General features: G+C 71.0%; 49 protein-coding genes, 2 pseudogenes and 1 riboswitch (1 of these 52 running past the window's edge). Of the genes and pseudogenes, 30 read left to right on the top strand and 21 right to left on the bottom strand.

Translation table 11 applies throughout. The annotated features are described in order from the left end of the window. The 3 genes in view from ACGFIS_RS15510 to ACGFIS_RS15500 are tightly spaced (each overlapping or abutting the next) and all read left to right on the top strand, a layout consistent with a single transcriptional unit that may run on beyond the window. Positions 1–1268: the 3' portion of a Scr1 family TA system antitoxin-like transcriptional regulator gene (locus ACGFIS_RS15510; RefSeq protein WP_392971325.1), read on the top strand. The gene continues 43 nt to the left of window position 1, outside the view; 1268 of the gene's 1311 nt are visible here — the last part of the coding sequence; the start codon falls outside the window, past its left edge; it ends in the stop codon at positions 1266–1268. Further along, positions 1246–1443: a DUF397 domain-containing protein gene (locus tag ACGFIS_RS15505; RefSeq protein WP_392905281.1), complete on the top strand. Its 198-nt coding sequence runs from the start codon at positions 1246–1248 to the stop codon at positions 1441–1443. Before ACGFIS_RS15510 ends, ACGFIS_RS15505 begins: the two co-directional genes overlap by 23 nt. Continuing rightward, positions 1418–1660 carry a DUF397 domain-containing protein gene (locus tag ACGFIS_RS15500; protein WP_392905279.1) on the top strand — a complete coding sequence of 81 codons (243 nt, stop codon included), beginning with the start codon at positions 1418–1420 and terminating at the stop codon, positions 1658–1660. The genes ACGFIS_RS15505 and ACGFIS_RS15500 overlap by 26 nt, the downstream gene beginning before the upstream one ends. 67 nt (positions 1661–1727) lie before the next feature. Here the strand turns inward: ACGFIS_RS15500 and ACGFIS_RS15495 are convergent, their stop codons facing one another. Beyond that, on the bottom strand, positions 1728–2033 hold the full coding sequence (locus ACGFIS_RS15495; RefSeq protein WP_392971322.1) for a hypothetical protein: 306 nt from the start codon (positions 2031–2033) through the stop codon (positions 1728–1730). A 134-nt stretch (positions 2034–2167) separates the two neighbouring features. Next, a pseudogene (locus tag ACGFIS_RS15490) lies at positions 2168–2386 on the bottom strand (ankyrin repeat domain-containing protein); the annotation flags it as partial. A gap of 241 nt (positions 2387–2627) precedes the next feature. Here ACGFIS_RS15490 and ACGFIS_RS15485 point away from each other — a divergent pair. From ACGFIS_RS15485 to ACGFIS_RS15460, 6 genes are all read left to right on the top strand, one after another. Then, positions 2628–4433, top strand: a complete 1806-nt coding sequence (locus ACGFIS_RS15485; RefSeq protein WP_392971319.1) for a DUF6745 domain-containing protein — start codon at positions 2628–2630, stop codon at positions 4431–4433. 35 nt (positions 4434–4468) lie between these two features. Next, positions 4469–5689: a PQQ-binding-like beta-propeller repeat protein gene (locus ACGFIS_RS15480; RefSeq protein ID WP_392905271.1), complete on the top strand. Its 1221-nt coding sequence runs from the start codon at positions 4469–4471 to the stop codon at positions 5687–5689. Continuing rightward, positions 5682–6965: a PQQ-binding-like beta-propeller repeat protein gene (locus ACGFIS_RS15475; RefSeq protein ID WP_392905269.1), complete on the top strand. Its 1284-nt coding sequence runs from the start codon at positions 5682–5684 to the stop codon at positions 6963–6965. The genes ACGFIS_RS15480 and ACGFIS_RS15475 overlap by 8 nt, the downstream gene beginning before the upstream one ends. 112 nt (positions 6966–7077) lie before the next feature. Continuing rightward, positions 7078–8007 carry a LysR substrate-binding domain-containing protein gene (locus tag ACGFIS_RS15470; protein ID WP_392905267.1) on the top strand — a complete coding sequence of 310 codons (930 nt, stop codon included), beginning with the start codon at positions 7078–7080 and terminating at the stop codon, positions 8005–8007. A gap of 143 nt (positions 8008–8150) precedes the next feature. Continuing rightward, positions 8151–11594 carry a CDP-glycerol glycerophosphotransferase family protein gene (locus tag ACGFIS_RS15465; RefSeq protein ID WP_392971316.1) on the top strand — a complete coding sequence of 1148 codons (3444 nt, stop codon included), beginning with the start codon at positions 8151–8153 and terminating at the stop codon, positions 11592–11594. A 21-nt stretch (positions 11595–11615) separates the two neighbouring features. Next, the gene (locus tag ACGFIS_RS15460) at positions 11616–15239 is read left to right on the top strand and encodes a CDP-glycerol glycerophosphotransferase family protein (protein WP_392905262.1); all 3624 of its coding nucleotides are present in this window, start codon (positions 11616–11618) and stop codon (positions 15237–15239) included. Here ACGFIS_RS15460 and ACGFIS_RS15455 read toward each other — a convergent pair. The 6 genes from ACGFIS_RS15455 to ACGFIS_RS15430 all read right to left on the bottom strand — a co-directional run bounded on the left by ACGFIS_RS15455 (position 15192) and on the right by ACGFIS_RS15430 (position 21492). Beyond that, positions 15192–15893, bottom strand: a complete 702-nt coding sequence (locus tag ACGFIS_RS15455) for a class I SAM-dependent methyltransferase (protein ID WP_392971313.1) — start codon at positions 15891–15893, stop codon at positions 15192–15194. The two genes, ACGFIS_RS15460 and ACGFIS_RS15455, sit on opposite strands and share 48 nt — an antisense overlap. A 92-nt stretch (positions 15894–15985) precedes the next feature. Beyond that, on the bottom strand, positions 15986–16777 hold the full coding sequence (locus ACGFIS_RS15450; protein ID WP_392905258.1) for an SRPBCC family protein: 792 nt from the start codon (positions 16775–16777) through the stop codon (positions 15986–15988). Between the two features lie 232 nt (positions 16778–17009). After that, positions 17010–17867 carry an FAD binding domain-containing protein gene (locus ACGFIS_RS15445; RefSeq protein ID WP_392905255.1) on the bottom strand — a complete coding sequence of 286 codons (858 nt, stop codon included), beginning with the start codon at positions 17865–17867 and terminating at the stop codon, positions 17010–17012. Then, a complete protein-coding gene (locus ACGFIS_RS15440) occupies positions 17864–20287 on the bottom strand; it encodes a xanthine dehydrogenase family protein molybdopterin-binding subunit (RefSeq protein WP_392971310.1) in 2424 nt (807 codons plus the stop codon). The genes ACGFIS_RS15445 and ACGFIS_RS15440 overlap by 4 nt, the downstream gene beginning before the upstream one ends. Next, positions 20284–20775, bottom strand: a complete 492-nt coding sequence (locus ACGFIS_RS15435; RefSeq protein ID WP_392905249.1) for a (2Fe-2S)-binding protein — start codon at positions 20773–20775, stop codon at positions 20284–20286. Before ACGFIS_RS15435 ends, ACGFIS_RS15440 begins: the two co-directional genes overlap by 4 nt. A gap of 411 nt (positions 20776–21186) precedes the next feature. Continuing rightward, a complete protein-coding gene (locus ACGFIS_RS15430; protein WP_392905247.1) occupies positions 21187–21492 on the bottom strand; it encodes a hypothetical protein in 306 nt (101 codons plus the stop codon). Positions 21493–21760: 268 nt separating this feature from the next. Here ACGFIS_RS15430 and ACGFIS_RS15425 point away from each other — a divergent pair, with 268 nt between their 5' ends. Further along, entirely contained in the window at positions 21761–22252 is a 492-nt protein-coding gene (locus ACGFIS_RS15425) for a cysteine dioxygenase (RefSeq protein WP_392905244.1), read from the top strand. Here the strand turns inward: ACGFIS_RS15425 and ACGFIS_RS15420 are convergent. The 3 genes from ACGFIS_RS15420 to ACGFIS_RS15410 form a co-directional block, all read right to left on the bottom strand. Next, positions 22189–22887, bottom strand: coding sequence for a TetR/AcrR family transcriptional regulator (locus ACGFIS_RS15420; RefSeq protein ID WP_392905242.1), 699 nt, complete (start codon positions 22885–22887; stop codon positions 22189–22191). The two genes, ACGFIS_RS15425 and ACGFIS_RS15420, sit on opposite strands and share 64 nt — an antisense overlap. Positions 22888–22957: 70 nt before the next feature. After that, a complete protein-coding gene (locus ACGFIS_RS15415) occupies positions 22958–23209 on the bottom strand; it encodes a hypothetical protein (RefSeq protein ID WP_392905240.1) in 252 nt (83 codons plus the stop codon). Beyond that, positions 23202–24530, bottom strand: a complete 1329-nt coding sequence (locus ACGFIS_RS15410) for a PspC domain-containing protein (RefSeq protein ID WP_392971307.1) — start codon at positions 24528–24530, stop codon at positions 23202–23204. The genes ACGFIS_RS15415 and ACGFIS_RS15410 overlap by 8 nt, the downstream gene beginning before the upstream one ends. 195 nt (positions 24531–24725) lie before the next feature. Here ACGFIS_RS15410 and ACGFIS_RS15405 point away from each other — a divergent pair, with 195 nt between their 5' ends. The 3 genes from ACGFIS_RS15405 to ACGFIS_RS15395 all read left to right on the top strand — a co-directional run bounded on the left by ACGFIS_RS15405 (position 24726) and on the right by ACGFIS_RS15395 (position 27577). Beyond that, positions 24726–25928 (top strand): PspC domain-containing protein, encoded by a 1203-nt coding sequence (locus ACGFIS_RS15405; protein WP_392905968.1) that lies wholly within the window; start codon positions 24726–24728, stop codon positions 25926–25928. Between the two features lie 13 nt (positions 25929–25941). Further along, positions 25942–26571, top strand: a complete 630-nt coding sequence (locus tag ACGFIS_RS15400) for a LuxR C-terminal-related transcriptional regulator (RefSeq protein ID WP_392905234.1) — start codon at positions 25942–25944, stop codon at positions 26569–26571. 247 nt (positions 26572–26818) lie between these two features. Further along, positions 26819–27577: a DUF4190 domain-containing protein gene (locus ACGFIS_RS15395; RefSeq protein WP_392905232.1), complete on the top strand. Its 759-nt coding sequence runs from the start codon at positions 26819–26821 to the stop codon at positions 27575–27577. Positions 27578–27711: 134 nt separating this feature from the next. On the opposite strand, the gene ACGFIS_RS15390 is transcribed toward ACGFIS_RS15395, so the two are convergent. From ACGFIS_RS15390 to ACGFIS_RS15380, 3 genes are all read right to left on the bottom strand, one after another. Continuing rightward, a complete protein-coding gene (locus ACGFIS_RS15390) occupies positions 27712–28167 on the bottom strand; it encodes an SRPBCC family protein (RefSeq protein ID WP_392905229.1) in 456 nt (151 codons plus the stop codon). 132 nt (positions 28168–28299) lie between these two features. Beyond that, positions 28300–28983 carry a PIG-L deacetylase family protein gene (locus tag ACGFIS_RS15385; protein ID WP_392905967.1) on the bottom strand — a complete coding sequence of 228 codons (684 nt, stop codon included), beginning with the start codon at positions 28981–28983 and terminating at the stop codon, positions 28300–28302. A 149-nt stretch (positions 28984–29132) separates the two neighbouring features. After that, positions 29133–30098 (bottom strand): nucleoside hydrolase, encoded by a 966-nt coding sequence (locus tag ACGFIS_RS15380; protein ID WP_392905226.1) that lies wholly within the window; start codon positions 30096–30098, stop codon positions 29133–29135. A 112-nt stretch (positions 30099–30210) separates the two neighbouring features. Between ACGFIS_RS15380 and dhaK the strand changes: the two genes are divergently transcribed. Genes dhaK through dhaM form a run of 3 tightly spaced genes read left to right on the top strand, consistent with a single transcriptional unit; the run spans position 30211 to position 32251 of the window. Beyond that, positions 30211–31206 (top strand): dihydroxyacetone kinase subunit DhaK, encoded by a 996-nt coding sequence (gene dhaK, locus ACGFIS_RS15375; RefSeq protein WP_392971304.1) that lies wholly within the window; start codon positions 30211–30213, stop codon positions 31204–31206. Next, positions 31203–31859, top strand: a complete 657-nt coding sequence (gene dhaL, locus ACGFIS_RS15370; RefSeq protein WP_392971301.1) for a dihydroxyacetone kinase subunit DhaL — start codon at positions 31203–31205, stop codon at positions 31857–31859. Before dhaK ends, dhaL begins: the two co-directional genes overlap by 4 nt. Before the next feature lie 5 nt (positions 31860–31864). Then, positions 31865–32251, top strand: a complete 387-nt coding sequence (dhaM, locus tag ACGFIS_RS15365; protein ID WP_392971298.1) for a dihydroxyacetone kinase phosphoryl donor subunit DhaM — start codon at positions 31865–31867, stop codon at positions 32249–32251. A gap of 32 nt (positions 32252–32283) precedes the next feature. On the opposite strand, the gene ACGFIS_RS15360 is transcribed toward dhaM, so the two are convergent. Both ACGFIS_RS15360 and ACGFIS_RS15355 read right to left on the bottom strand, forming a co-directional pair. Then, complete coding sequence (locus ACGFIS_RS15360) at positions 32284–32637, bottom strand: hypothetical protein (RefSeq protein WP_392971295.1); 354 nt, start codon at positions 32635–32637, stop codon at positions 32284–32286. Positions 32638–32671: 34 nt separating this feature from the next. After that, a complete protein-coding gene (locus tag ACGFIS_RS15355; protein ID WP_392971292.1) occupies positions 32672–34132 on the bottom strand; it encodes a hypothetical protein in 1461 nt (486 codons plus the stop codon). A 354-nt stretch (positions 34133–34486) separates the two neighbouring features. Between ACGFIS_RS15355 and pcrA the strand changes: the two genes are divergently transcribed. After that, the gene (pcrA, locus tag ACGFIS_RS15350; protein WP_392971289.1) at positions 34487–36742 is read left to right on the top strand and encodes a DNA helicase PcrA; all 2256 of its coding nucleotides are present in this window, start codon (positions 34487–34489) and stop codon (positions 36740–36742) included. A 13-nt stretch (positions 36743–36755) separates the two neighbouring features. On the opposite strand, the gene ACGFIS_RS15345 is transcribed toward pcrA, so the two are convergent. Continuing rightward, positions 36756–37391, bottom strand: coding sequence for a hypothetical protein (locus ACGFIS_RS15345; protein WP_392905210.1), 636 nt, complete (start codon positions 37389–37391; stop codon positions 36756–36758). Between the two features lie 347 nt (positions 37392–37738). Here ACGFIS_RS15345 and ACGFIS_RS15340 point away from each other — a divergent pair. Next, a pseudogene (locus ACGFIS_RS15340) lies at positions 37739–38283 on the top strand (GNAT family N-acetyltransferase). 115 nt (positions 38284–38398) lie between these two features. Here the strand turns inward: ACGFIS_RS15340 and ACGFIS_RS15335 are convergent. Further along, positions 38399–39955, bottom strand: coding sequence for a glycoside hydrolase family 15 protein (locus tag ACGFIS_RS15335; protein WP_392905208.1), 1557 nt, complete (start codon positions 39953–39955; stop codon positions 38399–38401). A 292-nt stretch (positions 39956–40247) separates the two neighbouring features. Here ACGFIS_RS15335 and sucC point away from each other — a divergent pair, with 292 nt between their 5' ends. The 3 genes from sucC to ACGFIS_RS15320 all read left to right on the top strand — a co-directional run bounded on the left by sucC (position 40248) and on the right by ACGFIS_RS15320 (position 44260). After that, positions 40248–41423, top strand: coding sequence for an ADP-forming succinate--CoA ligase subunit beta (sucC, locus tag ACGFIS_RS15330; RefSeq protein WP_392905205.1), 1176 nt, complete (start codon positions 40248–40250; stop codon positions 41421–41423). A 3-nt stretch (positions 41424–41426) separates the two neighbouring features. Continuing rightward, positions 41427–42332, top strand: coding sequence for a succinate--CoA ligase subunit alpha (sucD, locus tag ACGFIS_RS15325; RefSeq protein ID WP_392971286.1), 906 nt, complete (start codon positions 41427–41429; stop codon positions 42330–42332). A gap of 131 nt (positions 42333–42463) precedes the next feature. Next, positions 42464–44260 (top strand): DUF6350 family protein, encoded by a 1797-nt coding sequence (locus ACGFIS_RS15320; RefSeq protein ID WP_392971283.1) that lies wholly within the window; start codon positions 42464–42466, stop codon positions 44258–44260. 13 nt (positions 44261–44273) lie between these two features. On the opposite strand, the gene ACGFIS_RS15315 is transcribed toward ACGFIS_RS15320, so the two are convergent. Further along, on the bottom strand, positions 44274–44744 hold the full coding sequence (locus ACGFIS_RS15315; RefSeq protein ID WP_392905199.1) for a hypothetical protein: 471 nt from the start codon (positions 44742–44744) through the stop codon (positions 44274–44276). Between the two features lie 132 nt (positions 44745–44876). On the opposite strand from ACGFIS_RS15315, the gene purN reads away from it, so the two are divergent. The 3 genes from purN (at position 44877) to ACGFIS_RS15300 (ending at position 47472) form a co-directional block, all read left to right on the top strand. After that, a complete protein-coding gene (gene purN / locus ACGFIS_RS15310; protein WP_392905197.1) occupies positions 44877–45563 on the top strand; it encodes a phosphoribosylglycinamide formyltransferase in 687 nt (228 codons plus the stop codon). Next, positions 45544–47106 carry a bifunctional phosphoribosylaminoimidazolecarboxamide formyltransferase/IMP cyclohydrolase gene (purH, locus tag ACGFIS_RS15305; protein WP_392905194.1) on the top strand — a complete coding sequence of 521 codons (1563 nt, stop codon included), beginning with the start codon at positions 45544–45546 and terminating at the stop codon, positions 47104–47106. Before purN ends, purH begins: the two co-directional genes overlap by 20 nt. 186 nt (positions 47107–47292) lie before the next feature. After that, positions 47293–47472, top strand: coding sequence for a hypothetical protein (locus ACGFIS_RS15300; RefSeq protein ID WP_392905192.1), 180 nt, complete (start codon positions 47293–47295; stop codon positions 47470–47472). A gap of 43 nt (positions 47473–47515) precedes the next feature. On the opposite strand, the gene ACGFIS_RS15295 is transcribed toward ACGFIS_RS15300, so the two are convergent. Beyond that, positions 47516–48121: a GNAT family N-acetyltransferase gene (locus ACGFIS_RS15295; protein WP_392905190.1), complete on the bottom strand. Its 606-nt coding sequence runs from the start codon at positions 48119–48121 to the stop codon at positions 47516–47518. A 95-nt stretch (positions 48122–48216) separates the two neighbouring features. Further along, positions 48217–48302, top strand: a riboswitch (ZMP/ZTP riboswitch). A gap of 64 nt (positions 48303–48366) precedes the next feature. Between ACGFIS_RS15295 and ACGFIS_RS15290 the strand changes: the two genes are divergently transcribed. Then, the gene (locus ACGFIS_RS15290) at positions 48367–49218 is read left to right on the top strand and encodes a bifunctional methylenetetrahydrofolate dehydrogenase/methenyltetrahydrofolate cyclohydrolase (RefSeq protein ID WP_392905188.1); all 852 of its coding nucleotides are present in this window, start codon (positions 48367–48369) and stop codon (positions 49216–49218) included. Positions 49219–49397: 179 nt separating this feature from the next. Here ACGFIS_RS15290 and ACGFIS_RS15285 read toward each other — a convergent pair whose 3' ends face one another. Further along, entirely contained in the window at positions 49398–50111 is a 714-nt protein-coding gene (locus ACGFIS_RS15285) for an FHA domain-containing protein (protein ID WP_392905185.1), read from the bottom strand. Positions 50112–50517: 406 nt separating this feature from the next. Between ACGFIS_RS15285 and ACGFIS_RS15280 the strand changes: the two genes are divergently transcribed. The 5 genes from ACGFIS_RS15280 to ACGFIS_RS15260 all read left to right on the top strand — a co-directional run bounded on the left by ACGFIS_RS15280 (position 50518) and on the right by ACGFIS_RS15260 (position 55951). Next, positions 50518–51003 (top strand): DUF3017 domain-containing protein, encoded by a 486-nt coding sequence (locus ACGFIS_RS15280; protein WP_392971280.1) that lies wholly within the window; start codon positions 50518–50520, stop codon positions 51001–51003. Between the two features lie 152 nt (positions 51004–51155). Beyond that, the gene (locus ACGFIS_RS15275; RefSeq protein ID WP_392905180.1) at positions 51156–52373 is read left to right on the top strand and encodes an NADP-dependent isocitrate dehydrogenase; all 1218 of its coding nucleotides are present in this window, start codon (positions 51156–51158) and stop codon (positions 52371–52373) included. Positions 52374–52663: 290 nt separating this feature from the next. Then, positions 52664–53653 carry a malate dehydrogenase gene (locus ACGFIS_RS15270; RefSeq protein ID WP_392905177.1) on the top strand — a complete coding sequence of 330 codons (990 nt, stop codon included), beginning with the start codon at positions 52664–52666 and terminating at the stop codon, positions 53651–53653. A 61-nt stretch (positions 53654–53714) separates the two neighbouring features. Further along, the gene (locus ACGFIS_RS15265) at positions 53715–53936 is read left to right on the top strand and encodes a hypothetical protein (RefSeq protein ID WP_392905174.1); all 222 of its coding nucleotides are present in this window, start codon (positions 53715–53717) and stop codon (positions 53934–53936) included. 53 nt (positions 53937–53989) lie between these two features. Next, positions 53990–55951: a protein kinase gene (locus tag ACGFIS_RS15260; protein WP_392971277.1), complete on the top strand. Its 1962-nt coding sequence runs from the start codon at positions 53990–53992 to the stop codon at positions 55949–55951. The last annotated feature ends 820 nt before the right edge of the window (positions 55952–56771 follow it).

Genomic DNA, 56771 nt, shown 5'->3' with positions numbered 1-56771 from the left:
TCCGCAAGAACGACCACGCGCAGATCCTGTCGTGCCTGACCGACGACATCGAGTGGACCGTCTTCGGCGGATTCCACCTGACCGGCAAAGACGCCTACGACAAGGCCATCGACGGCCCGCCCGAGCTCCTCAACCCGCCCCACCTGGAGGTCGTGCGCATGGTCGAGCAGGGCGACGTCGTCATGGCCGAACTCACGGGGACGGTGAAGCGGGCGGTAAGGCTCGGCCCATCGCCCGGTCCCGGGCTGGACGGCCGGCAGCGGGTCCGTTTCGTCTATGAAGTCAGCCTTGCGAATTTTGTCGCTACTCATTTCTCGTGTTCGCCTTTGTTATGGACCTCTTGTGTGCTGCGAAACAGGTTGACTAAAGCGACCCACGCTTGTCATTGTTGCCGACAACATCAGAAAAGCGATGACGTGCGGAGGTGTGCGATCATGGTCAGGCCTTCCCCCGACCCGCACGAGTCCATCTACGCCTTCATGGCCTACTACCTGCGGTTCCTTCGGGTCCAGCACAATGTGACACAGGCCGATGTCGCCAAGATCCTCAACTGCTCGATCGGCCAGGTTTCCAAATACGAGACCGGCGAGAAGCAGTTCGGCACCAGGGAGTGTGCCGCTCTGGACAAAGAGTGGAACACCGGCAATGTGTTCACAATCTGGCTCGGCTACGCAAAGCTCGGAATCGACGCAAACGCCCCATCCCGCCTCGACCGCTACCAGCGCAAGGCCGTCGAGCACTGCATCTTCTCCAGCAGCATCGTTCCCATTCCGTTGCAGACGGAGGGCTATGCAAGGTGCTTACTGGAAGCAGGTCACGCAGCCGGACTCATTGAGGACGTCGAAATCGCCGTCGCGCTGCGGATGGATCTTCAGGCGGCGATCCTGGACGGTCGGCCCGACCTATGGGTTGTGCTCGATGAGATCGCTCTTCGTTCGATGGGAAGTTCCCAGGTCATGGCCGACCAGTGGGACAAGCTGGCTGAAATGGGCCAGCTACACCATGTCTCAGTCCGTATACTTCCGCTGTCGGCTGCGCCGCACACCGGCGTGGATGGTTCGTATTGGTGCTTCACGCTCCCGGGGCGCCGCTTGGCGGCTCACTCTGGAAACGCGCTGGGCATGGGCCGAGTCATCGATGATCAAACGGAAGCGGCTGACGTTGCGAGGCGCTTCCAGCGTCTCGCAGCGCGTGCTTGGAACGAGGATCAGTCGCGGCAGTACCTATCACGGATGGGTGAAATCAATGACGGCTTGGCGCAAGAGTAGCTACAGCCAAACTCACGGAACCTCTGACTGTGTTGAGGTAGCGGACCTCGCACAGCTTGTCGGCGTCCGGGACAGTAAGGCACCTGCCGGTCCGCACTTGGCGATCACGAGGGACGAGATGGCCGGCCTGATCACGCGGATCAAGTCTGGTGACCTCGATCTCTGTGATCGGTAAGGCTGACGTGGACGGCACGGCCCGGTGTGATCTCAAGTGGCGCAAGAGTACTTACAGCCAAGGTGGCGGTACGACCGACTGCGTGGAACTCGCCTCCTTGGACGGCGCCGTGGGGGTCCGGGACAGCAAGAGCTTGTCGACCCCCCACCTGCCTGTCTCCAGGGACGACTTGGCCGCCTTGCTCGCCCGGATCAAGGCGGGTGGATTGGATCTTTGACCGGCGCGGTCGGAGCCGGGGGCGTCTTCCGTGTGCGGGTCGATGGCGCGAAGGAAGGACCGTCGGGTCAGTGCCAGTAGTCGCGTTCGGGGAGTTGGAGCCACATGTCGGCGGGGCCGATGATCGCGCGGGAGTCGGTCGGTCGCAGTCCTGCGTAGGCGAAGCAGAACGCCTCGGCCTGGTTTTGGTAAAAGTAGGTGAGAAGGACTTCCTCGGCCGTGTCGTCGGCGCCGGCCCATCCTCCGGGATGCAGGTCCCAGCCTTCGAGTACGCCGTCTCGGGCGACGCTTCCCTGGTTTCCGCGCTCAACGCCCTGATCAGGCGGGGGGCTTCCGCCACCGCTGCGGTTTCGGCGGCCGAAAGCTCGGCGCACAGCGGGGAGAACAGGTCCGGGTGCGGACCGGCCAACGCGAGTCGGCCGGGTGACCAGCCGGCCATCATAGGGCGCCACGGGTCGGCGCCGGCTTCGACCAGGGCACGGGCGTTGTCGGGACGCTTGTCGAAGACGGCCCGCCAGAGGGCGGTTCGGCCCTGGTGTTCGGCGTCTACGTCCCTGACGTGCCTGGCCAGTTCCGCGACCACTTCGGGCGTGCCGCGCTCCACAGCGAAGTCCAATGGACGCTGGTACCCGAATATGAGGGCGTCCGGGTCGGCGCCCGCTTCGAGGTGTGCACGGACCTGGGCGGGGTCCCGCCATGTCGTGTTCGCCCATTCGTTGGTGTCCATGGCAAGCGGATTGTGGCCTGCAGGTCGGACATTTCGTGCCGATGTGACGGCGGTGTTCAGCCTGCGCATCGATTGACTTCAAGGCAGGATGGCCGTCTCGCCGGGGGTGCGGGCCGGGCGCGTCCGGTCAGCGGCGTGGGGGTCGGTGATCTTGTTGTTGGTTGGGCGGAACCGGGAGGGTGGCGGGCGTCTCATATGTGGTGTCTCGTCCGTCGAACCCTGGGGAACGCCAATGGACCGGTTGAGCGCTGAGCAGCGGCGGCTCGTCGATGAGCTGTGCGGTGAGTGGGAGGCGCGCGTCGCCGAGCCGGATCGGGGGGATGCCGAGCGGGCACTCGCCGAGGTGTACGACCAGCGGGGGTGGGGGCGGCCCAAGGCCGTGATCTGGCTGGACTCCCCGCTGGCGGGCGCGATCGCGGCGCGGACCCTCCTCTACGGGCACGAGCATCTCGACGGCGACCGGCACCCGGACGCGCATAAGGCATGGGTCGGCGCGACCACTGCCCGCCTGGAGGGGACGTACGGGACGTTCGACCGCCACGAGCCGTCCGACTTCGAGGAGAACGAGCCCTTCGCCTCCAGGTGGCGGCTGCCGGACGTCCTCTCGGCCTACAAGCTCTCCTACGACATGGAGAAACCTGATCTGCGGGCCGTTCTCGCGCGTGTCGGTGAGCCCGCGTGGGCGATCAACAGCGGGGTCTCGGCCCGGTTCAAGGAGGAGGCGCTGTCGCCATCCGATCCCGGACGTTTCGCCGCTGCCAGCGCCACTGCCCATGCGCGCCTGCTTGAGGAGCTGGAACCGGCGTTTTCCGCTGGGCAGTGGGAGGCGGCCAAGGACGCGCTGCGGTCGTGTGCCGAAGCGCCGCGTCCTGAGCATTGGAAGCAGTGGCGGCAGGTATGGGCCGCGGTGCGCGCTCCGGAGAACCATGCGCTGCTCATCCTGGCGGCGGTGCGCGGGGGTGGCACCGGGCCGCTCCAGGCGCGGCTGCGCATGGCGTCGGTGGTCGGATGGTGGTGGGCGCTCAACGACGTCGCGGTGCTGACCCCTCATCCGGCCGAGGTCCACACCGACGACTCGGGTCGGCTGCATCGTGGCGACGGCCCGGCCGTGCGCTACCGGGACGGTTTCGCGCAGTACTGCTGGCGGGGCCGGCTTGTGCCGCCCGACCTCATCGACCCCGGGTGGAGCGCCGCCGACATCGCTCACGCGTCCGATGAGGAGTTGCAGGGGCGTGCGGCGGAGCAGTTCGGTGCCGCGTCGTACGCGGCCACCTTTTGCGCCGAGCGCGTCGTCCCGAATTGGCGTCGTTGCGCGCTGGAACGTCTGGGCTGGGCGCGGTTCGCCGCAGAGGCGCCGCTGACGCGGGTCGGGGACGCGGTGACCGATCCCGCCGATCCCGGCTGCGAGCTGGCGCTTTACGACGTCCCGGCGGCGGTGTTCGGGGGCCCGGCCCGGGTGGTGCTGCGCGCCGGAGGCGGCCGCAGCGGGACGGCGCTGCTGGTGCCGATGGACGCGACCGACCCGGTGGCCGCCGCGTCGTGGCTCGGAAACGGTGCGGAGGGGCCGGCGCCGGAACCGGAGTTGCTGGCGCGCATCCGGCGGAGCGAGTCGCTGCTGGACACGCTGGCCGGGCTGGAGCTCGGAATGTCCCACATCTCGCACATCGAGCACGTCGAGGAGGTCCACCTGGCCTGTGGTGCGCGGCTGGAGCCGATCGGCGGGAGCGGCACCGGCGGCACCTATTTCCTCTGCGGTGACGGACCTCGGCGTCCGGTGATCTACGCCGACTCCGAAGGCGGCTACCAGGTGATGGGCCGCGACCTCACGGAGGCCCTTGAATTCATGGTGAGCGCCGACCCCGATGGCGGCGACCCGGAGGAGGCGGACGACGAGGCCGCACGGGAACTGGGCCTGCGGCCGCTGTCGCCGGAGGAGTACCGGGCGCGGCGGGAGCAGGCCAAGGCGATGGCGGCCGCCCTCACGCTGGTGATGACGGACGAGGGCAATGCGTACGAGTACCGTCCCAGTACGTGGTTCCGGTGCTGAGGCCAGGCCGCCGACGGTGGGCGTCCCTTTTCGTCGTGGCGGCCTTGCTGCTGCCCGTGGGCGGCTGCGGGTTCTGGAACGACCCGCTGCTGTGGAGCCTGGACGGCCGGACGATCAGCGGCGGTGAAATGGTGCGGCCGACGGTCTGGGCGACCGGGCCGACTCTGGCGATCACCCGGGCGCGCGACGTGACCGGGTACGACGCCGCGACCGGTGAGCCGCGCTGGACGGTGCCGCTGTCCGGCGAAGTGTGCGCGGCCTCGCCCCGTCCCGCCGGCGGCCGGGTCGCCGTTCAGTTCGGCCAGGGCAAGCCGGGCTGCGACCGGGTCGCGGTGATCGATCTGACCGCCGGAAGGAAGGTCTGGGAGCAGCCGATCACCCCTGCCGACCGGTTCATGCGGGGTCAGGCGGTCATCAGCGCGGGTGCCGTGGTGGTGGACTGGCTCTACGGCACCGCCGCCTTCCGGCTGGACGACGGACGCCCGCTGTGGAACGTCGACAGCGACCGCGTGGACTGCGCGTTCCAGGGATTGGCGGGTGGTCCGATGCTGGTGGCCGGGCGGTCCTGCGACGCCGACAGGCTCAAGGTCCGCCGTGTGGAAGGGCTCGACCCGAACACCGGCCGGGCGCTGTGGAGCTACGAGGCACCATTGGGATACGTGGTCGAGGTGATGGTGTCGACGCGTCCCGTCGTCCTCGGGCTCCGCCGGAACGACCAGCGTAGGCGCGTGTCGCGGTTCGTGGTCCTCACCACGTCCGGTGTGCAGGTCACGAGCATCGATGTCGACTTCAAGAGCTCGCTCAATTGCTCCATCCCGGAGCCGTACAGCCGGTGCAGGAACATCGTGGTCACCGGCGACAGCCTCTACGTCAGGTCGGGCGACCGGCCGGGGAACGACGACAAGGAGCGGACGTTCGCGCCGATCGTCTCCTTTGACCTGGCCACCGGCCGCGCCCGGTGGGTGACCGAGAACCCGGACGGCAACCACCTGTTCCCGATCGCGATGGACGGCGACCGGCTCATCGCCGCCCAGCCCGCGACGGCCGGTGAGGGAGGCGAGGCTCCCCGGCTCGTGTCCGTCGACGCCGCCACCGGCAAGACGTCGATCATGTGGAGCCTCACCAGGAAGGCGGACTTCCGGCTGCGCAGCGGCGCCGACCGCCAGTACGCACACGGCCGGTTCTTCCTGACCAAGACGCTGGTGACGGGCAGGGAGAAGGTCGCACTCCGCGCGTACGGGGACACCGATGGATGAGCCCGGGAACCCGGCGCGCCGCTTCGGACGGCGGTCGGCGCTTCTGGCCGTCCTGGCCTCCCTGCTGCCCGTCGCGGCCTGCGGGATCGGGGAGGAGGCGGTGCTGTGGAGCCTGGAAGGCCGGGCGGTCGGCGGCGGCGAGCCCGTGACACCGACGGTCTGGGCGACCGGCCCGACGCTGGCGATGGCACGGGCCCGGGACGTGACCGGGTACGACCCCGCGACCGGCGAGCCGCGCTGGACGGTGCCGCTGCCCGACAAGGTGTGCGCGGTCTCATCCCGTCCCTCCGGGGGCCGGGTCGCGGTCCGGTTCGGCAAGCGGGAACTGGGCTGCAACCGGGTCGCCGTGATCGACGTGAAGACCGGCACGAAGGTCTGGGAGCAGGCGATCAGCCCGACCGACCGGCACTGGTCGGGGGAGATCGTCATCGGCGAGGGCGTCGTGGTGGCGGACTGGCGCTACAGCACCGCCGCCTTCCGGCTGGACGACGGACGCCCGCTGTGGACCATCGACAGCCGCGGCGCGGACTGCGCGATCGACGGCCTGTCCGGCGGCCCGGTGCTGCTGGCCCGGCAGACCTGCGAGAACAAGTCCCGCAGCGTGCACCGGCTCGACCCGCGCAGTGGCCGGTACCGGTGGAGCCACGACGTGCCCCCCGCCTACAAGGTCGAGGCGATGGCGTCGACCCGTCACGTCGTCCTCGGGCTTCGCTCCACGGGCCGCGGCGTGTCGCGGTTCGCGGTGCTCGACCCGTCGGGGAGGCAGGTCGCGGGCCTCGACATCGCCGGCGGCGAAGAGGCGCGTTGCCATGATGGCCGCCAGGACCTCAATCGCTGCGTCGGCGTCGTGGTCGCCGACGACAGCCTCTACGTCAGATCGGGTGAGCGGCCTGCGAAGCGGAACGGGCGCACCGTGCCGATTGTCTCCTATGACCTGGCCACCGGCCGTGCCCGGTGGGCGACCGACAACCCGGACCGCAACCACCTGTACCCACTGGCGATCGACGGCGACCGGCTCATCGCCGCCCAGCCCCGCAAGCCGGGCGCAGGCGGCAAGGGCGGCGGCGGGAGCGAGCCGCCCCGGCTCGTGTCGGTCGACGCCGCCACCGGCAGGACCTCGATCATGTGGCGCCTGCCCAGCGACGTCGGCCTCTGGCTGCGCAGCAGATACGGCCGGCAGTACGCGCAGGGCCGGCTCTTCATGAACGAGACGTCGGTCACGCGCGGGGAAAAGGACGACATCGTGTTCCGTGCCTTCGCGAAGCCTCCCGAGTGAGCTGGAGCGCGGTGGTCCTCGCGGCGGACGACGCACAGTGGTGAACGCCACCTCTCCATGACCTGGGGTGGGTCACTGTGTGTGATTACCGTTCGGTAAAGTTGCGGTCGGGATGGCGATCAACAGACCGACGGTGGCGCAGTTGCGGGCGTTCTCGGCGCTTGCGGAACATCTGCATTTCCGGGACGCGGCCGCCGCGCTGCGGATGAGCCAGCCCGCGTTGTCGGGGGCGGTGGCGGCGCTTGAGGAAGGTCTGGGAACCCGGCTGGTCGAGCGGACGACGCGGAAGGTGCTGCTGACGCCCGCCGGGGAGCGGGTGGCGCGGCGTGCCGCGGTCGTCCTCGCGGAACTCGACCGGCTGGTCGAGGAGGTCAGGGCCGTCCGGGGGCCGCTCGTCGGGCAGCTTCGGGTGGGCGTGATTCCCACCGTCGCGCCGTACCTGCTGCCCGTTGTGCTGCCACGGCTCGCCAAGGAGTTTCCGGAGCTGGAGCTGTCGGTGCGCGAGGAGAAGACCAAGCACGTCGTCGCGGAGCTTCTCGCGGGGCGGCTCGACGTGGTGCTGCTGGCGCTGCCCGTGCCCGCCGCCGGTGTGACCGAACTCGTCCTGTACGACGAGGACTTCGTGCTCGTCGCGCCCGCCGAGTTCGAGGTCGCCGGGGGCGAGGTCGCGCCGGAGACGCTGAACGACCTGGACGTGATCCTGCTGAACGAGGGGCACTGCCTGCGGGACCAGGCCCTCGACGTGTGCCGCGACGTGGGGGCGCGGGCCGCCGCGACGTACGCGACGAGCCTGGCGACGCTCGTCCAGCTCGTGTCGGGCGGGCTCGGGGTCACGCTCGTGCCGGAGACCGCGTTGGAGGTGGAGACGCGTCGCGCGCCGAACCTGAGCCTGCACCGGTTCGCTTCGCCCGCGCCGTTCCGGCGGATAGGGCTCGGATTCCGGGCGACGTCGCCGCGTGCGGGGGAGTTCGAGGTGCTCGCGGAGAGCGTCCGGGAGGCCGTCGCCGACTCGGGGGTCGCGCCTGGCATCCGTCCCGCCTAGACCCACCGGGCGGACGGTCAGGGGACCGTAAACGCCGGGCCAGGCGGGGTCAAGTCTGCGTCAGGGGACGGACTGGCAATCGCGATGCGTGTTCATGTGGTGGCGTGACGTCACCATGCTCGGTGGGGCGAGGAGGAGGCCCCATGTCCCCGAAGCTCAGCGTCGTCGTGCCGTTCTGCAACACCGAGGAGTTCTTGCGGGAGTGCCTGGAGTCGCTGGCCGGGCAGACGCTGCGCGACCTTGAGGTGATCATGGTGGACGACGGGTCCACCGACAACGGCGCCGTGATCGCCAAGGAGATGTGCGGCCGGGACCCGCGGTTCCGGCTGGTGACGCGGGACAACGAGGGGCCCGGGCCGGCCCGCAACGCGGGGGTGCGGCAGGCGCGCGGCGAGTACCTGGCGTTCGCCGACGCCGACGACGTTGTGGAGCGCAGGGCCTACGCGCGGCTGGTCGGATCGCTGGAGCGGACGGGGTCCGACATCGCGTCCGGCAACGTCCTGCGGATGGACGACGACCGGAAATGGCAGTCGCCCTTGCACGACGGTGTGTTCACCGAATCCTGCACCGGGACGCATGTGTCGTCCAAGCCGGACCTCATGCGTGACAGGACGCCGTGGAACAAGGTGTACCGGCGCGACTTCTGGGAGCGGGAGGGGCTGGAGTTCCCTACGGGCTTCTACGAGGACCCGCCCGTGACCGTGCGTGCGCATGCCCGAGCCCGTTCTGTGGACGTGTTGAGTCAGACGGTCTACTTCTGGCGTAAGCGGCAGGGGTCCATCACTGAGGACCGCTATGACTGGGACAACATCACCCAGCGTCTGGCGTCCGCGCGTGTCCTGCGGGACGGGATGGCCGAGTACGCGCCCCAGCTCCTGAACGCCTATGACGAGCACGCACTGGTCGCAATCGAGCTTCGCACGCTCTTTGAGGCTCTGCCCAGGACGCATGACGTGCATCGCGAGGAACTCGTCGCGACCGGTGCTGAGCTGGCGGAGCGGATAAGCCCGCGCGTGCTGAAGCGGCTTCCCGCGATGACGCGCCTCCAGCTGTATCTGCTGTCCCGGCGGATGTTGCCGGAGTTGCTGGAGGTGCTGCGCTTCGTCCACCTCCGGAAGGCGGCGGACGCGCCGCGGGTGCGGCGGGGCCTGCGGCCACGGTGGTACGCGGAGTTCCCGTTCTTCGAGGACGAGGAGCGCGCCGTCCCGCAGCACCTGTACGACGTGACCGACGAGCTGACGCCGGTCGCGGCGATCGACCGGGCCACGTGGGTCGACGGGCGGCTCCGCATCGAAGGGCACGCCTACATCCGCCATCTGGACTCCTCGACCGAGGACGGCTCCCGCATCCGGGTGTGGCTGGTGGCGGCGAACCGGCGCGGGCTCATGCGGGTGCCGGTCACCCGGGTCCGGAGGCCGGACGTGACCGCGAGGTCGCGGCAGTCGACGGTCTCCTACGACTGGTCCGGGTTCGTCGCGGACATCGACCCGGCGTCGCTGAAGTTGTTCGGGCGCTGGCGGGACGTCGACTGGGTGCCGTGCGTCGAGGTCGCCAACCGGGGGCTGCGGCGGCGGGCCACGTTCGCGAACCCGCGGCTCACCGCGCTGCAGTGGCCGGACGACCGGGAATGCGCGCCGGGCGTGCTCGTGCAGGGCGTCGCGGGCAGGCACCGGTTCGTCGTGCAGGTGCGGCGGACGCCGGCGGCCGTCGTCGGAGGCCATCTGGAGCGCGGCGAACTGTGGCTGGACGGCTGGAGCCTCGCCCCGTTCGGCGACGAGCCGCGCATCACCGCCGCGCCCAAAGCGGGACGGGCCACGGTGACCGGCCCGGTCGAGCCGGTAGGGGACAACGGGTTCCGTGCCAGGCTGCCCGTCGCCGGGCTGGCCGGACGTCCCGGCGACTGGGAGATCACCCTGCCGGACGGGGTCAAGCCCTACCTGGACGAGGATCCGGCCGGCACCGCGTTCCCGATCCCGGGCGGGGAGGTGGAACTCGCCAGGACACGGCGGAGCACGCTGAGGATCGTCGTCCGCGGACGGGTCCTGGCCGTGGACGAGGTGTCCTGGTCGCCCGACGGCGCCCTTCACCTGGCGGGGACATGCACGGACGGGGCGGGACGGCCCGAAGCGCTCGTGCTCCGGCGGCGACGGTCGTGCGAGGAGCACACGGTCGGGTTGCGCTGGGAAGGGCACCGGTTCACGGCGTCGTTCTCCCCGGCGCGTATGCCGGTGCTCGGGTTGTCGCGTCCGCTTGTCGCCGGCCGTTGGGACGTCCTTGCCGCCCTCGACGGGAAGGAGCAGCCGGTCGTCGTCAGAAGGCACACCCTGCGCACGCTGCCGGAGCCGTTCGAAGCGGGTCTGCACAGGATCGGGGTCCGCGCCCACAAGACCGACCAGCTGCAGTTGCGCATCGAGACGGCACTGGACGACGACGAACGCGGGGCCTACGCGCAAAGCCGCATACGGTCCGGGCATTACCGCCGCCACCTGAACCTGCCCGTGCGTGAACTCGCCGTGTTCGACGCCTACAGGGGCCGCCAGTACTCGTGCAACCCGCGCGGCATCTACGACGAGCTTCGGCGGCGCGGAACCGACATCGAATGCGTGTGGGTCACCGAGAACGGCCAGTTCGGCAAACCCACGGGCGCCCGGACCGTCCTGGCCGGTACGCGCGAGCACTACGAGGCGTTGGCCCGCGCGCGCTACGTCTTCGGCAACTGGTCACAGAAGGACTGGTTCACCAAGCGCGACGACCAGACGTACGTGCAGTGCTGGCATGGGACGCCGTTGAAGAAACTCGGATACGACGTCAAGACGATGCCGTACAAGCGCACCGAGGGCGTCGACTGGATGGAGTACGACGTTCCCCATTGGGATCTGCTTCTCGCCCAGAACGCGTTCTCCGTGCCGCTGTTCCGGCGTGCCTTCCGCTATGACGGGCCGGTCTTCGAAAGCGGCTATCCGCGCAACGACGTCCTGAACAGCCCGCACCGGGGGGAGATCGCGTCGGCGGTGCGGCGGCGCCTCGGCATCCCGGAGGGCAAGCGGGTCGTCCTGTACGCGCCGACGTGGAGGGACGACTTCCACCACGCGGTCGGCAAGCGCGCGTTCCGCCTCGAATTCGACATCGACCGGTTCAGGGCCGCCCTGGGGGACGACCACGTCCTCCTCCTGCGCACCCACTATCTCGTCACCGACCGCCCGAAGCTCCGGCCGGGCGACTGCGTGATGGACGTGTCCGTCTACCCCGACATCTCCGAACTGTTCCTCATCAGCGACGTGCTCGTCACGGACTACTCGTCGTCCATGTTCGACTTCGCCGTCACCGGCCGCCCGATGGTGTTCTTCACCTACGACCTGGAGCGCTACCGCGACCACGTGCGCGGTTTCTACTTCGACCTCGACGCGGAGGCCCCGGGGCCTCTGCTGAGCACCTCGCAGGAGGTCGTCGACGCCCTGCGCGAGCCGGGCGCGCTCGATGCCGGTTTCCGGGACGCACGCGCAGTGTTCGCCGCCCGGTACTGCCCGCACGACGACGGCCACGCCGCCTCCCGCGTGCTCGACCGGGTCCTCCAGCCCGCCACCTGAAACCCCACCACGGAGCCGCAGTTGTCACCCCAGATAAGCATCGTCGTCCCCTTCCGCAACGCCGAGGAGCACCTCGCCGGCTGCCTGGCGTCGCTCGCCGGGCAGACCCTGCGCGGCCTGGAGGTGCTCATGGTGGACGACGGGTCGAGCGACGGCGGCGCGGCCGTCGCCGAAGAGTTCGCCGAACGCGACGACCGTTTCACGCTGCTCCGCCCGTCCGGCGGAATGCCGGCCGGGGACACCGGCGTGGAGCAGGCGAAGGGCCGGTACCTGGCGTTCGCCGATGGCGAGGGCGCCGCGCCTCCGTACGCCTACGAACTGATGGTCGGCACGCTGGAGTCGACCGGATCGGACCTCGTCGGCGGGAACGTCATGTGCCTGGACGGCACGCAGGCACGGCAGTCCCCGCTGCACAGCGTTCCCTACGCGACAACGGTGAAGTCGACGGATGTGACCCGCCACCCTGCGCTCCTGCAGGACAGGATGGTGTGCAACAAGGTGTTCCGGCGCGCGTTCTGGGACACGTACCGCTTCACGGTCCCGACGGCCTCTGACGTGCTCACGGCCATGCAGACCCAGATCCTGGCCTCCGCGATGGACGTGCTCGACACGACCACCTACTTCTTGCGCGAGCGTCCGGGAACGGCTAAACGGATCCGTCACGAGGCCACGGATGTCACCGAACGGATGGCGACCCTGGCGAAGGTGCGGGAATTCGTCGAAGACCACGCGCCGGAGCTTTTGGCCGTCCACGACATGTACGCGCTGGACCTGGACGTCCGCGCGCTGATGCTCGCCCTGCCCGAGGCCACCGGGGAGGAACGGGAACGCCTTGTCGAGCTGGGTGCCGAGGTCGTCGCCGGGGGCGACCGCTCCGCCGCCGAACGGCTCGTGTCGATCAGGCGGCTGGAGACGTATCTGCTCGGTGAGCGGATGCTGCCCGAACTGCTGGAAGTACTCCGTTTCGAGGCGGAGGGGCTGCGGGACGTCCCGCTCGTGCAGCGGGGCCGCCTCCGCCAGCGCTGGTACGCCCGGTACCCCTTCTTCGACGACCTGGACCGTGCCATCCCGGAGGACCTGTACGACGTCACCGACGAACTGCTCCTCTGGGCGGACGTCGACCGTGTGGAATGGGACGTCGACACACTCATCGTCGAGGGGCACGCCCACTTCGACCGGCTGGACGTGTCGTCGGTGGCGGATTCCCGCATCCGCGTCTGGATGCGCGACGTCAGGACCGGCAAGGAGATCCGGCTGCCGGTGGAACGGATCCGCTGCGCCGACGCCACGGCCCAGTCCGGCCAGTCGCTCGTCTCCTACGACTGGTCCGGGTTCTCCGTCCGGGTGGAGCCCGAGTACCTGCTGGACGGCGACGAGTGGCGGACGGCCACCTACGAGCTGTACGCCGAGGTGTCGACCGCGGGACGCAAGGCCGTCCAGCGGCTCATCGCGATGGCCCCGGCCGTGCGGTGGACGGCCGCACGGCAGGTGGACGAGCACGTGGCCGTTCAACCGGCGGCCGGCGACGACGACGTGTTCGTCGTCCACGTCAAGCGGGCCAAGGCCGTCGTCACCGGCATCCGGCGCGACGGCGACCATCTGGAGCTGACCGGCTGGACCAGGCGAGCCTTGGGCGCGGGGGTGGCCATGGTCGCGGCACGCCGGCACGGGGGCGCGGAGATCCGCGGAGAGGTGACGCTCCGCCAGTCGGCCGTGCTTCGCATGGCGGAGGGCACCGGATTCGACTTCAAGGCGCGACTGCCTCTGGAGGACGGGTCGATCTGCTGCTCGTCCTGCCGCCCCTCCTCCTGCGGACACCTGCTGGACGCCATCGACTGGGACATCAGGCTGACCGGCGAGGGCGGGCCGCTGAGGCTGACCGTCGCGAGCAACGTCCCCGCCGTCCGGTACGCCCTACCGCCTTGCACAGGGTCGGCCTGCACGGGGTCGGCCTGCGAGTGTGGCAGGGAGTTCGCCCTCACGCGGACGGCGTTCGGCAACCTGCGCGGTGTGGAGCGCAGCTTCCGGCCGGTCGTGACCGCGGCCGAGTGGGACGAGAACGGGCTCCTCACGCTGAGCGGCGACTTCGCGGACCCCGAGGAACGGCCCTCCCACTTCGTCCTGCGGCGGTTCCGGTCGGGTGACCAGCACCGCGTCCCCGTCACGTGGGACGGGTGCCGGTTCACCGCCGCGTTCACACCCGCGGCACTGGCCGTGTTCGGGACGGACCTGCCATTGCCCAGCGGAACATGGGAGTTGCTGGCGCGCGCGCGTTCCGGAGAAGTGGCCGTCGTCGTCGAACGTGAGGCGATCCCGGACCTGACCGGCCGGCAGCTCGTGGGAACGCACGAGTTCGAGGTCGACGTACACCAGACGGACGCGTTCCTGCTTCACAGCCGTCTCACCCTCAACGAAGACGAGCGCGGCGGACACGCGCAACTGCTCCTCCAGCAGCGTGACTACCCCGTCTACCTGCGGAGCCCCATCGCGGACGTCGTCGTGTTCGACAGCCACGAGGGGACCCGGTACAGCTGCAACCCGAAAGCCATCTACGAGGAACTCATCCGGCGCAAGCCGAACCTGGAATGCGTGTGGATTTCCCGGGACGGCCAGTTCGCGGTCGAAGGGAAGGCCCGGACGGTCCTGGCGGGAAGCCGCGAGCACTACCGCGTCCTCGCGCGCGCCCGCTACGTCGTCACCAACGTGGGGCTGCCGTCCTGGTACGCCAAGCGCGCGGGCCAGACGTACGTCCAGACCTGGCACGGCACACCGCTGAAGCGTCTCGCCCACGACCTCAGCGACATGCCGTACCAGCGCACGGAACGCTTCGACTGGACGGAACGGGAGGTGGCGCGGTGGGACCTGCTGCTGTCTCCGAGCCCGTTCGCCACCCAGGTCATGCGCCGGGCCCTCCGGTATGAGGGGGAGATCCTGGAGACGGGTTACCCGCGCAACGACATCCTCAGCACACCCGAGTGGGAGAGCATCGGGGCCCGCATCCGCAAGCGCCTGGGGATACCCGACGGCAAGAAGGCCGTCCTCTACGCGCCCACATGGCGGGACGACCGGCACCACGCACCCGGCGGCTACGGCTTCTCCCTGGAACTGGACGTGGAGACCCTGCGCCAGGCCCTCGGCGAAGACCACGTCCTGCTTCTGCGGCCACATCCCCTCATCACCGACCGGGACCCTTCTTCGACCAGTGCCCCAACCACGGGCGGCTCCACCACGGGCGACTTCGTCATCGACGTGTCCCGGTATCCGGACATCGCCGAGCTGTACATGGCGGCCGACGTGCTCGTCACCGACTACTCGTCCGCCATGGTCGACTACGCGATCCTGGGCAGGCCGATCGTCCTCTTCGCCTACGACCTGGAGCGCTACCGCGACCACGTGCGCGGCTTCTGCCTCGACCTGGAGGCCGAGGCGCCGGGACCCGTCGTGACGACGTCCGCCGAGGTCGCCGAAGCGGTCAGGCGGGCGCCCGACACCGAAGAGCGCTACGCGGACGCCTACGACCGCTTCTTCGTGAACCACTGCCCGCACGACGACGGCCAAGCGTCCGCCAGAGCCGTGGACCACATCTTCGGCGATGTCCTAGCCGGGCTGGCGGGCGCGGGCGAAGAGCCAGGCGCCGGGCCATGACGACAGAGGCAGGCGGCGTTCCAGCGCGGCGGTCGCGCGCAGCGCCTCGTTGGTGAGGGGGTGCAGCGGGGCCAGGTCCTCGCGGCGCGCCGTCCGGTGCCTGAGGCGTCGCAGGAACGGCCGGAGCAGGACGCCCCTGCTCCACACCCGCTCCAGCACCAGTCCGGCGCCCTCGACGAGCTCGGCGAGCGTGCGGCGCGTGTAGCGGCGGACCCGCCCGAGCGCCACGTCGTGCGCCGACCACAGGGCCATGTCGCACGGGACGGACAGCAGCGCCGTCCCGCCCGGCTTCAGCACCCGCGTGATCTCCGCCGCCGCCCGCTCGTCGTCCTCGATGTGCTCCAGGACGTCCAGGGCCAGCGCGAGGTCGTAGTGGCATGGGGGGAGCGGCAGATAGCGCGCGTCGCCCTCGTACGCCTCGACGCCGTGCGCGCGCGCCAGCGCCACGGCGTCAGGGCTCAGGTCGATCGCGGTGGCCTGCCAGCCGTGCTCGGCAAGCACCCGTGAACCCGTTCCCGCGGCGGCTCCGATGTCGACCGCCGTCCCCGGCTCGCTGAACCGCAGCAGTTCCGCGGACAGGATCTTGCGGCGCTCGCGGTACCACCAGTTGTCGTTCTCGATCCGCGTGATCCGCTGAAGCTCGATGGTGTCCACGGGACAAGCCGACGGCATGCGCGGCGGCGCGTTCCACCGACGTCGCCGTCCGGTGACCGATCGTTGACCGGTGTTTGACCCCCGGCCGGACGTCAGCGCTTCCGGCGGCGGCGCCGGGTGAGGAAGCGGAACACCAGCAGCAGAGCGACCAGGCCGCCGACGGCCGGGACGGCCCGCTTGGCGACCGACGGGCCCGCGACCTCCAGCAGGTCGATCGCGTCGTCCTCCCGCGCCACCCGCAGCGGCCGCTCACGCTTCTCCGCCGCCGGCGCGGCCTTCTCCGCCGCCGGAGCGGCAGCCCGCTCCGGGTCGCCGGGGCTCTCGGGTGCGGTGGCCGGGACGGGCTCGACGACCTCCGCGGTCGCCGGGCCCGGCTTGTCGGCGGGCTCCGGCTTCGCCGCCGCGGCCGGGCTCTCGGCGGCCGCGGCCGGGGTCGTGCCGGACGACTCCAGCTCCTCCTCCAGCGCCTTGGCGAACCGGGAGATGATCTTGGAGCCGACCTCGGACAGGATGTTGCGCCCGAACTGGGCGGGCCGTCCCGTCACGTTCATCTTGGTGTGCACGGTCACCCGGGTCGTGTCACCCTCCTCGTGCAGCTTCGCCTGGACGGTCGCCGACGCCGTCCCCGAGCCGCGGGCCTCCTTCGCGGACGCCTCCATCGTCACCGTGCGTGACGACTCCTCGGCCGACACGATGCGCGCGGAACCGCGGTAGGTGATGGTCATCGCGCCGACCTTCACCTTCATCCGGCCCTTGAACTCCTCGCCCTCGATCGAGTCCAGGGTCGCGCCGGGCATGCACGCCGCGACGCGCTCCACGTCGAGCAACACCGACCAGGCCTGATCGACCGGTACGGGGACGGTGAAATCGTGGTCGAGTTCCATGATCAATGTCCTTATCGTCCGGAGACCTTGTCCGCGACCCTACGGCTGACGCCCATCGCGTCGCCAGTGGGGCCGATCACCCCGCCCGGGACCAGGGATCGTACCCGGCCGGTACCCCGCGACGGGTCGGCCATGCGGCCGGATCCCCGGGGGTCCGGAGATCCGGCCGCACGGCCGTCAGCGCCCGCCTTTCAGCACCGGCCTTTCAGCACCGGCCCTCAGGCACCGGCCCTCAGGCACCGGCCGCGGCGCTCAGTGCCCGCGCGGTCAGCACCGTCGCCAGATGGGTCCGGTACTCCGACGAACCGTGCAGGTCGGTGGGTGGCTCGGTGCCCGCCGCGGCCTGCGCCGCGGCGGTCCTGAACGAGTCGTCCGACGCCGACCCGCCCCTGATCGCGATCTCCACCGCGCCGGCCCTGACCGGGGCGGGCCCCATGTTGGTCAGCGCGACGCGCGCCTCCTCGATCCCGTCACCGTTGCGCCGGACGGCGCACGCGACACCGACGATCGCCCAAGCCTGGGCCGTCCGGTGGAACTTCTCGTAGTGCACGCCCCAGCCGGACCCCAGCTTCGGTACGCGGACGCCCACGAGCAGCTCGTCCGGCTCCATCGCCGACGTCATCCAGTCGACGAAGAACTCGGTCGCGGGGATCTCCCGCTCGCCGCGCACGGACCGGACGAGGAACACCGCGTCCAGCGCCAGCGCGACGGCCGGCAGGTCGCCCGCCGGGTCCGCGTGCGCCAGCGACCCGCCGAACGTGCCCCGATGCCGGACGGCCGGGTCGGCGACCGTCTCCGTCGTCACCGCGATGAGCGGCGCGTGCTCGCGGACCAGCGGATCGCGGATCACCTGATGGTGCGTCGCCATCGCGCCGATGACCAGTGAGTCGCCCTCCTCGCGGATCTCCCGGAGTGCGTCGATCCGGCCGACGTCGATGAGCGACTCCGGGATGGCGAGCCGCATCCGCAGCAGCGGCATGAGGCTCTGCCCGCCGGCGAGCACCTTGCTGTCGTCGCCCCCGTCGGACAGCGCCCGGACGGCGTCGTCCACCGAGGCGGGACGGGTGTAGTCGAACGTCGCGGGGATCACTGGGCACCTCCGGCCGATCCGAGTCCGCCGCCCGCACCGGGTTGCGCGGCCTGCGGTTTCGATTCCGCGCGCAGCGCGCGCCAGACGCGTTCGGGCGTGCACGGCATCGCCACGTCCTGTACGCCGTGCGGGCGCAGCGCGTCCACGATCGAGTTGACGACCGCGGGGGTCGAGGCGATCGTGCCGGCCTCGCCGACGCCCTTCACGCCCATCGGGTTGGACGTCGCGGGCGTCTCCGTCCGGTCGGTCGTGAACGTGGGCAGGTCCGCCGCCGACGGGATCAGGTAGTCGGCCATCGTGGTCGTGGTCAGGTTGCCGTCCGCGTCGTACACGGCCTCCTCGTAGAGGGCCTGCGCGATGCCCTGCGCGAGGCCGCCGTGCACCTGCCCCTCCACGATGAGCGGGTTCACGACGTTCCCGACGTCGTCCACCGCCACGTACTTGCGGATCTTCACCATCCCCGTCTCGGTGTCGACTTCGACGGCGCACAGGTGCGTGCCGTGCGGGAAGGAGAAGTTGTCCGGGTCGAACGTGGCGTCGGAGTCCAGCGACGGCTCGATGCCCTCAGGCAGGTCGTGCGCGGCGAACGCGGCCAGCGCGACCTCCTGGAGCGTCTTGCCCTCCTCCTGGACGCCGCGGACGCTGAACCGTCCGCCGCTGAAGTCGAGGTCCTGTTCGGACGCCTCCAGCAGATGCGCCGCGACCTTGCGGGCCTTGTCGACCACCTTTTCGCACGCCGAATAGAGCGCGACACCGCCTACGGCCAGTGAACGCGAACCGTACGTGTCCATGCCCTTGTGCGAGATGGCCGTGTCGCCGTGCAGGACCTTCACGTCCTCGAACGGCACACCGAGCCGGTCGGCGGTGATCTGCGCCCACGCCGTCGCATGGCCCTGACCATGCGGGGACGAACCGGTGACCACCTCCACCTTGCCGGACGGAAGCATCCGCACCGACGCGTGCTCCCAGCCGCCCGCACCATAGGACAGCGAACCCAGAACACGGGACGGCGCGAGCCCGCACATCTCGGTGAACGTGGACACTCCGATGCCCAGCTGCACCGGATCCTGCCGTTCACGGCGGTCCGCCTGCTCGGCGCGCAGCTTGTCGTACTCGAACAACTCCAGCGCCTTGTCCGTCGCCGCCTCGTAGTTGCCCGAGTCGTAGGTGAGGCCGGCGATCGTCTCGTACGGGAACTCCTCGTGCGCGATCCAGTTGCGGCGCCGCACCTCAATGGGGTCGACGCCGAGTTCGGCCGCCAGGTCGTCCATCATCCGCTCGATCGCGAACGTGGCCTCCGGCCGGCCCGCACCCCGGTAGGCGTCCGTGGGCATCTTCGTCGTGAAGACACCCGTGCAGGTGAACGACAAGGCGTCCATCTTGTAGATGCCGTTGAACATGAACGCGCCCAGCAGCGGGATGCCCGGAGTGACGAGCATGAGGTACGCGCCCATGTCCGCCAGCAGATCCACCTTCAGGCCGCGGATCCGTCCGTCCCGCTCTGCCGCGAGCGTGAGCCGCTGTATCTGGTCGCGTCCGTGGTGGACGGTCATGTTGCCTTCGCTGCGCGACTCCGTCCACTTGACCGGGCGGCCGAGCCGCCGGGCGAGCAGCAGCGCGATGACCTCCTCCCCGTACACCTGCAGCTTGGAGCCGAAGCCGCCGCCGACGTCGGGTGCGACGACCCGGATGTGGTGCTCGGGGATCCCGGTGACGGTGGCCAGCATCAGCCGCAGGATGTGCGGGATCTGCGTGGCCGAGTACAGAGTGAAGTCGTCTCCGTCCGGGACGCACAGAACCGACCGCGGCTCCATCGCCGTAGGGATGAGCCTCTGCTGGACGTACTTGCGTTCGATGACGACCGGGGCGTCCCGCATCGCGGCGTCCAGATCCCCGTTCTCGAACACCCACGTGTAGGACTTGTTCGTCCCCAGGTCTTCGTGGACGAGGTCGGCGCCTCCCGCTATCGCCGCCTCCATGTTCACGACCGCGGGCAGCGGCTCGTAGTCGATGTCGATCTCTTCCAGGGCGTCGACGGCCGCGTACTTGTCGCGGGCCACCACGCACGCCACCGGCTCACCGACGTACCGGACCTCCCTCACGGCCATCGGCGGATGGTCCGGATGCTTCATGTCGTCGGTGACGACCCACGCGCACGGCAGCGACCCCTGCTCGTCGGCCAGATCCTCGCCGCTGAACACGGCGACCACCCCGGGACTGCTCTTCGCCTGGGACGTGTCGACGCGGGAGATCCGCGCGTGTGCGTACGGGCTGCGCAGATACGCCACGTGCAGCGTCCCCGCCGGCGTCATGTTGTCGGTCCACTTCGTCCGGCCGGTGATGAGCCGGGCGTCCTCGGACCGCCTGCGCGGGGAGCCGATCTCCCGCGTGGTCACGGCTTCGCCCTCGACCGCGGTCACGGCGTCACCTCCTGTCCCGCGGGGTCGCGCATCTCACTCGCGGCACGCCGGACGGCCTTGACGATGTTCTGGTAGCCGGTGCACCGGCACAGGTTCCCCTCCAGCCCGTCCCGGACCTCGTCCTCGGACGGGTCCGCGTTCTCCCGCAGCAGATCGAGAGACGCCATGATCATGCCGGGGGTGCAGTACCCGCACTGGAGAGCGTGCTCCTCGTGGAACGCGCGCTGCATCGGATGCGTGCCGCCGTCGACGCCCAGGCCCTCGATGGTCGTCACGTCACTGCCGTCCGCCTGGACGGCGAGCACCGAGCAGCTCTTCACGCTCATCCCGTCCATCAGGACGGTGCAGGCTCCGCAGTTGCTGGTGTCGCACCCCACGGGAGTGCCGACCTTCCCCAGCCGTTCGCGCAGATAGTGAATCAGAAGGAGGCGCGGTTCGACGTCGTCTTCATACGTCGCGCCATCGACCTCGACACGGATACGTGGCATGAGTTTCTCCCAGGGACGTCTCAGGGTGGACTTCGAGAGACACGCCCCCAGGTGGGGCTCGCTGGTCCGGCCACGTCATCGGGGCCCCCTCCGTGGAAGGCGACCATACGAACCTATGCCGCGGTTGATTTCCGTACTAGCCCCCGGCGTCGGTTATTTACCGACGTCTGAGTGAATGATGGCCGCCAGGGCACACGAAGCAGAACCCGCCCGGTCGCCGGCCCGACGATGCCGTTGTCGGAGACTCCGCCCCACCGCCGTACCGCCCCGGCCGAGGACCGATACCGGGCAGGCGATGAGCGGGGATTCCGGGGTAGGGGACGCGTATGTTCTTCTTCTTCTCATCTCGGCTGGGATGTCTGGGATCGCTGGCCGTGACCCTCGTCCTCACCTGGATCGCGTATCTGGTCCTCAGCCGCTGAGATCGCAGGCGTCGCGGATCTTCTCGGCGGCCTCGGCGAACCGCAGGGTCTCCTCGTCCGACATCCGGTCCTTGCCGCCCGAGGCGATGACGGTGTCCACCTGATCTGCGAGGTCGTCGTCCTTCAGCTTCGGCCGGACCTCGCGCAGAGCGGCGAGCACCTGGTCCGCGCTCGGGTCCGGCGTCTCCGAAAGGGCCGACGAGATCTTCGCGCAGTCGGCCTTTCGGTTCCCCTCGCCGTTCGAGCAAGCGGACAGGACGAGGCAGAGCCCCAGCAAGACGTAGGTGCGTTTCACGCCGACGATGGTGCCATGCGCGGCCGTGAGGACAGGCCCGCGGACCGTGTGGGCGTCCCGGAAGTCGGGGCGGCGGCTCACGTCCGGGCGGCATCCGGGTGTTCAACTTGACGACCGTTGGTTACAGAGTGTCTTCTTATGTGCGTGTCAGCGCGAGTCTTCATCAACAGCCCCGTGGCCTTCTGCCGCGTGGCCAGCGCGCTGTGTCCGTGTTGTCGCTGATTCCCGTCTCTTTCCAGCCGACACACGTACACGAAGGACCTTTCCCGTGGACCTTTCCGTGGTTCCCGATCTCACCATGCGCGGCCAGGACGATCCGCACGGCCGCGCCGCCACCGCCCGTCCTCCCACGGTGGGGCGGCTCGCCGGCCGGGTCCGCGACCTCGCCGGGCGGCCCGGCGAGTGGTGGCGGCTCGCCGGCTTCGACGCCGAACGGCCGGTGCACGTCCGGCTCGACGACCAGGTGTGGCTCACCACGTGGCCGCCCGGCCACGGCGGGACGATCCACGGGCAGGTCAGCACATTGATCGCGGGTGAGCTGGCGGAGGTGACGATCACGCCGGACGGCGTCACCGAACGTCCGCTGCGCGCCAACCGGGTGCGGGTGCACGGGGGGCCGCGCGCACTGACGAACCCGGGGCCCGCGTTCGCCGTCAGCCTGCACGCCGCCGCGACGGCCCCTTCGGAGACGACGCGTCAGGCCTCGGACAGGTACGGGGACGCCGCCTCGCGGCCGACGAGGGGAAGCAGCACGAAGTAGGTGAGCGACGGCAGCAGCGAATTCAGTTCCTCCGCCTCGCCCGTCTCCATCTGGACGTGGATCGCGCTGTAGATGCCGCCGACGATCGCGTCCACCACGGCGACCGGGACGGAGGCCACCGACGGGTCGTCGAAGAAGGCGCGGAACCGGGTGAGGTTGTCGATGCGCGCCTGCCGGACCCGCGGCCCCGCCGCGTTCACCTCCACCAGCGAGGCCCGCGCGAACCGCGGCTCGCGGGCGAGGGCGGCGAGCATGGTGCGCAGCGCCGCGTGAATCCCGTCCGGCCACGTCGGCGCGGCCTCGAAGACCTCCGTCATGCGGGCGAGCAGGATGTCCATGCCGCGCTGGTAGGCGGCGAGGAAGCAGTCGTCCAGGTCCATGAAGTGCGCGTAGAAGGTCTTCTTCGTGACGCCCGCGCCCTCGGTGACCCGGCTGATCGTGGTGTGGGCGAAGCCGCGTTCCGACACGACCTGGACGAAGGCGTCGATGAGCCGCTCACGCTGGATGCCGGCGACGGTCTCGGGGGACAGGCCGTGCCTCCCGGGCTTGATGGCCCGCCCCGGGTCCAGGGCCGAGCGCGAGCCGGGCAGCACGTCCGTGCGGCTCGCCTCCGGCGTCCCCGGCTGACCTGACATCCGACCTCGCTCCGATCACCTGCCGTCGGGGTCAGGCTACTTCCCGGCCGTCGCGCGCGGGGAGACCGGGTCAGCGCAGTTCGCGGCGGCGCGAGCGGGTCAGCACCCGGACGGTCCCGACCAGGCCGAGGCCGATCAGTACCACGGGGGCCAGCGTCGACGGGGCCAGGATCCGCTCGTCGGACAGGCCGTCCGCCAGGAACAGGCCCGCGAGGACGAGGAAGAACACCCCGGTGACGGGCCCCGCCGGATCGAACCGGCGCCGCCGCCTGCGCGCGTCTCGTCCGGCCCCCGGCCGCCCGGCTTCCGCCCGCTCAGCCACGGCGCACGTCCACGTCTCCGACCTTCCCGCGTATCCGCAGGACGATCACCGGCGGGTTCTGGCCGGGTCTTCCCTCGGGCTCCATGACCTCGGTGCTCCTGACGTTCGGTCCGCTGGTCGTCTTGCTGCCGACGCGCAGGTCGCCGAGCGCGATCTTCGCGTCCACCATGACGCGTGCGGCGGGCGGCACCTTGACCTCGAGCTCGCCGAGCATCACCTCGGCGTTGATCGTGACCCGCTGTCCGGGGACGACGGGAAGGGCGGTGAGGTCCAGGGTCCCCTGCCCGACGCCGACCTTGTACGCCTGGCCGGTCTGCGCGGCGTCCAGGGGACGCCACTCGACCTCCCCGTACTCGGCGTTGCGCGGCATCTCGCCCGCGACCACCGTGGTCAGCATGGCGAGCGTCAGCACGGTACCGGCGGTCGCGAGGCCCCGCGTCCGGAACCAGCCGCCGAGGACGAGGCCGAACCCGACGACCGCGAGCGCGGGTGCCATGACGATCAGCCAGGAGTCCGGGGCGGGGTAGGGCTGCGCGACCGGAATCATCGCCGCGCCCGCGGCCATGGCGGCCAGCAGCGTGATCGTCGCGGCGGGGGAGCGCCCGCAGCCGTCCTGCTTCGCGGGTGGCGCCGCGTCGTCCGGGAGCGCGTCGTCCGGGAGCGCGCCGGCCTGCGCGGCCGAGTGCGCGGCGCTGTAGGCGGCGAGGTCGATCATGCCCTCGGGCAGGCCGCCGCCGGTTCGCGGCATGGTGCCGGTGCGCGTGTCCTTGTACCGCGTGTCCTTGTACAGGGAGACGCTGCCGACGGTGACGCTCTCGGAACGCGTCCAGGCCGCGGAAGGCTCGGGCGGATGCCCGGACAGCCGTTCCGGGACGGACCGCGCGGCCGCCACCAGGTTCACGCCCCGTGAGTGAGCGACGAGCAGCACCAGCCCGAACACCACCAGAACCGCGATCGCGTCGGTGGGGACGCCGCCGAAAAGGCTGAACACGACGCCCGCCGCCAGCAGCGCGCCGAGGATCGTCAGCACCGCCGCGCCGTCGAACCACCGCTTGAAGAACTGCTCCGCGAGCGACGACTCGCCCGGGCTCGCGGGCATCAGCAGCGCGGCCGCGATGTAGAGGAAGATGCCCTGCCCGTGTGCGAGGACCAGGAGCGCGAACCCCACCCGGTAGACGACGGGATCGACGCCGGTGTAGCGGCCGAGCCCGGTGCACACGCCGGCCAGCACGCGGCGTTCGGCATCGCGCGCCAGCCGCTCGTAGCCGCCGGTGCCTCCGCCGGCCTCGGTGTCGTTCCTGGAGTCGTGCTCCTCGCTCATGCCCACCATCGTGACGTGCCCCGTCCCGCGCACGGTATCGGGGACGTCCCTGATCCGACCCTGAGGTGAGCCTGGGGGTGAGGCCCTGATGCGGTTCGAGGCCGCGCGTGTGACGATCGACAACGTGGCAGAACCTTGGGAAGGACGGCGGTGAGCGAACAGACGGCCGGGCAGCCCGGCACCGCGCCGCCGGGGCTGCCGCCCGCGCAGGCGGGCACGCGGGCGGAGGCGGGCGCGGCGCCGGCGGCGGCGCCGCGGCTGGAGCGTGCCGCGGACGGCAGGCTCGTCGCCGGTGTGTGCCGCGGCCTGGCCGGGCACCTCGGCGTGGACGTGGTGATCGTCCGCGCGGCGTTCGTGCTGCTGACGATGACGAGCGGGCTCGGCGTCGCCGTGTACGCCGCGTTCTGGATCCTGGTGCCCGCCCCGGAGAAGTCCGACCGGGCGCCCGGCCGGCTCCGTGGCCGCGACTGGGGCAAACTGCTGGTCTACGCGACGGTCACGGTGGGCCTGTCGGTGCTGCCGTGGGGCGCGGCCGGGGTCGTCCAGTGGGCGCTGTGGCCGTTCGCCATCTGCGGTGTCGGCGCGGCGATCCTGTGGCAGCAGGCCGACCGCGACCAGCGGCAGCGCTGGACGCTCCCGCTCCGGCAGCGGTGGCTGCGGAGCCTGCTCGGCGTGCTGCTGGTCGTCGGCGGCATCGGCGGCGTCGTGGTGCAGAACGTGGAGGCCGCCCAGGCGCGGTCCGTCGTCATCGCCATGTTGATCATCCTCACCGGGGTCGCGGTGATCGTGACGCCGTGGGTGGTGCGGCTCTGGCAGGACCTGGACGCCGAGCGGCACGAGCGGATCCGCTCCCAGGAGCGCGCCGAGCTGGCCGCGCACATCCACGACTCGGTGCTGCACACGCTGACCCTCATCCAGCGGAACGCGCACGACACCCGCGAGGTGCAGCGCCTCGCCCGGTCCCAGGAGCGGACGCTCCGGACGTGGCTCTACCAGCCGCGCGCCGACCCCGACCAGACGTTCGCCGCCGCGATCAGGGAGGCGGCGGGCGAGGTCGAGGACGACCACGGCGTGCCGATCGAGATCGTCTGCGTCGGCGACACGGCGCTGGACGAGCCGCTCGGCGCCGCGCTGCAGGCCGCACGGGAGGCGATGGTGAACGCCGCCAAGTACGCCGAGGCCCCGTCGGTGTCGGTGTACGCCGAGGTGGAGGGCGACGAGATCGCCATCTTCGTCCGCGACCGCGGCAAGGGATTCGACCTCGACCAGGTTCCGGAGGACAGGATGGGCGTCCGGGAGTCCATCATCGGACGTATGGAGCGCAACGGCGGCAAGGCCACCGTCCGTACCGAGCCGGGCGAGGGCACCGAAGTGCGATTGGAGATCAAGAAGACATGAGCGGAGCGAACCGGTGAAGAAGGTCGTGCTGGTCGACGACCACCAGATGTTCCGGACCGGCGTCAAGGCCGAACTCGGCGGCGGCGTCGAGATCGTCGGGGAGGCCGGCGACGTCGACGAGGCCGTCTCGGTGATCCGCGCGACGCAGCCGGACGTGGTGCTGCTGGACGTGCATCTGCCCGGCGGCGGGGGCATCGAGGTGCTGCGCCGGCTGCACGGCGCCGTCTCGTCCAAGTTCCTCGCGCTGTCGGTGTCGGACGCCGCGGAGGACGTGATCGGTGTCGTCCGGGGCGGGGCGCGGGGCTATGTCACCAAGACCATCTCGGGGCCGGAGCTGACCGACGCGATCGGCCGGGTCGCCGACGGCGACGCCGTGTTCTCGCCGCGCCTCGCCGGGTTCGTGCTGGACGCGTTCGCCGCGACGGACGCGCCCGCGGTCGACCCCGAACTGGACCAGATCACCCAGCGGGAGCGGGACGTCCTGCGGCTGATCGCGCGCGGCTACGCCTACAAGGAGATCGCGAAGGAGCTGTTCATCTCGGTGAAGACGGTCGAGACGCACGTGAGCAGCGTGCTGCGGAAGCTTCAGCTGTCCAACCGGCACGAGCTGTCGCGCTGGGCCGCCGCCCGCCGGCTGGTCTGAGGGCGAACGTTCTCTATGCGCTATCGCGGCACCTAGGTAACCTTCTGCTGATAAGTGTGAGGGAATCGTCATCTTGGATTTCCGCACATCATGATCGTGCTCCCTGCCGGGTATGGGACAGTTCCCCATGAGTTACCCTCCCCCCTGGTCCGGGCCTCCGGGCCCCGGCTCCCCGGCGCCCCAGGCGCCGCCCCCTCCCCCGCCGCAGGTCCCGCCTCCACCGCAGGCGCCGCCGTCACCTCCGCCCATGTCCCCCGGTTCCGGCTACGGGCCCCCGCCCATGCCGGCCGGTCCGGGCTACGGGCCTCCCATGCCCGGCGGCCCCGACTACGGGGCGCCGTACGGACCCCGTAGCGACAAGACGAGCGGCCTCGCCATCGCCGCCTTCGTGACCGGCCTCCTCGGCTGCCTGGGCATCCTCGGGATCATCCTGGGGATCATCGCCCTCCGTGAGATCACGCGGAGCGGTGCCAGGGGCCGTGGCCTCGCGGTCGCCGGCATCGTCCTGTCGTGCCTGTGGCTCGTCGCAGGCATCGCGAGCTTCGCGCTGCGCAGCGCCGTCACCGGCTCGTCCTCGGGCGACCTCGGCAGCCCGCCCGGCACGTCCGAGCCCGAGTCGAAAGAGGTGGACGCCAAGAGGATGAAGGTCGGCGACTGCATCAACGACGACCAGGGCGCCACGAACGCCCCCGTCGACGGGGAGCCGGTCGAGGTCGACAGCGTCAAGATCGTCTCCTGCAAGGGCCCGCATGACGGTGAGGTCGTGGCGATCTTCCAGTTGCCCGGCAGCATCACGCCGACCGACCAGCAGATGAACACGCTGGCCTCGTCCGGTTGCCGGCCGCGCATGCGGAGCAAGCTCAGCCGCGACCCGGCGGCCCGCTCCCTCGCGACGTCGTACTACTACCCCACGACCGAATCGTGGCGGCAGGGCGACCGCGACGTCACCTGCGTCGCCGTGTCCGCCAACGAGGGCACGAAGCTCACGCGGCCGCTGCGCTCCTGACGGTCCGAGCCGACGGGCGGCCGGCCCGCCGTCCGCCAGCCCCCACCCGCCACCGTCCAACGGACGAACTCCGCTCGCACAGCCCGCTCCCGCCCCTCGTCCCGCGCCACGCGTGCGGCCGGTCTGCGCCTGCGTCAGAGCGCACCCGGAAGGCGCGCCGGGCAGCCGGGCTCGCAACGCTCGGAATGCCACGCCACCCGGCGGGCGTACGCGCCGAACCGGCGCCGGAGCATGGTCCGCGTGAACGGCCCCGTGCCCGGGAGACCGTCGAACGCCCCGCGCCAGCGGATCAGGGTCCCCGCCGAGTGCGGCTCCAGCGTGACGTCCGCCCGGAAGCGACGGGGCGGCGGCCCCGCCAGCGCGATGTAGCCGTAGTGCCGGGGCGGATCCCAGGCGACGACCTCCTCACGCCAGGGCGGGACGCACCGGACGGCGCCGATCCCGTTCGGGTGGTCCTCGCCCGCGGACTCCCGCCTCCCGCGGACCCAGAACCCGCCCCATTCACCCCACGCCTCCGCCACGCACAGATGCTTGAAGATCACTTCCGGCGCGGCGCCGGAGGTGGCGGTGGCCTCGATCTCATGCGGCATGACAACCCCCCGAGTTCCGTCACATGCGGGTACATGCCCGATCGGGAGGCGATTACGGCTTGTGAGCGATTGAGTTTGGAACGTGACGATCCCGGGGCGGGCGCTCCGGCGTGTCCGCTCAGGCGTGTCCGCTCAGGCCGTGTCGATGACCTGGAACGACTCGGCGAGACGGCCCTCGGGGAGGCCCGCCGCCGCGGCGTTGGCCGACAGCCAGCCGCGCAGCATCTCCGGCAGCCCGTCGCCCATGTGCCCGGTCTGGCTGACATGGGCCCGCAGCGCGTTCAGCTTCCGGTCGAACCGGTCGGTGATGTCGACGTAATGGTTCGCGACGGGTCCGCCGGTGAGCCACACCTCCCGCGCCGTCCAGGCGTCCAGGCCCTCGTCGGCGAGCAGTTCCGGGAACGCGTACGGGTTGCGGGCATCCGGGTAGACGGCGTCGAGCGCGGCCGAGCCGACCGCCCGGTGATCGGGGTGGCTCGGGTAGATCCGCTCGTAGTTGCGCTCGGGGCTCGGCATCAGCACCCGGTCCGGCCGCACCTGCCTGATCACGCGCGCGATGTCGCGGCGCAGGTCCAGCGTCGCCTCGACCCGTCCGTCGGAGTAGCCGAGCCACCGGACGTCGCTCACACCGACGCACTTGGCCGCCGCGCGCTGCTCCTCGCGCCGGAGAGCGGCCATCTCCTTGCGCGTGACGTTGTCGTCGAACCCGCCCGCGTCGCCGTCGGTGACCATGAGGTAGACGACCTCGATGCCGCCGTCGGTCCAGCCCGCCACCGCCCCCGCCGCACCGAAGTCGACGTCGTCGGGATGCGCCATCACAGCGAGGATCCGCTGAAGTTGACTGTCGTCCAGAACGTTGGTCACAGTTTCAACGATAAGGTCTGCGAAAGGTCACCGGCACGCCCGAAGATCAAGTTTCCGCCGGCGGCCGGGCCGATGCGGCCGATCCCTCCGGTCGACGGGAGTCAGAGGGACAGGACGGCGGTGAGGAGGCGTTCGCGGAAGGCCGGGACGTCGCTGCCGACGGCGACCTTGACCGGGCGGCGGGTGTCCTCGGCGGGCAGGGAGCGGGCGTCCCACACCGTCGTGCCGCGCGTCAGCTCGCCCCGCAGCTCCACACGGACGGCGCGCTGCGCGTACTCGCCGAGCTCCGGATCCACCGCGAGCATCGCGGCGAGCGCGTCGTGGATGACCGCGCCGCGGCGGCGCAGCGTGGGCGTGTAGGCGCCGACGTAGAACTCCAGGATGCGGACGGCGAAACGGGCGGCCGCCGCGTCGTGCGCCGCGAGCCGTTCGAGCCAGTCGTCGTGGACGGCGGTCGGGTGCGTGGCGTCCAGCGGCACCAGCACGACCGGCCAGTCCGCCGCGAACACCAGATCGGCGGCCTCCGGGTCGTGCCAGATGTTCGCCTCGGCGTGCGTCGTGATGTTGCCGGGGTGGTCGAACGCGCCGCCCATGACGACGACCTCGCGGACGAGTGAGGGCAGCTCGGGGTCCAGCAGCAGCGCCGCCCCGAGGTTGGTCAGCGGTCCCGTCGCGAGCAGCGTCAGCTCCCCCGGCATGGCGCGGGCCAGCCGGACGATCTGCGTGGACGCCGGCTCGGCGACGGGGCGCCCCGCCGGGTCGGGCAGACGCGTGTCGCCGAGCCCGTCCGTCCCGTGCCAGTCGAGCGCGTAGTGGACGTCCTGCGCCATCGGCCTGGCGGCGCCGACCGCGACCGGCACCCCCTGCTCACCCGCCTTGATCCCCGCGAGTTCCAGCACGCGCAGCGTGTTCAGCGCACCGGTCAGCGGATCGATGTTGCCGTGCACCGTGCCGACGCCGGCCAGCTCGATGTCGCCCGCCCGGACGAGCGAAGCCAGATACAGCAGGGTCATCGCGTCGTCGATGCCGGTGTCGCAGTCGTACAGGATCGTTCGCGCTCTCGTCACGGAGGCAACCTAATGCCGCGCGGCCCGCCATGGCACCCGGAAACCGGGGCCGCCGGCGATGATCGGCGATTGGGTCTGGGACGCGGGCCCGCGCCGGGGTAGAGCATGAGACATGCGCAAACTCATCAACGCCCCGGCGGACGTGGTCTCCGACGCGCTGCGCGGCCTGGCCGCCGCGCATCCCTCGCTCCGAGTCGACCCGGGGAACGGGACGGTCGTGCGGGCGGACGCGCCGCGCGCCGGGAAGGTCGCCCTGGTGTCGGGCGGCGGATCCGGCCACGAGCCGCTGCACGCCGGGTTCGTCGGCCACGGGATGCTCGACGCGGCCTGCTGCGGCGAGGTCTTCACGTCCCCGGTCCCCGACCAGATCATCGCCGCGACGATGGCGGTGAACGGCGGCGCCGGCGTCGTCCACCTCGTCAAGAACTACACCGGCGACGTCATGAACTTCCAGATGGCCGCCGAGCTGGCCGAGGACGAGGACATCGAGGTCGTGTCCGTCGTCCTCGACGACGACGTCGCCGTCGAGGACAGCACGTTCACGGCGGGACGCCGCGGCACCGGCGCCACGCTCTTCGTCGAGAAGATCGCCGGTGCGCTCGCCGAAGAAGGGGCATCGGCCGATGCCGTCGCGGCCGTGGCGCGGGAGGTGAACGAGCGCAGCCGGTCGTTCGGGGTCGCGCTGTCGTCGTGCACGGTCCCCGCCGCCGGGACGCCGACGTTCGAGCTGGGCGAGGACGAGATGGAACTCGGCATCGGCATCCACGGCGAGCCCGGCCGCGAACGCGTCAAGGTCGGCACCGCGGCGGAGATCGTGAACGCCTCGCTCAGCGCGATCGACGCCGACATGCCGCTGTCCGGGTCGGAGGTGCTGGTGCTGGTGAACGGGATGGGCGGCACCCCGCTGATCGAGCAGTACGTCGCGTACGCGGCGGCGGCCGAGTGGCTGGACGGGCACGGCGCGACCGTCGTCCGCCCCCTGGTCGGGCCGTACGTCACGAGCCTGGAGATGGCCGGCTGCATGATCAGCGTGTGCCGGCTGACGCCCGAGCTGACCCGCCTCTGGGACGCGCCCGTCGAGACGCCCGGGCTGCGGTGGGGCCGGTGAACGCGGCGGATCTCGCCTCCTGGATCCGGCACGCCGCCGAACTCGTCACCGCCGACGCCGACCGGCTCACCCGGCTGGACGCCGCCATCGGCGACGGCGACCACGGCCACAACATGGACCGCGGCTTCCGCGCCGCCACCGAAGCCCTGTCCGGCGGGGCGCCGCCCGAGGACGTTCCGCCCGGCAAGGTGCTGATCGCCGCCGGGCGGGCCATCGTGTCCAAGACCGGCGGCGCGTCCGGCCCGCTCTACGGGACGGCGCTGCGCCGCGCGGGCAAGGCGCTCGGCGACACCGCCGACGTCGGCGCCGCCGCGCTCGGGGACGCGCTCCGGGCCGCGCTGGACGGCGTCCAGGACCTCGGGAAGGCCGTCGAGGGCGACAAGACGATGGTCGACGCGCTGGCGCCCGCCGTCGCGGCGTACGAGGCGGCGCTGGCGGACGGCGCCGGCCTCCCCGGCTGCGTCCGCGCCGCCGCCGGCGCGGCGGCCGAGGGCGCGGACGCGACCGTCCCGATGCAGGCGCGCAAGGGCCGGGCCAGCTACCTGGGTGCGCGCAGTATCGGGCACATGGACCCGGGTGCGGCGTCCAGTGCCCTTATCCTGCGCGCCCTGGCCGATGTCGTCGCGGCCGAAGCCGCTGCAGGGGAGGGGTGAGGCGGATGGTCGGGATCGTCGTGATCTCCCATAGCCGGACGCTCGCGGAAGGCGTCGTCGAGGTGGCGCGGGCCATGGGCGTCGGCAAGGCCGTCGTGGAGCCCGCGGGAGGCGACTCCGGGGGAGGGCTCGGCACGAGCGCCGACCTCGTGGAGAGCGCCGTCGCCGCGGCGGACGGCGGCGACGGCGTCCTGCTGCTCGCCGACCTGGGCAGCTCCGTCCTCACCGCCATGATGCTCATCGAGGACACCGACGGCGACGACGTGCTGCTGGCGGACGCGCCGCTGGTCGAGGGCGCGGTCGCCGCGGCGTCCATGGCCGCGGCGGGCGCCGACCTGGCCGCCGTGCACGCCGCGGCCGAGTCGGCCTACGACCACCGCAAGACCCGCTGACCCGCTGACCGGCTGACCCGCTGACCGGCGGTTCAGGTCGCGTCGGGGCCGGGAGGCCGGTCCGCCGCGCCGGAGCCCGAGAGGAGCGTCCCGAGGACGGACGTCACGCCCTTCGACGGGTCGCCGCGCACCTCGAACACGCGGCTCTCCTCGCCGGACCCGCCGCCCCCGAAGGCGTCGCCGCCCTCGGTGACGGTGATCCGGTACGCGGGGAGGTCGGCGCCCACCTCCCCGCCCTCGTCGCCGCGCGCCTGCGCGGCGGCGAGGGCGTCCACCGCCTCCCGGATCCGCACGGCGGGCCCGGCGGGGAGCGCGGCGGTGTCGTAGAGCGCGACGACGGCCCGCCGGCCGGTGAACCCGCCGGTACTCTCGATCTTCACTCGCATCGCCGCGCACCTCCCCGCGGGCGCCGGTTCCGGGCTACGTGCCGAAGACGCGCCGCAGTTCGTCGAGATCCTCCCGGAGGATGTCATCGTCCTCCAGGGCACCCCCCATGGCCAGTTTCTCGGGCGCGACGACCTCGTACTCGGGCATCTGCATCGTGCCGCAGCAGCGCGACCTGTCCTGCTCGGCCCGCAGGCTCGCCGACCGCCCGTCGTACGGCTCGACCTCGGTGACGTCCTGCCCGTCCCCGGTGTAGGCGGCGTCCGTCATCCTCATCTGCCCGCTCATCAGGTCGGTCAGCGGCGTCGCCGCCGTCGTGACCTCGCGGACCGCGAACCGGTTGCGGACGAACGTCCGGTAGATCGCCGGGTCGCCGCGCGTCGCCGAGATCTGCAGCATCCCGTTCGCGACGTCCGCGTACCCCGCGCCCGTCGCCGGGAACGCGACGATCGCGTCGAACACCAGCTTGCACAGCCCCGACGCGACCTCGATCAGCACGAGCGCCGGGTCCTTCGTGCGCTGCTGCCTGCTCAGCTCGAACGCGTAGACGTCGGCGAGCACGTCGTAGATCGCACCGGTGAACACCTGGGAGATCGCGTGGACCTCGTTGCCGACGTCGCTCAGCTTCAGGTCGTTGTCGGCGTTGCGCAGCCCCGCCGGCATCCCGAGCGCCTGGCCGAACTCCTCGGCGAGGTCGGCCAGGAACGACTTGTCGTGCAGGTTCGCCTTGGTGAGCGCCACCAGCGCGTCCGCCTGGTCCGGCTGGGCCAGCGCCAGGAAGATCGCCGTGAGGTCGCCGAACGACTCGTGCAGGCCGCCGGTCTGCGGCGGGTTGCCCGCCGACAGCCAGCCCGGCTTCAACCCGTCCAGCAGGGCGTGGCCCGTCTCGTGCGCGACGATGTCCAGCGACCGGCACGTGTGGACGACCCTGGGTGGCACCTGCCCCTCCGGGGTGAAGAAGAAGAACTTCAGGGCCTGGGCCGTTCGGCTGTAGAACGCGTTCGCGCCCGTCGCGGCGTGCGGGAACACCGTGATGGGGTCGGTGTTGCCGCCGACGTTCCACGCGAACGGGATCGGGGTGCCGCCGTTGTGGCGCTCGAACATCGCCATCGCCTGCCGGACGACGGCGAACGTGTGCGCGCAGTCGAACTGCGCGGTGCCGGCGTCGAACACGAAGTCGCCGCTGATGTTGCGCGCGACCGGGGTGACGCCCGGCAACTCGATCTTGACGCGCGCGTCCGCCGGGCCGTTCAGCACCACGGTCGGGATGAAGGCCAGCCGGGCGCCCAGTTCGGTGACCGACGGGTCCTGCTTGTAGACGAACAGCCGGTGGCCGGTCCGCGGCGGCACCGGGACCGGCACCGGACGCGGTACGGGCGGGGCGGCCTGCCCCTGAACCGCGGCCTGGGGCCCCCGCCCCGGCCACTGCGCGGGAACCTCCGCCGCCGCGTGCTCGGCGTCCCGCTGTGCCTGGATGTCGTGCTGGTGGATCGTCATCGAAGCCACCTTCCCCTGACAGTGCGCGAGTCCTGCTGACTCTGCGCTGCTGTGGGCGGACATGCGGGGATGCGGTACGGGGTTGTGCACTCCGGCGGGACGGGCCGGTCCGGGTCGGTCCGGCCCGTCTCGTATCCGCCCTCTTCCAGAAAAACGCTCCGCCGGTCAGGAGATCCAGTCAACCCGGGAAGTCCAAAAGACGCCTCATCTGTCCACATGCAGCCGCGGGACCGTTCCGCACGCGGCCGCACGGCCGCCCCGCACACGGCCGCACGGCCGCTCCGCACACGGCCGCCGGGCCGGGTGGGGCGGACGCGCCGAAAACGTCCCCGCCGCGCCGTAGACTCGCACGTGATGTCGAAGACCGAAGCTCACCCCTTGCTCGATGGCCTCAACCCGCAGCAGCGCGCCGCCGTCGTGCACTCCGGCGGCCCCCTGCTGATCGTCGCGGGCGCCGGCTCGGGCAAGACCCGGGTGCTCACCCACCGCGTCGCCCACCTGCTCGGCGAACGCGACGCGCACCCCGGCCAGATCCTGGCGATCACGTTCACCAACAAGGCCGCCGCCGAGATGAAGGAACGCGTCGACGCCCTCGTCGGCCACCGCTCGCGCGCCATGTGGGTGATGACGTTCCACTCCGCCTGCGTCCGGATCCTGCGCCGCGAGGCCAAGCGCCTCGGGTTCCCCACCAGCTTCTCGATCTACGACCAGGCCGACGCGAACCGGCTCATGGCGCTCGTCTGCCGCGAGCTCGACCTCGACCCCAAGCGCTACCCGCCGAAGTCGTTCAGCGCCCAGGTGTCCAACCTGAAGAACGAGCTGATCGACTACGAGACGTTCAAGGACCGGGCGTCCACCCACATGGAGCAGACGCTCGCCGAGGCGTACGAGATGTACCAGGCGCGGCTCCAGCAGGCCGGCGCCATGGACTTCGACGACCTGATCATGCTGACGGTCAACCTGCTGCAGGTCTTCCCGGAGGCCGCCGAGCACTACCGGCGCCGGTTCCGGCACGTCCTCGTGGACGAGTACCAGGACACCAACCACGCGCAGTACGAACTCGTCCGGGAGCTGACCGCCCCGGTCGAGGGCATCGGCGCGGCCGAACTGTGCGTCGTCGGCGACGCCGACCAGTCGATCTACGCGTTCCGCGGCGCGACGATCCGCAACATCCTGGAGTTCGAACGCGACTACCCGGACGCCACCACGATCCTGCTGGAGCAGAACTACCGCTCCACGCAGACGATCCTGTCGGCGGCCAACGCGGTCATCGAGCGCAACGCCGACCGCAAGCCGAAGAAGCTCTGGTCCGACCAGGGCGAAGGCGCCAAGATCACCGGCTATGTGGCCGACAACGAGCACGACGAGGCCGCGTTCGTCGCCCGCGAGGTCGACCGCCTCACCGACGACGACGCGGCCCGCCCCGGCGACGTCGCCGTCTTCTACCGCACCAACGCGCAATCGCGTGTCTTCGAAGAAGTGTTCATCCGCGTCGGCATGCCCTACAAGGTCGTCGGCGGCGTCCGCTTCTACGAGCGCAAGGAGATCCGCGACCTGCTCGCCTACCTGCGCTGCCTCGCCAACCCCGAGGACACCGTCTCCCTGCGCCGCATCCTGAACGTCCCCAAACGCGGCATCGGCGACCGTGCTGAGGCGTGCGTCGAGGCGTACGCGTCCCGCGAGCGCATCTCGTTCTGGCAGGCGCTGCGGGTACCCGAGGACGTCCCGGGCATGGCCACCCGCTCCATCAAGGCCGTCCGCGACTTCGTCGCCCTCCTCGACGAACTCGGCGCCGCCGCCGAGTCCCTCACGCCCGCCGACCTCGTCGCCGAGGTCCTCAAGGCCAGCGGCTACCTCGCCGAACTCCAGGCGTCCAAGGACCCGCAGGACGAGACCCGCGTCGAGAACCTCCAGGAACTCGAAGCCGTCGCCCGTGAATTCGAAGAGCGCCTCGACGGCGAACCCGCCGAAGGCCGCCTTTCCGAATTCCTTGAGCAGGTCGCTCTCGTCGCCGACGCCGACTCCATTCCCGGAGGCGCCAAGGGCAATCCCGTCCCGCCCGGCGAGCAGCCCGAGGAGACCGAGCACGGCGTCGTCACCCTCATGACGCTGCACACCGCCAAGGGCCTCGAATTCCCCGTCGTCTTCCTCACCGGCATGGAGGACGGCGTCTTCCCGCACCTGCGCGCCATGAGCAACCCCAAGGAACTCGAAGAGGAACGCCGCCTGGCCTACGTCGGCATCACCCGCGCCCGCCAGCGCCTTTACCTCTCCCGCGCCACAATGCGCAGTTCGTGGGGGGCTCCGCAGGTCAACCCGCCGTCCCGTTTCCTCGGCGAAGTCCCGAAAAGCCTGGTCGAATGGGAACGCGAGGCTTCGTCCGCCTCGGGATCGGCGATGGCCCAGATGGCCTCCCGCCCAGGGACGCGCTCCCCGGGCAACCGCCCCGTCCCGTCCCTCTCCCCGGGCGACAAGGTCACCCACGACGCCTTCGGCCTGGGCACCGTCGTCTCCGTCTACAACGAGGGCGAAAAGGCCAGCGTCGACTTCGGCGGCGAATACGGCGTCAGGACCCTCGTCCTCCGCTACGCCACCATCGAGAAACTCTGACCGCGGGTTCCGATCAGTCTTCCTTCACGCGCACCTGGTCCTTGACCCGGCACCCGTCCGGGAGGTCGCGGAAGTCGGGATAGCGGTCGCGGCCGAGTTCCAGCCCGTTCAGGCTCCGGCGGCACGACCGGTCCGCGAGGACCACCTGGATGAGGTAGGTGTCGCCGTCGCGCCCGAAATCAGGGCCGATGCCGGCGGAGCGGATGTCCCACGGCCCGTCCCCGCCGACGTCCTCCGGGCCGTAGTCGGCGAGATGGAACGTCTCGTCGTCCTCCTCGAAGATGAAGATGCGCAGATCGTCGTCACCGATACCGCTGACGGTCCCCTCGACGGTGAAGTCCTCGTCGTCGAACAGCGTGTCACCGTCGTCCGGGTCGGTCAGGTCCACCTTCACGGCACGCCTGGACGGCCTCACCGGGGAGGGCGACGGCGAGAGGCTCGCCCGCGTGGCCGACGACGTGGGGATCGCCGGAGACGCCTCCCGGCTCGGTGAGGCGGCCGCGGGCGGGACGAGCACCGGTGTCCCCGGAGGCCGATCGTGATCATCGGATACGGCCCACACCAGGGAGCAGGCGGCCAGGGCGGTCGCCACGCCGAACGCGACGAAAGGCCGGGCGCTCGGCGGCCAGAGGTGCTCCTGCGGTGGCATGGCGTGCTTCGGCCGCTGTTGTCCCGGCCGCCTCTCCGATGCAAACTCACGTTCCACGCTGAGCTCCTCGCGCCGCGGCCGTCGTCGGCCGGAGCGTTCCCCCGGCCCGCCGACGCCGAGGCCGTCGAGAGCGGGGGAACGCCCTACTCTGCTGCACGTGCGCGGCACCCGAGAAGGTTCACCGGGACCGCGTCCAACGAACGGACACGTACCAGGACGGCACCGCCGCCATGCTCCCAGGCGCGGATGTCACCCTCATGCTGTAAAGATCGTTCCTTGAAACGAAGCCGTGCCGAGGACGTCCGGTTCGTGGCGTCGGATCACGGGTTGTATCCGGGAGGCCCCCCATGTTCGCTCGCCAGCTCGCCGACGCCGCCGAGCTACGTCCGCTGGAGCCGTGGCAGGCGGCCGAGTTCGCCGAGCACGCGGACCGGGTCCGCAAGGACATCGACCACTACATCCCGTGGGGACGCACGGTCGTGGACGAGTCGACGGCCCGTGAGTTCCTGCAATCGTACGCGGTCAAACAGGCCAGGGACGAAGGCCGCATCTACGGCATCTGGGTGGACGGGGTTCTTCAGGGCGGGACAGTGTTCCGGACGTTCGACGCCAAGATGGGCGTCTGCGAGGCCGGTGTGTGGCTCGGGGGCGAGGTGCGGGGACGCGGGCTGGTCACCGTCGCGGTCGGCACATGATCGATTGGGCGTTCGGGGTGCGCGGGATGCATCGGGTGGAGTGGTTCTGCGACCCGCGCAACACCGCCAGCGCGGCGGTGGCGAAACGGCTCGGCATGACCTGCGAGGGCGTCCACCGGCAGTCGTTCGTGCTGGACGGCGACCGGCGTGACACCCAGGTCTGGGCCGTCCTCGCCGATGAATGGCCGCCCGCCTGAACCGGCCGCCCGCCTGAGCAGGCCGCCGCCTGAGCAGGCCGCACGGCTGGGCGAGTACACGCGGCTCGGCGTGACTCAGACGCGTCGCCGGTCCGGCCGGCGCGCCCCCGGCCGGTCAGCGCGCGGGCGGGACGGGCAGGGGCCGTTCCAGGGCGGAGAGGCTGAGAAGGACGAGTGACGCCGTCCAGCCGAGAGGTGCGGGGCCGGCGGGCTCGCCGGTCGGGCCGACCTTCTCCGGCAGGACGCCCAGGGACGTGCGGTGCGCGGACAGCCAGCTCAGCCGGCCGAGCGCGTCGCCGGTCCGGCCCGACGCGGCCGCGTTGAGGCCGAACATCGCCGTCTCCGGCGTCCAGGCGACGTCGGGGTCGCCGGACCAGCGTTCGCCCGGCAGGACTCCGCCGTTCGGCAGCGCCGTCTTGCGGGCCGCGACGGCGATCGCGGCGGTCACGTCCGGGTCGGCGGCCGCGAACGGGGGCGCGATGAACGTCACCGACGCGTCCATCAGCCCGCCGGGGACGGGCGAACGCGGGTAGCCGTACGGGGCGAACTGGCGGTCCACGGCGGCGGAGACGCGCTGCGCCGCCCGGTGCCACCGCGCGGCGTCGCCGCCTTCGCCGCGGCGTCCGGCGAGGTCCGCGGCGGCGCGCAGGCCGGCCAGCACCGGGCCGACGACCCCGAGCGTGGGGCGGCGCGGGTCCTCTTCGCGGCGGTGGTCGCGTTCCCAGTAGTCGGACGAGGCGGGCGGCAGGCCCTCGGCGTCCAGCGAGCGCGCCAGGTGGTCGGCGGCGCGCCGCACCATCGGCCACAGTTCGGGCAGTTCGTCGAGCCGCCCGGCGCCCTGAACGCGGTGGAACCACGTGGCCCACAGGACCCAGCCGAGCGAGTCGAGCTGCGGTGCCCGGCCGTCGGCGACCGCCGTCCCGTCGGGGTTGTAGCGGGCGGCCCACATGCCGTTCTCGGTCTGGGCCCGGGACAGGAAGCGCAGGACGCGGCGGGCCTCGGCCGGGTGCCCGGTCACGGTGAACGCGGCGACGGCGAAGGCGGAGTCGCGGGGCCAGCAGTACCGCCACTTGGTGTACCAGGACGCGAGGGACGCCCCGTTCGGGCGGGTGAGGAGCCGCAGGTCGAGCAGCGCGCGGGCCGCCATGTTGCGGTAGCCCATGTCGGTCCCGGTGGCCGGGTCCAGCCCGCCGGACGGGATCGTGCCCTGCGACAGCCAGGCGTTGTCGGACCGGACCGCCTGGTCCACCCGGGGGTCGGACGCCTTGACGGTGACGGGCCGCTCCCCGCCGGACGGGATGAGCCGTATCCGCCCGTCCGCGAGCCGGACGACCGAGCTGTCCGGCAGGTAGGACGCCCCTTCCGCCTGGACGGGCGGCAGCGGGACGCCGGCGAAGGGCCAGCCGCCACCGCCGACGAGCCCGGGGCTCGCCCAGCCCGGCGCGGTGCGGTCCGGGACGGTGGCGCCGCCGGTCGCGATGAGGGCGGCCACGATGAGCAGGGCGGTGACGCGCCGGAGCCTGCGTGCGCCGCCACGCCTCCGCGGCCGCCTGCGGCGCGGTGAACCGTGCGTGGGCGGCGAGGGGATCCCGGCCGAGGTGATCCCGGTGGGGAGGGGCTCGGCGGTGGTGTGGGGCGCGACGGTCGTGTCCCGTTCCTCCGCCATCGCCATGCGTTCGCCCCCTACCGCATCTTCCGTCCGGCTGGCCACCGAAGACGAAATAAGTACATCAAACTAAGTCAATTGGTTCATCCTCCTCACGAGCCACTCGTGCCCTCCTGGAGGATGAGCACACCTTCGTTTTGGTGACACTCCCGGACATCTGGACCCGGCGGCATCACCACGTTGGCGGGTTGACTAGGCTGCATCGACGGAGCGGACCGCAGAGTGCCGGCCGCACGGAATCCCGTGTAACCCCCACTCGCGTGGTCATTCGGCTGTCGATCCCTTATAAGGACGCCTCGTGGACCTGTTCGAACATCAGGCGAAGGAACTCTTCGCCGAGTACGGGGTACCGGTGCCCACCGGCAAGGTCGCCCATACTCCCCAGGAAGCCCGGGCCATCGCGGCGGAGCTGTTCGCCGCGGGAAGCTCGAAGGTCGTGGTCAAGGCCCAGGTGAAGACCGGGGGCCGCGGCAAGGCCGGCGGCGTGAAGCTGGCCGACTCGGCGGACGAGGCGCAAGCGCTCGCCGGTCAGATCCTCGGCATGGACATCAAGGGCCACACGGTCCACAAGGTCCTGATCGAGGAGGGAAGCGCGATCGCGCAGGAGTACTACTTCTCGTTCCTGCTCGACCGCGCCAACCGCACCTTCCTCACCATCTGCTCCGTCGAGGGCGGCGTGGAGATCGAGGACGTGCCGCACGACCGGCTGGCGATGGTGCCGGTCTCGCCGCTGGACGGCGTCGACCGGGCCAAGGCCAGGGAGATCGCCGAGCAGGGACGGCTCCCGGAGGAGGCCCTCGACGGCGCCGCCGAGCTCATCGAGCGCCTGTGGGCCGTGTTCACCGACGAGGACGCCTCCCTCGTCGAGGTGAACCCGATGATCCTCACCGCCGACGGCCAGGTGAAGGCCCTCGACGGCAAGGTCACGCTGGACGACAACGCGACCTTCCGCCAGGACCACGACAAGTACGAGGACAAGAGCGCCGCCGACCCGCTGGAGGCGGCGGCGAAGGCCAAGGACCTCAACTACGTCAAGCTCGACGGCAGCGTCGGCATCATCGGCAACGGTGCCGGGCTGGTCATGTCCACCCTGGACGTGGTCGCCTACGCGGGCGAGCAGTTCGAGGGCCAGAAGCCCGCGAACTTCCTCGACATCGGCGGCGGCGCGTCCGCCGAGGTGATGGCGAACGGGCTGGAGATCGTCCTGTCGGACGACGACGTGAAGTCCGTCTTCGTGAACGTCTTCGGCGGGATCACGGCGTGCGACGCCGTCGCCAACGGCATCGTTTCGGCCTACCAGCTGCTGGCCGAGCGCGGCGAGGCCGTCAACCGCCCCCTCGTCGTCCGGCTGGACGGCAACAACGCCGAACTCGGACGCAAGATCCTGAGCGACGCGGCGCTGAACGGCGTACAGCAGGTCGACACCATGGACGACGCGGCCAAGCGTGCCGCGGAACTCGCGGCAGGTGCATGAGCGATGGCCATCTGGCTCACTGAGAACAGCAAGATCATCATTCAGGGCATCACGGGCTCCGAGGGCACCAAGCACGGCCGCCGGATGCTCGCGTCCGGCGCCAAGGTCGTCGGCGGCGTGAACGCCCGCAAGGCCGGGCAGACCGTCGAGTTCGACGGCACGACCCTCCCGGTCCTCGGCACCGTCAAGGAGGCGATGGAGCAGACCGGCGCGGACGTGTCGGTCGTGTTCGTCCCGCCGAAGTTCACCAAGGACGCCGTCGTCGAGGCGATCGACGCGGAGATCCCCCTCTGCGTCGTGATCACCGAGGGCATCCCCGTCCACGACACCGCCTACTTCTGGGCGTACGCGGAGAAGAAGGGCGCTGCGTCTTCCGGAACCACGGGGACCCGCATCATCGGGCCGAACTGCCCCGGTATCACGTCCCCCGGCAAGTCGAACGCGGGCATCATCCCGGCCGACATCACCACGCCGGGCCGCATCGGCCTCGTGTCGAAGTCGGGCACGCTGACCTACCAGATGATGTACGAGCTGCGCGACGTCGGCTTCTCCACCTGCGTCGGCATCGGCGGAGACCCCGTCATCGGGACGACCCACATCGACGCCCTCAAGGCGTTCCAGGACGACCCGGACACCGACGCCATCGTCATGATCGGCGAGATCGGCGGTGACGCCGAGGAGCGCGCGGCCGCCTACATCGAGCAGAACGTGACCAAGCCGGTCGTCGGCTACGTCGCCGGGTTCACCGCCCCCGAGGGCAAGACCATGGGCCACGCCGGTGCGATCGTGTCCGGTTCGTCCGGCACGGCGGAGGCGAAGAAGGAAGCCCTGGAGAAGGTCGGCGTCCGCGTCGGCAAGACCCCCAGCGAGACGGCGGTCCTCATGCGGGAGATCATGAAGAACCTCTGATCCCACGCTTCGCGAAAGACGCCCGAGCCGCTTTCGGCCCGGGCGTCTTTCGTGTCCGGGGCTGGACGACAAAGGCGACACGCCGGGCTGGGGGGCGTCTGGGGGGCGGGCGTGGTGCCAGCATGGAGCGCGTGAGCGAAGCGAGCCCTGGACGGCGTGCGGTCCCCTCGCCGGGAGACGAGGCGCCGGAAGGCCCGGCGGGACGGGCGCCGCGGCGTCCGGGGCGAGGCGGGCAGCCGGTGCCGCCGGCGGCCAGGCCGCTGTACGTGACGGGGCTCGTGGCGGCGCTGTGGTGCATCGGGATCGGGCTGGCCGTGCTCACCACCGTCACGCTGATCGGGTGGATCGCCGCGCCCAAGACCGCTCTCGGCGACGGCCTGTCCGGGGTGTTCCGGACGGCCGTCAACTTCTGGCTCGTCTCCCATCACGCGGGCTTCTCCTACGGGCAGGGACGGGTGGGGCTGCTGCCGCTCGGTGTGCTCGTCCTGCCGGGGGCCCTGCTGTACCGCGGCGGCGGGTGGATGATCCGGGTGGCCGGGCTGACGCATCGTCCCCGGAAGGCGGTCGTGCACGTCGCGGTCGCGCTGGCGGCCCCGTACGCCGGGCTGGCCGGTCTGCTCGCGCTGGCGGCGGCGTCCCCGCAGGTCCGGCCGTCGGCGTGGCAGGCGCTCGTCGGGGGCTTCCTCGTCGCGGTCATCGCGGGCGGGCTGGGCGCCGCGCGGGCCGTCGTCGCGGCGCAGGTGGCGGCGCAGGCGCGCGGGGAGCGGGTCCGGTCCGGGCTCGGCGCGCTGCTGCGGCTGCTGCCCGACCGGCCGCGTTCGCTCGTGATCGGCGTGGCGGGGGCACTGGCCGTGCTGCTGGCGTCGGGGGCGCTGCTCGTGGGCGCGTCCCTCGCCGTGAACATGCCGGACGCCGACCACCTGTACGACCTCCTCGCCCCCGGTGTCGTCGGCGGCGTCCTGCTGCTGCTGGTGGAGCTGGCGTTCCTGCCGAACGCGGTGATCTGGGGGATGGCGTACGCGGTGGGGCCGGGCTTCTCCGTCGGCTCCGGGACGAGCGTGTCGCCGACCGGGGTCTTTCTGGACGCCGTCCCGGCGTTCCCTCCGCTCGCGGCCTTGCCCGACCCCGGCCCGGCGCCCGCGATCTCGCTGCTCGCGCTGGCCGCGCCGTTCGTCGCGGGCGCGGTGGGCGGCGCCCTCACGATCCGCTCGCTGCCCGCCCCCGTGTCGGAGGGCGCACCGATGTGGGGTTTCGTGTCGGGGGCGCTCACCGGCGCCGTGGTGGCGCTGCTGAGCGCGCTGTCGGGCGGGCCGCTCGGCGGCGGCCGGATGGCGACCGTGGGTCCCTCGGCCTGGCAGGTCGGGTTGCTGGCGGCCCTTGAGGTCGGCATCTCCGCGGCGATCGCGGCATGGGCGGCGAACACGATGATCCTGCGCCGTCCCGCCCGCGCGGCGTCCAAGCCCGGGAAGCGCTCCAGGAAACGGCCGGAGAAGAGCCCGGCGCGGCGTGCGCGGAGGGCTCCTGCGCCCGTGCCGCTGTCAGCGCCCGTCCCCGGTGACCACCAGAGCGCGCCCCGGCCCGCGCCCAGGGCCCCGTACGCGCCGGATCCGCTGGAGTTCGAGGAGGCCGATCCCGTCCTCGCGCCGCGCCGTCCCGCCCGCCGGAAGGCGGATCCGCTGCCGGACCTGGCCGAAGAGCGGCCCCGGCGGAAGCCGGAACCGCCGCTGCCGCCGCCGAGCGACGGCACCGTCGTCGTCGAAGGCCACCTCATGGACGATCCGGTCGACCCCGCCGGCATGGGCGGCCCGGCGGACGAGCCCGGCCCGGGGGAGCCGCCCGTCCCGCTCCCTCGCGAGGACCCCGGGCGTACCGAGAACCGCGGCGGCGCCATCTACGTCCTGCGCGAAGAGCCCGAACGGGACGACTAGCGCCCGCCGGCGGTCAGAGCAGGTCGCCGTACTGGTCCATGCTGCCGCGCGGCAGGCCGAGCTTGTCCTCGATCTTGGGGTAGTACTCGTCCCGGCAGGACTGCTTGTCGGCGCCGGTGTTGGCCGTGCTGAGGCAGTTCTGGTAGCCGCTCAGCTCCGACCACAGGAACACCGTCATCGAGACCGACAGCACCGAGAACACCAGGCCGACCGAGCCGAGCACGATGCCCGGGACGGCGCCGGGGGCGGCGTCGCCCCCGCGCCGCGCGGCCCGGCGGGCCCGGATGCCCACGACGAGCGCGGCGATGCCCAGCACGAGGCCGAGCGGGTAGAAGAAGAACGCGGTCAGCAGCGCGATGCCGCCGAGCCACAGTGCCCGCCAGCCGGTCTGCCGAGACTTGGGCGGTCCCGCGGGCGGCTGCCCCGCCGGCCGCCCGTCGGGGCGGTCTTCGGGCGGGGCCGGAGGGCCCGGCTGCTCGCTCACGTTCGTTCCTCCTGGCCTGGGGCGGATGTCGGCGTGGTCCGCTCTCCGCGTGGTCTGCTTTCCGGGTGCGCCGAACTGGCCCGATAGGCTTCGTGGTGGCCCGAACACAACCCCACCGTCCACCAGGGAGTCATGGTGTCCGCCCGGCTCGTCGTCCTCGTCTCCGGCGCGGGGACCAACCTACAAGCGCTGCTCGACGCGTGCGCGGATCCAGCCTACGGGGCGAAAGTGGTGGCCGTGGGAGCGGACCGTCCCGATACCGGCGGAAACGCCCGCGCCGAACGATCAGGTCTGCCCACTTTCACCGTCCGCATCCCCGATTTCCCGTCTCGCGACGAATGGGACGCGGCGCTGACGGAGGCGGTCGCCGAGCACGCACCGGACCTGGTGGTCTCCGCCGGGTTCATGAAGATCTTCGGGCCGCGTTTCCTGGCCGCGTTCGGCGGCCGGACGGTCAACACCCATCCGGCGCTGCTGCCGTCGTTCCCCGGCGCCCACGCCGTACGGGACGCCCTGGCGTACGGCGTGAAGGTGACGGGCTGTACCGTTCACTTCGTCGACGAAGGCGTGGACACCGGACCCGTCATCGCCCAGGAGACCGTTCCCGTGGGCCGGCATGACGACGAGGACTCCCTGCACGAGCGGATCAAGCAGGTGGAGCGCCGGCTCCTGGTCGACGTCGTCGGACGGCTCGCCCGCGACGGCTGGACCGCGCACGGCAGGCGGGTCTCGATGAAGTGCAGGACCTGTGGTGATGCGTCCGAGAGTGGTTCGTCCGATGAAGAGGGGAGCTCGGCCGGTGAGTCGGGTGGCGATTAAGCGCGCGCTGATCAGCGTGTACGACAAGACCGGGCTGGAGGAGCTGGCCCGCGGCCTGCACGAGGCGGGTGTGGAGATCGTCTCGACCGGGTCGACGGCGGGGCGGATCTCCTCCGCCGGCGTCCCGGTGATGAGGGTCGAGAAGCTCACCGGGTTCCCCGAGTGCCTGGACGGCCGGGTCAAGACCCTGCACCCGAAGGTGCACGCGGGCCTGCTCGCCGACCGCCGCAAAGAGGACCACCTCCAGCAGCTGGACGACCTGGCCGTCGAGCCGTTCGACCTGGTCGTGGCGAACCTGTACCCGTTCGCCGACACGGTCGACTCGGGCGCCAGGCCCGACGAGTGCGTCGAGCAGATCGACATCGGCGGCCCGACGATGGTCCGCGCCGCCGCGAAGAACCACGCGAGCGTCTCCGTCATCGTCGACCCGTCCGCCTACGGCGCCGTCCTGGACGCCGTGAAGGGCGGCGGTTTCACGCTGGAGGAGCGGCGCCGCCTGGCCGCGCGGGCCTTCGCGCACACCGCGTCCTACGACGTGGCCGTGGCGTCGTGGTTCGCGAGCAGCTACGCGCCGGACGAGACGGCCGCGCAAGCGCAGTGGCCCGACTTCCTCGGCGTGACGTGGGAGCGCGCGAACGTCCTCCGCTACGGCGAGAACCCCCACCAGCGCGCCGCCCTCTACACCGACGCGTCCGGCGGCGGTCTCGCCGGGGCGGAGCAGCTGCACGGCAAGGAGATGTCGTACAACAACTACGTGGACGCGGACGCCGCCCGCCGCGCCGCCCACGACTTCACCGAACCCGCCGTCGCGATCATCAAGCACGCCAACCCGTGCGGCATCGCGGTCGGCGCGGACGTCGCCGAGGCGCACCGCAAGGCGCACGCCTGCGACCCGCTGTCGGCGTTCGGCGGCGTGATCGCGGTGAACCGGCCGGTCACCGTCGCGATGGCCGAGCAGGTCGCGGAGATCTTCACCGAGGTGCTGGTCGCGCCCGCGTTCGAGGACGGCGCCCTCGACGTCCTGACCCGCAAGAAGAACATCCGGCTGCTGCGCTGCCCGCAGGGCCCCGCGAACCAGGCCGAGTACCGGCGGATCGACGGCGGTGTCCTGCTGCAGGGCGTCGACCGCGTGGACGCCGCCGGCGACGACCCGTCCACCTGGGAGCTGAAGACCGGCCCCGCCGCGGACGAGGCCGTGCTCGCCGACCTCGCGTTCGCCTGGCGGGCCGTCCGCTCGGTGAAGTCCAACGCGATCCTGCTGGCCGCGGACGGCGCCACCGTCGGCGTCGGCATGGGCCAGGTCAACCGCGTCGACTCCGCCAAACTCGCGGTCGCGCGGGCCGGGGAGGAGCGGGCCGCGTCCGCCGTGGGCGCGTCCGACGCGTTCTTCCCCTTCCCGGACGGCCTTGAGGTGCTCGCCGAGGCGGGTGTGCGGGCGATCGTGGAACCCGGCGGGTCCGTCAACGACGACAAGGTGATCGCCGCCGCGGAGAAGGCCGGAATCAGCCTCTACTTCACCGGCGTGCGCCACTTCTTCCACTGAGCAGCCCCGCTGGTCGGGCGCTGATCGGGCGCTGATCGGGCGCGGACCCGGTGTGGCGGAGAACACCGCCGCATCGGGTTTGAGTCGTCGCCTTCCCGGTTCGGTGCGGGTAGCCTCGGCTGGGCCGCGCCTCATGACCGCTTCTTGACTCCGGCGCGACCGTTCCATTGTTGAAGGGCTGGCGCCATGGACGTGCTGTTGTCGCTCATGCTGGGCGTGGTCTACCGGGCGGACACGCTGCTGATGGAGTCTCGGCAGATGATCGGCCTGCTCGCCGCCTTCCTCGCGGCGGTCCTCGCCGCCCAGCTCGGCTGGCACGGCACCGACCGCCTGATCGCCTGGCGGCAGGGCTCCTCCGAGGACTGACCGACCCCGAAGACCCGGCGGCCCCGGACGGATGGCGGGTGTTTCAGCGGAGCCGCGCCCGCAGCGCCTCGGCCGCGGCGGGCCAGTCGTCGTCCGTCATCCCGTAGGCGGCGGTGTCGCGGATCGACCCGTCCTCCCGGATCCGGTGCTTGCGGTGGATCCCCTCGAACGTCGCCCCGAGACGCTCGATCGCCGCACGTGACCGCCCGTTGCCCGCGTGGGTGTGCCAGCCGACCCGGATCGCGCCCAGCTCGTCGAACGCGCGTCCCATCAGCAGCAGCTTCGCCTCGGTGTTGACACCGGACCGGTGCCACCGCGCGCCGAGCCAGGTGTGCCCGATGCACAGTGCCCGATGGGACGGCGTGACCTCGTAGTACGACGTCATCCCGGCGACCTCCCCGGTCTGCGCGTCGATCTGCGCCCACGGAAGCTGGAAGCGCTTCTCGTGGCGCGCGAGGGCCTTGCCGACCAGTGCGCACATGTCGTCCGCGGTCGCGGGCTGCCGCTCGCTCAGCCACGTCCAGACGGCGGGGTCCTTGGACGCCTCGAACAGCCCCTCGGCGTGCCTGGGGGACAGCGGCTCCAGCCGGACGTACCGCCCGCTCAGGACGGGGCGCTCGAACCATTCGTGACGCGTGCCATGACTCATGCGGATCACGCTAAAAGCACGGGGGCCGTACCCGGCAGAGCCACCTGACGCTGATTTCCGCGTGCCACTCGGCCGCGGGTGGGCCGGATACCATGGATTCTTCACGCGACTGGCGCGGTCAAGGTGGATCACCACCGGGGAGCGAACGACAGTCCGGACACCGCGCGCCTGGGTGGACGGGACCCCATGGCGGCCGGGCTCCAAGCCGGGCCCGGGCCCTGGTGAGACCCCACGCGGAGGAACGCATGACGGCACAGATTCTGGACGGCAAGGCCACGGCCGCCGAGATCCGCTCGAACCTCAAGGTACGCGTCGAGGCGCTCCGCGACCGCGGCGTGACCGTCGGCCTCGGCACGGTCCTCGTCGGCGACGACCCCGGCAGCCACTCCTACGTCGGCATGAAGCACCGCGACTGCGCCGAGGTCGGCATCGAGAGCATCCGCCGCGACCTGCCCGCCACCGCCGCGCAGGACGACGTCGAACGCGCCGTCGCCGAACTGAACGCCGACCCGGCCTGCACCGGCTACATCGTCCAGCTTCCGCTGCCGAAGGGCCTGGACGAGCAGCGCGTCCTGGAGCGGATCGACCCGTCCAAGGACGCCGACGGCCTGCACCCGACGAACCTCGGGCGGCTCGTCCTCATGCAGCCCGGCCCGCTGCCGTGCACGCCGAAGGGCATCATCGAGCTGCTGCGCCGCTTCGACGTCCCGATCAAGGGCGCCGAGGTCACCGTCGTCGGCCGCGGCATCACCGTCGGACGTTCGCTCGGCCTCCTGCTGACCCGCCGCACCGAGAACGCGACCGTCACCCTCTGCCACACCGCCACCCGCGACCTGGCCGAGCACACCCGCAAGGCCGACATCGTCGTCGCCGCCGCCGGTGTCCCCGGCCTCATCACCGGCGACATGGTCAAGCCGGGCGCCGCCGTCCTGGACGTCGGCGTGTCCCGTGTGGACGGCAAGCTCGCCGGGGACGTCGCCGCCGACGTCCGCGACGTCGCCGGCTGGGTCGCGCCGAACCCGGGCGGCGTCGGCCCGATGACCCGCGCGATGCTGCTCGCGAACGTCGTGGAGGCCGCCGAGCGGCGGCCCGCCTGACACGCGGCGCGACGCACGTCCCGTGCCCGGCAAGCGGAGGCCGCCACCAGCACCCCGGTGGCGGCCTCCGCCGATACTGCGCCGGACGGAGCCGCGCCGTCACATGCGCGGCCCCGTACGGGCCGGTTCAGCGATCGCCCTCGTGTCGCGCTGCCGGAGAGGGCGACCGCAGGTTCATCTCAGCTCGCCCTCCGTCCCGCCGCGCTCGGCGCCGCACGATTCGGGGCGGTGGCATGGCCGTGTCCCGTGCCCGTCCTGCGGGTCTCGGCCGTGCCGCGGACCCCCGGGACCCGCCCGTCCATCGGCGGGCGGCCCTGCGGGACGTGCACCGGCGGCAGCGGCCGGACGAGGCCCATGGCGATGACCTCGTTGGCGAGCCGCGTGCGCCGGTTGGCGCCCTCGGGGATCCGGAACTTCTGGTAGAGGCGCAGCAGATGCTGCTTGACGGCCGCCTCCGTCACCACGAGCTCGCCGGCGATGTCGCGTGCCGTGGCGGGGGCCACGAACGCCTCGTCGGAGAGTGCGGGACGGCAGAGCGAGGTCAGCACGTCGACCTCGCGGCGGGTGAGCTCGGGTGCGACGGCACGCCTCAGTTCGACGTCCGGGTCGACCTCCTCACGGGGGATGCCCCCCATCCGGCAGCGCGCCGTGCCGAAGCTGACGACGTCACCGTCCTCCAGGACACGGCGGGCGATCGGCCTGCCGTTAACTCGGGTCCCGTTACGGGACAGGCCCATGTCCACCACGTAGATGTACGGACCACGTCGGACGATCTCTGCGTGCAATTGGGACACACTCGGGTCGTCGAGGCGTACGTCGACTCCTCTCCCTCTCCCGACCGTCGTCACGTCGGGGCGCAGCGGCACCACCAGCCCGCTGTCCTCGATCCGCATGAACGGCCCCTCCACGGCAGTCCTCCCAGCTAGTTAGCGACCCCTGTCTGCCGGGTTACCCGGGCGCGTCACCGTCACACCCTCCTACTGGCGAGTAGCACCGATGGCGCAGGGCATTCGGGCCTCTCGGGCATCCCTGCGGCCCCTTCCGTCCCGCCCACTTTTCCGTCCCGTCCGACAAGCCCGGCACCCCCGGACCTGCGGATGATCCCCGCGATGTGCGGCGGCGGACGAACGCCGCCCACCGGAAGAGGCCCACCGGACGAGTCGTGCCGAGCCCCGGATGCCGATACCGTGAGCCGAGCGGAGCTCGTCCGTTGAATGGCGGCGGGTGGGGGCTGGAGGACGGTGAGCCGAGCGGAGCTCGTCCGTTGAATGGCGGCGGGTGGGGGCTGGAGGACGGACCATGAGCACCGAGGTGCACCGGCGGAGGCGCAGGGCGCCGCGCGGCAAAGGCGCCGCGCCGCACTGGCTCGCGCAACTGCCCTACCTGATCGTGCTCAGCGGCGTCGGCGCCGGCCTCACGCTCTGCGCCTTCAACTACTTCCGCAAGGGATCCGGCCTGATGGCGGCCGCGCTGCTCATCGGCGCGCTCGCCCGGCTCCTGCTGCCGGAGTCCCAGCTCGGCCCGCTCGCCGTCCGCAGCAGGTCCATCGACTGCTGGACGCTCGTGATCCTCGGCGAAATGGTCGCGTTCGTGTCGCTGAGCGTGCCGCCGATGAACAAGACCGGGCTCGTCCTCGCGGGCGCCTTCGGGGTGCTGATCCTGCTCACCCTGGTGGCGCGCGGTGTGAAGCTTCTCATCACCGGACGCCGGGCCGGTCCGCAGGGCGGAGACGTCGCCCCAGGTGAGGGCGGTCATGGACGTCCGGAACCGCCGGGTCAGGTCTAGACCTCCCGAACGCCTCGGCTAGCCTTGCCAGTTGAGCCTTACAAGGACCGAGTCCCTTGCGTCCGGGGTGTCCCGGCGGCCCGACACCGCCACGCCCACCGGGGATGTGAGGGCTCACCGCTGGCCAGGTGTAGGAAAGGGACAGCAGCAGCATGCCCAAGATCAAAGTAGCGGGCCCGGTCGTCGAACTCGACGGCGACGAAATGACGCGGATCATCTGGAAATTCATCAAGGACCAGCTGATCCTGCCTTACCTCGATGTGGACCTTAAGTACTACGACCTGGGAATGGAACACCGTGACGCCACGGACGACCAGGTCACGATCGACGCCGCCAACGCGATCCGCGAGCACGGCGTCGGTGTCAAGTGCGCGACCATCACCCCCGACGAGGCGCGCGTCGAGGAGTTCGGCCTGAAGAAGATGTGGCGGTCCCCCAACGGGACGATCCGCAACATCCTGGGCGGCGTGGTGTTCCGCGAGCCGATCATCTGCTCCAACATCCCCCGGCTCGTCCCCGGCTGGACCAAGCCGATCATCATCGGCCGCCACGCGCACGGCGACCAGTACAAGGCCACCGACTTCGTGGTCCCCGGCCCCGGCACGGTGATGCTCACCTACACCCCCGAGGACGGCGGCGAGCCCATCGAGATGGAGGTCGCGAAGTTCACCGGCGGCGGTGTCGCCATGGGCATGTACAACTACGACGCCTCGATCCGCGACTTCGCGCGGGCGACGATGCGGTACGCGCTGGAGCGCGGGATGCCGCTGTACCTGTCGACGAAGAACACGATCCTCAAGGCCTACGACGGCCGCTTCAAGGACCTCTTCCAGGAGATCTACGAGAGCGAGTTCAAGGCCGAGTTCGAGTCCAAGGGGCTCAGCTACGAGCACCGCCTCATCGACGACATGGTCGCGGCGGCGCTCAAGTGGGAGGGCGGGTTCGTCTGGGCCGCCAAGAACTACGACGGCGACGTCCAGTCCGACACCCTCGCGCAGGGCTTCGGCTCCCTCGGCCTCATGACGTCCGTCCTCATGACCCCCGACGGCAAGACCGTCGAGGCCGAGGCCGCGCACGGCACGGTGACCCGGCACTACCGGCAGCACCAGCAGGGCAAGCCGACGTCGACCAACCCCATCGCGTCGATCTTCGCCTGGACCCGCGGCTTCGAGCACCGCGGCAAGCTCGACAACCAGCCCGAAGTCACCAACTTCGCGCAGCAGGTCGAGCGGGTCTGCATCGAGACCGTCGAGAGCGGCCAGATGACCAAGGACTTGGCCCTCCTCGTCGGCCGCGACACGCCCTTCTTGACCACGCAGGAATTTCTGGAGGCCCTCGACACCAACCTCCAGAAGAAGATCAACGGCTGATACGCCTCTCAGCACTGTTAGTGTTCGTGCGAATGCTCCTTGCTGATGCGAGGGTGACCCCCAGCCCGAGGTGAGCGAGTTCGCCCGGACGCTGTGCTCCCCGCGCACGCAGGGTTAAGGCCGTCCCGGATGCGTCCGGGGCGGCCTTTCGCGTGTTCGCCATGCCGGTTGGTGCACCTGGGCGATGGCGGGTAGGGGGTGCGCGATAGCCTGTGGCACGGAAATATCTCGACGGCGAGAGATCCCGCGCGGCGGCGGGCTCCAGGTCACCAGCAGCAGGAGAAGGACGCATGACTCGCACCCCAGTCACCGTTACCGTTACCGGCGCCGCGGGCCAGATTGGCTACGCGCTGCTGTTCCGCATCGCGTCCGGGCACCTCCTGGGCGCGGACGTACCCGTACGCCTGCGGCTGTTGGAGATTCCGCAGGCGGTGAAGGCCGCCGAGGGCACCGCGATGGAACTGGACGATTGCGCGTTCCCGCTGCTGTCCGGCATCGACATCCTCGACGACGCGACCAAGGCGTTCGACGGCGCCAACGTGGCCCTGCTGGTCGGGGCGCGGCCCCGGACGAAGGGCATGGAGCGCGGCGACCTGCTGGAGGCCAACGGCGGCATCTTCAAGCCGCAGGGCGAGGCCATCAACGCCGGCGCCGCCGACGACATCAAGGTCCTGGTGGTCGGCAACCCGGCCAACACCAACGCCCTGATCGCGCAGCAGCACGCCCCGGACGTCCCGGCCGGCCGCTTCACCGCGATGACGCGCCTCGACCACAACCGCGCCCTCGCGCAGCTGTCGAAGAAGGCGGGGGTGTCGGTCGCCGACATCCGCAAGCTGACGATCTGGGGCAACCACTCGGCCACCCAGTACCCGGACATCTTCCACGCCGAGATCTCCGGCAAGAACGCCGCCGAGACGGTCAACGACCAGGCCTGGCTGGAGAACGACTTCATCCCGACCGTCGCCAAGCGCGGCGCCGCCATCATCGAGGCGCGGGGCGCGTCGTCGGCCGCGTCCGCCGCGTCCGCCGCGATCGACCACGTGCACACCTGGGTGAACGGCACCGCCGACGGCACCTGGACGTCCATGGCCGTCGTGTCGGACGGCTCCTACGGCGTGCCCGAGGGCCTCATCTCGTCGTTCCCGGTCACCACCGAGAACGGCAAGTGGGAGATCGTCCAGGGCCTGGACATCAACGACTTCTCCCGCACCCGCATCGACGCGTCCGTGAACGAGCTGTCCGAGGAGCGCGACGCCGTCCGCAAGCTCGGCCTCATCTGAGTTTCCCAAGGTGCGCCCCGGACCGGTGTGTGGTCCGGGGCTCTTTTCTTCTTTGCTATGGATGGATGGAGGGCGTGCGGTCGCGGTGAAGGTGGTCTGGGCCGGGCTCGCGGAAGATCCAGGGTTTCGGCGGCGGTTCGTCCGTGAGGTGGAGGCGGCCCGCCGGGTGAGCGGCTTCTTCACGGGCCTCCTGGCCCTGGGCGCGCTAGCCTTCCTGACCTCCGACCGGACGGCAAGCCCGGTCCTCGAACGAACCGGCACCGACCTCTCCGAACGCGAGTAAACACCCGGCGCGTACGGCTGGTGGATCGTCGGGGTTTTGATCATGATTAGGGGGTGGATGGCAGGGAGAGTGTGGTGGGGGTGTTGTCGGGGCGTTATGAGCTCCTGGAGCCGTTGGGGCGCGGCGGTATGGGGGTGGTGTATCGGGCGCGTGACCAGCGGTTGGATCGGCTCGTGGCCGTCAAGGTGATGCCTGCTCAGATGCTGCGCGACGAGGGTTTCCGGGCCCGGTTCCGGAGGGAGGCGCGGGCGGTGGCGGGCTTGTCGCATCCCAATATCGCGGTCATCCACGACAGCGGCGAGGATGACGAGGGTGAAAGGCCGGTTCCGTATCTGGTCATGGAGCTGGTGGAGGGAAGGACGCTGGCCGATCTGCTGCGCGAGGCGCCGCCTACCCCTGCAGAGGCCGGGCAGATCGCGGTGGCGGTCCTAGAGGCGTTGGAGCACAGCCACGGGCGAGGGGTGGTGCACCGCGACATCAAGCCCGTCAACATCATGGTTCGCCGCGTCGGCGGCCGGATGCGAGCGAAGGTGCTGGATTTCGGGATCGCCAAGCTCATGTCGGAGACCGCGACCCGGTTGACCGCCACCGGATTGGTGATCGGCACCCCGTCCTACATGTCGCCCGAGCAGGCCGATGGCGAGGCCGCCGATGCGTGCTCCGATCTGTACTCCACTGGATGCGTGTTGTACGAGATGCTCACCGGCCGACCGCCCTTCACGGGCGACTCGCACAGCGTCGTGCTCTTCCAGCACCTGAACAAGACCCCGCCGCCGCCTTCACAGTTGAACTCGGTTCTGGATTTCTTCTGGGATCAGGTGCTGGCGACCGCGCTGGCCAAAGACCCGCAGCAGCGCTACCGGGACGCCGCGGCGATGCGACAGGCCATCGAGACCGGCGCGACCGCCCCCAGCCAGGCGCCCCCGCAGACTCCGCCCCCCACGTCGGCCCGCTTCGACGCCCCAACGCGGATCCACGTCGCTGCCGCGCCGCACCGGATCCTGACCCGCCGCCACCTGCTCACCGTACTCGGCGCCGGATTGGGGACCGCAGGCCTGGTCGCCATCCTGCCGGCCGCCGCGCGCGACATCCTCACCAGGGAAGACAGCAACGCCCCTCAGATCCTCAACAACCACACCGGCGCCGTCCGCTCGGTGGCGTTCAGTCCGGACGGCAAGCTCCTGGCCAGTTGCAGCAACGACGAAACCGTGCGGTTGTGGGACGTGGCCACCCGCCGCTCCATCGCCCGGCCCCTCACCGGGTACACGGACACTGTCAACGCGGTGGCGTTCAGCCCGGACGGCAAGCTCCTGGCTGTCGGGGGCAATGACACCACCGTCCGGTTGTGGGACGTGGCCACCCACATCCCCGTCGGCCGTCCCCTCACCGGCCACACCGACTCCGTCCACTCCCTGGCGTTCAGCCCAGACGGCAAAATCCTGGCCGTCGCAGATGACGACACAGTGTGGTTGTGGGACGTGGCAGCCCGCACAGCCATTGGCCGCCCCCGAGTCAAGCACGGCCCCCACGGGCTCGTCTTCGCGGTGGCGTTCAGCCCAGACGGCAGGATTCTGGCCGCCGACGAAAATGACACCGTGCGTTTGTGGGACGTGGCTACCCGCACCCCTACTGGCCGCCCCCTCGCCGGCCACACCGGCTACGTCTACTCCCTGGCGTTCAGCCCGGACGGGAAGCTCCTGGCCGCCGGCTGCGATGACGGGACGATGCGGTTGTGGGACGTGGCCACCCGCACCCCTATCGGCCACCCCCTCACCGGTCACCACGACGGCATCGGCTCTGTGGCGTTCAGTCCGGACGGGAAGGTTCTGGCCACCGCCAGTAGTGACGAGACCGTGCGGTTGTGGGACGTGGCTTCCCGCCGCCCCATCGGCCGTTCCCTTACCGACCACACCGCTCGCGTCAACTCGGTGGCGTTCAGCCCGGACGGCAAGCTCCTGGCCAGCGGCAGTCACGACGACACCGTGCGGTTGTGGCGACTGGAGGAGGTCTCATGACACGAACACTGTCCACGAGGCGCTGATGCTTTCGAGGCAGTTCATCTGGCGAGTGAGCCCTGCACTTCCGGGACCCGGTTGGGGTGAGGTCGGTGGTGGTGAGCCCGGTCCGGTGCTCCAGCCCGGCGAACCGGATGGGGCGGTTCTCGCGCCACACGCAAAGGTCGAAGCTCATCGTCCGCGCTCCAAGATCGGTTCGTGGTCGAGGGTGCATCAGACGTGCGCGCAAGCGAGGACGTTCCCCTGACCCTGGGGAGGCGGTCGGTCTACTTCGGGTGGCGTCGCTGTTCCAGGGATTCGAGCCGGCGATGAGCATGTCGAGGCCGAACTCGTACTCGGGGTCCAGGCCCGGTTCGGTCGCCGGCTCGTCACCGGTGACATAGCCTCCGGCCGCCATGATGGGGGCGAGATGCGGGAAGCGGTCGGCGGTGATGGCTTCGCGGAGTTTCTCCATCCCGTGCGGGCTGATGGTGACCTTGCCCTCCTCGGCGAGGACCTCTCCAGTTGCGAATCTGAGGTGATCAGAGTCTCGCCCCCGAACCCACGCCGGGCCTCGCCGTAGGCGAACGCGCGCTCGGGCGAGGTCGACGGCTCCTCCAGGAGAAGGAGCCTTCGTTGTGGACGGCGCGACCACGCTGGGCCGGACCGATACGAGCCACGGCCCCCGAGGCATCGTGTCCCGGTGGTTCCCTCAGGCGCAGGACAAATGCCTGATCTGGCTCGGTTGTCGGCTGTCCGGAGGGTGTCAATATTCTCACCCGGAAACTGTGAGACGGAGTGTGAGTGTTCGATAACATGGAGTCATGTGTTCGACTGGGAT

Origin of the sequence: Spirillospora sp. NPDC048824 (genome assembly GCF_043198455.1) — a bacterium.
Taxonomy (GTDB): Bacteria; Actinomycetota; Actinomycetes; order Streptosporangiales; family Streptosporangiaceae; genus Spirillospora.
The sequence above is the reverse complement of the archived record's forward strand: the minus strand, read 5'-3'. Positions and strand labels throughout refer to the sequence as shown.

What these genes read in the sequence shown, in the direction of transcription:
- ACGFIS_RS15505 (WP_392905281.1), top strand. Translation starts at nt 1,246, where the DNA reads ATGACGGCTTGGCGCAAGAGTAGCTACAGCCAAACTCACGGAACCTCT.
- ACGFIS_RS15475 (WP_392905269.1), top strand. Translation starts at nt 5,682, where the DNA reads ATGGATGAGCCCGGGAACCCGGCGCGCCGCTTCGGACGGCGGTCGGCG.
- ACGFIS_RS15470 (WP_392905267.1), top strand. Translation starts at nt 7,078, where the DNA reads ATGGCGATCAACAGACCGACGGTGGCGCAGTTGCGGGCGTTCTCGGCG.
- ACGFIS_RS15465 (WP_392971316.1), top strand. Translation starts at nt 8,151, where the DNA reads ATGTCCCCGAAGCTCAGCGTCGTCGTGCCGTTCTGCAACACCGAGGAG.
- ACGFIS_RS15450 (WP_392905258.1), bottom strand. Translation starts at nt 16,777, where the DNA reads ATGGAACTCGACCACGATTTCACCGTCCCCGTACCGGTCGATCAGGCC.
- ACGFIS_RS15435 (WP_392905249.1), bottom strand. Translation starts at nt 20,775, where the DNA reads ATGCCACGTATCCGTGTCGAGGTCGATGGCGCGACGTATGAAGACGAC.
- ACGFIS_RS15420 (WP_392905242.1), bottom strand. Translation starts at nt 22,887, where the DNA reads ATGTCAGGTCAGCCGGGGACGCCGGAGGCGAGCCGCACGGACGTGCTG.
- ACGFIS_RS15410 (WP_392971307.1), bottom strand. Translation starts at nt 24,530, where the DNA reads ATGAGCGAGGAGCACGACTCCAGGAACGACACCGAGGCCGGCGGAGGC.
- ACGFIS_RS15395 (WP_392905232.1), top strand. Translation starts at nt 26,819, where the DNA reads ATGTCCCCCGGTTCCGGCTACGGGCCCCCGCCCATGCCGGCCGGTCCG.
- ACGFIS_RS15390 (WP_392905229.1), bottom strand. Translation starts at nt 28,167, where the DNA reads ATGCCGCATGAGATCGAGGCCACCGCCACCTCCGGCGCCGCGCCGGAA.
- ACGFIS_RS15385 (WP_392905967.1), bottom strand. Translation starts at nt 28,983, where the DNA reads ATGGCGCATCCCGACGACGTCGACTTCGGTGCGGCGGGGGCGGTGGCG.
- dhaK (WP_392971304.1), top strand. Translation starts at nt 30,211, where the DNA reads ATGCGCAAACTCATCAACGCCCCGGCGGACGTGGTCTCCGACGCGCTG.
- dhaM (WP_392971298.1), top strand. Translation starts at nt 31,865, where the DNA reads ATGGTCGGGATCGTCGTGATCTCCCATAGCCGGACGCTCGCGGAAGGC.
- ACGFIS_RS15360 (WP_392971295.1), bottom strand. Translation starts at nt 32,637, where the DNA reads ATGCGAGTGAAGATCGAGAGTACCGGCGGGTTCACCGGCCGGCGGGCC.
- ACGFIS_RS15355 (WP_392971292.1), bottom strand. Translation starts at nt 34,132, where the DNA reads ATGACGATCCACCAGCACGACATCCAGGCACAGCGGGACGCCGAGCAC.
- pcrA (WP_392971289.1), top strand. Translation starts at nt 34,487, where the DNA reads ATGTCGAAGACCGAAGCTCACCCCTTGCTCGATGGCCTCAACCCGCAG.
- ACGFIS_RS15345 (WP_392905210.1), bottom strand. Translation starts at nt 37,391, where the DNA reads ATGCCACCGCAGGAGCACCTCTGGCCGCCGAGCGCCCGGCCTTTCGTC.
- ACGFIS_RS15335 (WP_392905208.1), bottom strand. Translation starts at nt 39,955, where the DNA reads ATGGCGATGGCGGAGGAACGGGACACGACCGTCGCGCCCCACACCACC.
- sucD (WP_392971286.1), top strand. Translation starts at nt 41,427, where the DNA reads ATGGCCATCTGGCTCACTGAGAACAGCAAGATCATCATTCAGGGCATC.
- purN (WP_392905197.1), top strand. Translation starts at nt 44,877, where the DNA reads ATGGTGTCCGCCCGGCTCGTCGTCCTCGTCTCCGGCGCGGGGACCAAC.
- ACGFIS_RS15300 (WP_392905192.1), top strand. Translation starts at nt 47,293, where the DNA reads ATGGACGTGCTGTTGTCGCTCATGCTGGGCGTGGTCTACCGGGCGGAC.
- ACGFIS_RS15295 (WP_392905190.1), bottom strand. Translation starts at nt 48,121, where the DNA reads ATGAGTCATGGCACGCGTCACGAATGGTTCGAGCGCCCCGTCCTGAGC.
- ACGFIS_RS15290 (WP_392905188.1), top strand. Translation starts at nt 48,367, where the DNA reads ATGACGGCACAGATTCTGGACGGCAAGGCCACGGCCGCCGAGATCCGC.
- ACGFIS_RS15285 (WP_392905185.1), bottom strand. Translation starts at nt 50,111, where the DNA reads ATGCGGATCGAGGACAGCGGGCTGGTGGTGCCGCTGCGCCCCGACGTG.
- ACGFIS_RS15280 (WP_392971280.1), top strand. Translation starts at nt 50,518, where the DNA reads ATGAGCACCGAGGTGCACCGGCGGAGGCGCAGGGCGCCGCGCGGCAAA.
- ACGFIS_RS15275 (WP_392905180.1), top strand. Translation starts at nt 51,156, where the DNA reads ATGCCCAAGATCAAAGTAGCGGGCCCGGTCGTCGAACTCGACGGCGAC.
- ACGFIS_RS15270 (WP_392905177.1), top strand. Translation starts at nt 52,664, where the DNA reads ATGACTCGCACCCCAGTCACCGTTACCGTTACCGGCGCCGCGGGCCAG.
- ACGFIS_RS15265 (WP_392905174.1), top strand. Translation starts at nt 53,715, where the DNA reads ATGGATGGAGGGCGTGCGGTCGCGGTGAAGGTGGTCTGGGCCGGGCTC.